Origin of the sequence: Pseudomonas sp. NPDC090208 (genome assembly GCF_044746785.1) — a bacterium.
Lineage (GTDB): Bacteria > Pseudomonadota > Gammaproteobacteria > Pseudomonadales > Pseudomonadaceae > Aquipseudomonas.
This window is the reverse complement of the sequence record NZ_JBIVCU010000021.1, coordinates 57,672-113,458: the sequence shown is the minus strand read 5'-3', so window position 1 is coordinate 113,458 and position 55,787 is coordinate 57,672. Positions and strand designations below refer to the sequence as shown.

The following is a 55,787-nucleotide window of genomic DNA, read 5'->3' as shown; positions in this document are numbered from 1 at the left end:
CATCACCTTTGCCGGTGAGCACACCGACGCGCTGTATCCGGGCACGCTGGAAGGTGCCCTGCGCACCGGTCAACGCGCGGCGAGCCAGGTGCAGGATCTGGCGGCCGGCAAGTCGTTCGAGCCGGTGAAAGTCGCACCGCCGAAAGCGCCTGAGCCAGCCGCGAAAGACAGCGGCGGCGGTATCGGCGGCTTCTTCTCCAACATGTTCGGCGGCTCCAAACCGGAAGCCAAACCGGTCGAGAAAGCGCCAGAGCCAGCTCCGGCACCTGCGCCAGCGCCTGCTCCGGTCACGCCACCGCCTGCACCAGCGGTCGAGCCGGCCAAGCCTGCGGTCACCGAGCCTGCGAAGAAGGCCCCAGCGAAGAAAGAGGCCGTCAAGAAAGAGCCAGCCAAGAAAGAACCGGCGAAAAAAGAGCCAGTGAAAAAGGCTCCGGCCACCACGCACAAGACGCCTGCCAAAACCGAGGCCAGCAAAAAAGCCCCGGCCAAGGCCAGCAGCGAAAAAGCGGCAGCCCCGGCGGCCGACAGCAAGAACTGAGCGGTAGAACGCTGAGGTGAAAAAGGCGCGGCTTAAATACCGCGCCTTTTTTTTCGTCTGGCGAATAACCGTTACGTCTAGAGTGTTATTTCTGTAGCAGTCCGGCTTGCCGGCGGCGGGGCCTGCGAGATCGCTACCGCCGGCAAGCCGGACGGCTACGGATGCATTGCCCACATTGCTTTTGATTCTGGCCGGAGGCCGTGGGAGGGAGCTCTGCTCGCGATAGCGTCAGGTCAGTTCATGATGGGTTGACTGGCGCACCGCAATCGCGAGCAGAGCTCCCTCCCACAAAAGCAAACGGCGTACGCAAATACACACGTAATGCTGGGTTAATCTCCTGTAAGGAAAACTATGACGGGAAATTTCCATCGTATTTCCTGATATTTCAGAGCGAAATTTTGCGCTTTCTTTAGATAGGTAAAGCGCTAGTCTTTCTCGCAGCTTCACAGGCTGCTTTTACAGGAATGGCACCATGCAGTTACGCAACTCTTCTTCTCGTTATGGCTGGGTCAGCATCGTTTTGCACTGGGGCGTGGCGTTGACGGTTTTCGGGTTGTTCGCGCTGGGGCTGTGGATGGTCGGGCTCGGTTACTACGACGCCTGGCGCAAGGCGGGGCCGGATCTGCACAAGAGCATCGGCATCACCCTGTTTCTGGTCATGCTGATTCGTGTGGTCTGGCGTTTCGTCAGCCCACCGCCGCCGGCACCGGCCAATCACAGCCGCTTCGTGCGCATCGCCGCCAAGTTGGGCCACGCGTTCCTGTACCTGGACCTGTTCCTGGTGATGTTTGCCGGTTACCTGATTTCCACCGCAGAAGGTGTCGGGATTCCGGTGTTCGGTCTGTTTGAAGTGCCTGCGCTGATCAGCGGACTGCCCGACCAGGCAGACGTGGCCGGCGAAGTGCACCTGTATCTCGCCTGGACCCTGGTGATCTTTGCGGTTCTCCATGGGCTGGCGGCTTTGAAGCATCACTTCATCGATCGTGATGCGACCCTTGTTCGTATGCTGGGCCGCAAGGCCTGACGCGCAATTCAACTTAGAAAGGAAGACAACCGATGTTGAAAAAGACTCTTGCTGCACTGGCTCTGGGCACCGCTCTGTTCTCGGCCGGCCAGGCCATGGCCGCCGACTACACCATCGACAAGGAAGGCCAGCACGCCTTCGTCGACTTCAAGATCAGCCACCTGGGCTACAGCTTCATCCACGGTACGTTCAAGGACTGGAGCGGTACTTTCAGCTTCGACGCTGCCAAACCTGAAGACAGCAAGATCAGCATCGACATCAAGACCGCCAGCGTCGACACCAACCACGCCGAGCGTAACAAGCACATCAGCAGCAAGGACTTCCTGGACGTCGCGACCTATCCTGACGCCAAGTTCGTGTCCACCAAGGTCACCAACATCGGCAAGAACGCCGACGGCAAGACCACTGCTGACGTGATCGGCGACCTGACCCTGCACGGCGTGACCAAGCCGGTCACCGTCAAAGCCACCTTCCTGGGTGAAGGCAAGGACCCATGGGGCGGCTACCGTGCTGGCTTCGAAGGCACCACTTCGATCAAGCGTTCCGATTTCGGCAAGATGATGGACCTGGGTCCACAGTCTGACGAAGTCACCTTCGACATCTCGTTCGAAGGCGTCAAAGCCAAGTAAGACGGGCTGCAGCAATAAAAAACGCCGACCTCAGGGTCGGCGTTTTTGTGTGTGAGCTGCAATCTGTGGGAGCCGGCTTGCTGGCGAATGCGTCAGATCAGACACCCCGGGGAAAATCCTGTAGGAGTGAGCTTGCTCGCGATGCGCCAGATCAGACAACACATCGCTGGCTGACAGATCGCAATCGCGAGCAAGCTCACTCCTACAGATTCGGCGTCAGCCTCCAGAACCAGACAAAAAAGCCCCGAACCGGTCGGGGCTTTTTCGTGTGCGGCAATGCTTAGCGATTACGCGTCAGCAGTGCCGGCTTCTCACCGCGTGGGCGGCTTGGCAGTTGGTCCAGTTGCTCCGGCGTCGGGAAACGGTCGGCCTTGGATTCCTTGTGCATGATCTTTGGCTGGGTCTGACCCTCACGCGGGTTCTTCACCGCTGGCTCCTGACGACCCTGATCGTCACGGGCCGGACGGCGGTTGCGTGGCTGGTCTTCACGACGACCCTGGCTCTGGCCGTTGCGTGGGCCATTGCGCTTGGCGCCGGAACCGTTGCTGGCGCCACCACCGGCAGTGCTGCCAGTGCCGGTGCTGCTGCCGTTGCGCGGGTTGTTGCGACCCTGGCCTTGCGGGCGTGGTGCCTGGGCAGAACCTGCGCCCGGTGCACCCGGACGACGGTTGCGACCCTGCTGGTTCTTGTTTTGGTACGGGCTGACGTAGTCGGCGCGGTTGCCGAAATTGTCGACCTCGTCATCCAGGAACTCGTCCGGTGCGCGATTGGCGGCTGGCGCGGCAGGTTGAGTCGAACGGGCTTCGCTCGACGGTTTGCCTTGACGCGGCTTCTGCTGACGACGTGGCTGACGGGCAGGGCGTTCACCTTCTTCGCTGGCTGCGGCCGCCGGCTTGTCCTGCTTCTCCGGCTTTTCCTTGCCCTTGTCTTTGCCCTTGTCCTTGCGACCGCCGCCACCACCGCCGCCACTGTTGTCGCCGCGCTGACCACGGGCGTTGCGCGGGTTGCGCACGTCCGGACGCTCGCGGACTTCCGGCTTCTCGGCCTCGACGGCGTTAATGTCGAAGCCCATCAGATCACCGTCGGCGATCTTCTGGCGGGTCATGCGCTCGATGCTCTTGAGCAGTTTCTCTTCGTCCGGCGCCACCAGCGAAATCGCCTCACCGCTGCGACCGGCACGGCCTGTACGACCGATGCGGTGTACGTAGTCTTCGTCGACGTTGGGCAGTTCGAAGTTGACCACGTGAGGCAACTGGTCGATGTCCAGGCCGCGAGCGGCGATGTCGGTGGCAACCAGGATACGCACGGAGCCGGCCTTGAAGTCGGCCAGGGCTTTGGTCCGCGCGTTCTGGCTCTTGTTGCCGTGGATCGCGGCGGCACTCAGGCCGTGCTTGTCCAGGTACTCGGCCAGACGGTTGGCGCCGTGCTTGGTGCGGGTGAACACCAGCACCTGTTCCCACGCGCCCTGAGTGATCAGGTGCGCCAGCAGCGAACGCTTGTGGTTGGCCGGCAGACGGAACACGCGCTGTTCGATGCGCTCGACCGTGGTGTTCGGCGGCGTGACTTCGATGCGTTCCGGGTCATGCAGCAGCTTGCTCGCCAGCGCGGTGATGTCAGCCGAGAAGGTCGCCGAGAACAGCAGGTTCTGACGCTTGGCCGGCAGGCGCGCGAGGACTTTCTTCACGTCGTGAACGAAGCCCATGTCCAGCATGCGGTCGGCTTCGTCGAGCACGAGGATTTCAACGTGGGACAGATCGACGCTGCCCTGGCCGGCCAGGTCGAGCAGGCGGCCCGGGCAGGCCACCAGTACGTCGACGCCACGGGCCATGGCCTGAACCTGCGGGTTCAGGCCGACGCCGCCGAAGATGCAGGCGCTGACGAACTTGAGGTTCTTGGCGTAGATCTTGAAGCTGTCGTGAACCTGGGCAGCCAGTTCACGGGTCGGGGTCAGGACCAGAACGCGCGGCTGGCGCGGGCCGTGACGCTGGGATTTGTCCGGGTGACCGGCGGGGAACAGGCGCTCCAGGATCGGGAGGGCGAAGCCACCGGTTTTACCCGTACCTGTCTGAGCGGCAACCATCAGGTCGCGGCCTTGCAACACGGCGGGAATGGCCCGCTGTTGCACCGGAGTAGGCTGGGTATAGCCAGCAGCCTCGATGGCGCTGACTAGAGCCTCGGAGAGACCGAGGGAAGCAAAGGACATGAGGAATCCTGTCTTAAGTTGGGGCCGAGGGGCCCGAATAGGGATGATGTGCTCGGCGCAAAAAAATGTTCGAAGGGCGCAGTCCCGGGGTCTGTAAGTTCAACTCGTGGCAGGGGCGCGTGAACGGAAATGCGCTGCTGGCGGGGTCGAGAAGTCTTCTGTGAGACCGAGCATCCGGGCGTAAGCCTGGCGGGAAGGCCGGAGTATAACAGAGCAATCACAATGCGCTGCGTTCGTGCTGCTCAACGGCTTTCAAGCCATCGTCCGATGCCTGCGGGGCCTGAGCAGGGGCGGGTGGCTCGCCGGTGTAGCGTGTCACCAGTTGAGCGTAGGCCGGCTCGTGCTTGAAACGCCGCAGTTCGGCGCTGAAACGCTGCATCAGCAAATCCATGCCGACGTTGCGGCGCAGGGCCAGGAACATGTCGCGGCGGTTGATCACGGTCGGCAGTTGGCTGATCTGATCGCGCAGTTTCAGGGTGTCGAGCATCTGCTGGCCCAACAGGCGATCGGTCACCAGCAGGTCGATACGCCCGCGCGCCAGCTTGCCGAAGTTGGCCTCGTGGCTGGGTGCAGGCTCGCGGGTGAACAGGGTCGACGCGTCGAATTCCGGGCTGTACAGGTACCCCGGCGACACGCCCACGGTCAGCCCGGCAAGGTCCTGCAGGCTGTTGAACGGATGAGGCCTGGCGTTGGCCTGGAACAGTACCCAGCTGACTTCGGACAGCGGCTCGGCGGGGTACAGCAGCAAATCGTCCCGCTCACTGACCTTGAAGATATCCAGCACACCGTCTGCCTCGCCCTGTTCCAACATCAGCAGGCAGCGTTTCCATGGCAGGAACTGCCACTGCACGTCGATGCCCAGGCGCTTGAACACGATGTTGGTCATTTCGTAATCGAGCCCGGAAACCTGATCGCCGTCGACAGTCACGTAAGGCGACCACGGCTCGGTGACGATGCGCAGCCTTTCGCCCAGAGCAGCAAAGCTCAGGCCGGCGAGCAGGGCGGTCAGCAGAAGGCGGGAGATCAGGGACATGGCGCGAGAGTACGACGCCAGACCGGCAATGAGAAGCGGTGTTTCCCCGATACGCGGTGCAGTGCGCATCGGGGGCGGGCTGGTCAGCGAGGTGTCTGGATCTGTACCAGATGCTGATAGATCGCCGTGCTGCGCCGCCCCAGCAGGCGTTGCACCATCCAGTGGTCGAGCCACTGACGCAACTGGTCGGGGGCTATCGGCTTCTTGATCCGCTGTTCGGCGTTATAAAAGGCTTTTTCCCACCAGACGTGCGAACAGGCGCGGTCGAACTCGTTGGGGTATTCGCAGCAGCCATAAAGCAGTTCACGGACAAACTGTCGCTGCTGACCGGGTACCGCGAGGGTCGCTGCCTTGTACAGCAAACGTTGCCAGGACGCCGGGCGCGGCAAGTGTGGTGAGACCTTGGCGGTGTCTGCCAGGGCGTGAGCGCTGAGCGGCGCGCTGTCGTGCTTGCGCAGCCAGGCGCGGACCTTGGCCCGGAACACCTGCTTGCGGCTCCAGTAATGGTGAATCAGGTCCGGGCATTGCTCGACGGTCAGGCTGCGATAGGCCGCCACTCCCAGACAGAACTCCTCAAGGGTGATCGCGCCGGGGGTGAGCGGAAAGAATTCGTCCATCAGCGCGAGGGAGGAGTCGAGCACGGCGATGTTGTTGCGGGTCAGACCGATCACTCCGGAGTTGATCAGGCTCATCTGGTCGTCTGCCAGATTGCGTCGGACCAGCGTTTCGGCCAGGGCGGTATAGAGGATTGTGTCCTTGCAGTCGGCGTAGCGCAGGCGCAGGGCGTTGCATAGCAGGCTGTCGGGGCGAACCCGTTCGAACAGCGCCATGGGGCTGGCGAGAAAGAACGTGTCGGTGTCGATCAGAATGACTTTTTCTGCTTCGGCGAGCACGCAGCGCGCGACTTCGTGCTTGCAGCGAAAGCCGTAATGGTGGGGGCCGCTCCAGGCCTGGCGGGTCTGGCTGTCGAACGGGCGCACGCGCACCGGCAAGTCACGGTAAGGCTCGGGGTTGTCGCTGAATACTTGAATGTCGAATGGCCGTTCGGCGGGCTCGCCGGATTGGGCCAGTGCACTGGCAATGCTGAATACGGCTTCCTGATGGTAGGTGTCGGCACCGAACACCAGGTACACCAATTGCGGGCGGGGTGTGATCTGATTGCTTGTAATCAACTGCGTGGGTATCCGTCTCGATAAGGCTCCAGCAAGCCTCGTAGTGACGAAGCCTGCCGGTGAAACGTTGCCTTATTGTGACCGGAGCGACCAGCACAAATTCTTGCCGTTTAGCGGGGCAGCTTGAGGTTGTTCCAGATCGCCAGGCTCGGTTCTGCCTGATTCAGGGTGTAGAAGTGCAGACCGGGGGCTCCGCCTTGCAACAAGCTCTCACACATTTCTGTGATGACCTGTTCACCGAACGCCTGAATGCTCGCCGAATCGTCGCCGTAGGCTTCCAGTTGCTTGCGGATCCAGCGCGGGATTTCCGCACCGCAGGCATCGGAAAAGCGCGCCAGCTTGCTGTAGTTGGTGATCGGCATGATGCCCGGCACCACCGGGATGCTCACGCCCATCTTCTGCACGCGCTCGACGAAGTAGAAGTAGCTGTCGGCGTTGAAGAAATACTGGGTGATCGCACTGTCGGCACCGGCGTTGGCCTTGCGCACGAAATTCTGCAGATCGTCTTCGAAGTTGCGCGCCTGCGGGTGCATTTCCGGGTAAGCGGCGACTTCGATGTGGAAATGATCGCCGGTTTCTTCACGGATGAAGTTGACCAGATCATTGGCGTGACGCAGCTCGCCGCTGGCCATGCCCATGCCGGACGGCAGGTCGCCGCGCAGGGCCACGATGCGCTTGATGCCGGCAGTCTTGTACTGGGTCAGCAGACCGCGCAGGTCGGCCTTGCTGTCACCGACACACGACAGGTGCGGTGCAGACGGAACGTTCACTTCGTTTTCCAGCTGCAGCACGGTGTTGATCGTGCGGTCACGGGTCGAACCGCCAGCGCCGTAGGTGCAGGAGAAGAAATCGGGGTTGTAGCCAGCCAGCGTACGGGCGGTGGCCATCAGTTTTTCATGACCAGCGTCGGTCTTCGTGGGGAAGAACTCGAAGCTGTAGCGACGGTCTTGGGACATGGTGGAATCCTGGAATTCAGAAGCCTGACACGAGACCTGTAGGAGTGAGCTTGCTCGCGATTGCGATTATTCAGCCAATGTAGCGTTGGCTGACACACTGCAAATCGCGAGCAAGCTCACTCCTGCAAGGCTGCGGCTGTTCATGTGGGAGCCGGCTTGCTGGCGAATGCGTCGGAACAGTGACATCGAAGTCGCCTGACACAACGGTTCGCCAGCAAGCCGGCTCCTACAAAGCGGCACCCGCTCCCACGGGGAGAGCGGGCCGCCGCGCCGATCAGTAGCGGTAAGCGTGCGGCTTGAACGGACCTTCGACGGTCACGCCGATGTAATCGGCCTGGGTCTTGGTCAGCTTGGTCACGACGCCGCCGAAGCCGCGGACCATTTCCAGGGCCACTTCTTCGTCCAGCTTCTTCGGCAGCACTTCAACGGTCAGGCGCTCGGCTTTCTGAGCCGGGCTCAGGTCAGCGTACTTCTGGCCGAACAGGAAGATCTGTGCCAGGACCTGGTTGGCGAACGAACCGTCCATGATGCGGCTTGGGTGACCGGTGGCGTTGCCCAGGTTCACCAGACGGCCTTCGGCCAGCAGGATCAGGTAGTCGTCGTTCTGTGGGTCGAAATCACCAGCGCCGGTGCGGTGGATCTTGTGCACTTGTGGCTTAACTTCTTCCCATGCCCAGTTCTTGCGCATGAAAGCGGTGTCGATTTCGTTGTCGAAGTGACCGATGTTGCAGACCACGGCACGCTTTTTCAGCGCCTTGAGCATGTTCGCGTCGCAGACGTTGACGTTGCCGGTGGTGGTCACGATCAGGTCGATCTTGCCCAGCAGGGCCTTGTCGATGCTGGCTTCGGTGCCGTCGTTTTCACCGTTGATGAACGGCGAAACCACTTCGAAACCGTCCATGCAGGCCTGCATGGCGCAGATCGGGTCGACTTCGGTGACTTTGACGATCATGCCTTCCTGACGCAGGGACTGAGCCGAACCCTTGCCCACGTCGCCGTAACCGATGACCAGCGCCTGCTTGCCCGACAGCAGGTGGTCGGTGCCGCGCTTGATGGCATCGTTCAGGCTGTGACGGCAGCCGTACTTGTTGTCGTTCTTGCTCTTGGTGACCGAGTCGTTGACGTTGATCGCAGGGATCTTCAGTTCGCCCTTGGCCAGCATGTCCAGCAGGCGGTGAACGCCAGTGGTGGTTTCTTCGGTGACGCCGTGGATGCGTTCCAGCATCTGCGGGTATTTCTTGTGCAGGATCTCGGTCAGGTCGCCGCCGTCGTCGAGGATCATGTTGGCGTCCCAAGGCTGACCGTCCTTCAGGATGGTCTGCTCGATGCACCACTCGTACTCTTCTTCGGTTTCACCTTTCCAGGCGAAAACCGGGATGCCGGCAGCGGCGATGGCAGCAGCGGCCTGGTCCTGAGTCGAGAAAATGTTGCAGGACGACCAGCGCACTTCGGCACCCAGGGCAACCAGGGTTTCGATCAGCACGGCGGTCTGGATGGTCATGTGGATGCAGCCGAGAATCTTCGCGCCCTTGAGCGGTTGCTCACCGGCGTACTTGCGACGCAGACCCATCAGGGCCGGCATTTCCGATTCAGCGATGATGGTTTCGCGACGGCCCCAGGCAGCCAGGGAAATGTCGGCGACCTTGTAGTCGTTGAAATCGTTGGGCGTCAGTACAGCGCTCATAAAGAGTCTCCATTCGTAGTGTGCGAATGGGCGCCGTTGTGCGTTTAAGGCCTGCCGGCTGCAATGAGCCTGAACAGACAACGCCCCATCCGAGCCTGACAGGTCTGACCTGCTGCAGCGCCCCTCGGACAGGTGGCGGGAGAACGGTATCAAGGGGTGATGACCGTTTTTTGAAGCGGGGGCGATTATAGCGGCGTCGTTGCATAAGCCCAAGGCTTAAATGACGGATGACTAATCGCGACCATAGTCGATGCTCAATGGAGGTAAACGCCGGGGGCTGGCACTATGCTCGTCATCAACAGGCAGACAGACAGGAGCGAACATGAACTTCCACACTCGCAAATGGGTTAAACCCGAAGACCTCAACCCCAACGGCACTCTGTTCGGCGGCAGCCTGCTGCGCTGGATCGATGAAGAGGCGGCGATCTACGCCATCGTGCAACTGGGCAACCAGCGTGTGGTGACCAAGTACATTTCGGAGATCAACTTCGTCAGCGCCTCGCGCCAGGGCGACATCATCGAACTGGGCATCACCGCCACCGAGTTCGGCCGCACCTCGATCACCCTGACCTGCCAGGTGCGCAACAAGATCACCCGCAAGAGCATCCTGACTGTCGAGAAGATGGTGTTCGTCAACCTCGGCGAAGACGGCCTGCCGGCGCCTCATGGCAAGACCGAGATCACCTACGTGAAGGATCAGTTCAAGGATGAAGTGGTCAGCGAGTAAGCACTGCTGATCGCTTCTGGCCGAAGGCCGTGGGAGCCGGCTTGCTGGCGAATGCCGAGGAAATTCCTGTAGGAGTGAGCTTGCTCGCGATGCGTCAGATCAGACACCTTGATGTCGGTTGATCCGCCGCGTTCGCCAGCAAGCCGGCTCCTACAGGGTCAGGTGGGGTTGCGGGCTTTCCAGTCGCGCAGCCACTGCAGGCCTTCGCTGGTATCGCCACGCGGGCGGTACTCGCAGCCGACCCAGCCGGTGTAGCCGAGGCGGTCGATTTCTTCGAACAGCCACGGGTAGTTCACTTCACCGATATCCGGCTCATGACGGTCCGGCACGCCAGCGATCTGGATGTGGCCGATGCCGGCGAAATCGCGGCGCAGCTTGACGGTGACGTCACCTTCGACGATCTGGCAGTGGTAGCAGTCGAACTGCACCAGCAGGTTGTCGGCGCCGACTTCCTTGCGCACGGCCTGGCCCTGATCCTGACGGTTGAGGAAAAAGCCCGGAATGTCGCGGGTGTTGATCGGTTCGATCAGCACGGTAAGCCCGGCCTTCTTCGCTTCCTGAGCCGCGTAGGCCAGGTTTTCCAGATAGACCGCATGATGCTTCTGACGCAGGTCTTCGCTCGGCAGCAGGCCGGCCATCACGTGAATGCGCTCGTTGCCCAGCACCGCGGCGTATTCCAGCGCCTTGGCAAAACCGCTGCGGAATTCGCTTTCACGACCCGGCAGCGAAGCGATGCCGCGCTCGCCCTTGGCGAAATCACCCGGTGGCGCGTTGAACAACGCCTGGGTCAGGCCGTAGTCGTCCAGGCGTTTCTTGATCTCTTCAGCCTTGAAATCGTACGGAAACAGGTACTCCACGCCATCGAAACCATCGGCAGCCGCTGCGCCAAAACGGTCCAGAAAATCGTGTTGCGGATACATCATGCTGAGGTTGGCAGCGAAACGCGGCATGTTTATCTCCTGTGTTAAAAATCAGGCTTTTGAAAACGTAGCGAGCGAAGGCAAGACAAGGCAAAAACAGGCGGGAAAGCGGAGTTTAGGGCCCTAAATGAGCATTTCCCGCCTGTTTTTAACGCAGTATTGCCGAGCGCAGTAGTTTTCAATCAGACGAAAGGCCAGAGCAGCAGAGTGATCAGAAAGCCCAGCGTACCCAACACGGTCACCAGGAACGTCCAGGTGCGCAGGCCGTCACCGACGTTCAGGCCGGCCAGTTTGGTGAACATCCAGTAACCGGCGTCGTTGATGTGCGACATCGCCAGGCCGCCACCGCCCATGGCCAGGCACAGCAGGGCCATGTGGTTGGCGGAGAGGTTCAGGCTGGCGATCAGCGGGCTGAGAATACCGGCGGTGGTCACCAGCGCCACTGTGGTCGAGCCTTGCACCGCACGCAACAGCAATGTCAGCAGGAAGCCCAGCGCCAGCACCGGCAAGCCGGTGTTACGCAGCGCTTCGGAGACCACGGCACCGATGCCGGTGTCGACCAGCACCTTGCCGAACACGCCGCCAGCACCGGCGATCAGGATCACCATTGCCACGCCCGGCAGTGCCGAACCGATCACGTCGGAGACCTGGCTACGGCTCCAGCCGCGGCGCGAACCGAGCAGCCAGGCGCACAGCAGGGTGTCGATCAGCAGCGCCACCAGCGGCGCGCCGAGCACGGTCAGGACTGCACGCAGGCCCGAATCGGCCGGCAGCATGGTGGTCGCCAGCGTACCCAGCAGGATCAGGATGATCGGCAGCAGAATCAGGGCAATGATGATGCCCGCGCCCGGTGCCGGTGCCTTCGGCAGACGCGCCGCCAGGCTGCTGGCGCTTTCTTCCAGGCTCAGTTCCTTGGTGTGGGTCGCTTCGACGGTTTTCGAATAATCGTTGTTGGCCCAGGCCAACAGGTCGTCGTTGCTGATGTGCGGACCGTAGACTTCGCTGCGGATGTCATCGGTCATCGGGTAGGTCTTGCGGGTCATGCGCCCGGCAATCACGTAACCGATCAGGCACAGCACGCCGACGATCGGCAGGCCGAACATCAGCACGCGGCCCAGGTCCGCGCCCAGTTGGCCGGCTGCCGCGACGGCACCCGGATGCGGCGGCAGGAAGGCGTGTACCGACAGCAGCGCGGCGCACATCGGCAGGGCGAAGATCAGCAGCGGCTTGCGCGCGGCACGGGCAACGCCGTAGGCCAGCGGCATGAGGATGATCACGCCGACTTCGAAAAACACCGGAATGCCGACCATGAAACCGGCCACGGTCAACGCCAGCGGGGTGCGCCGGTTGCCGAAGCGGTTGATCAGGGTCTTCGCCAGCGCCTCGGCGCCGCCGGAGAGTTCGATGATGCGCCCGATCATGGCACCCAGCGCGATGATGATCGCGATGTGGCCGAGGGTCTTGCCCATGCCGCCTTCGATGGTGGCAACCAGATCGGTCGGCTTAACGCCAGCCACCAGCGCGACAATGATGCTGACCAGCATCAGCGCCACGAACGGCTGGAACTTGAACTTGAGCACCAGAAGCAGCAGCAGCGCGATGCCGGCTCCGGCGATGGTCATGAGAAGAAGTGGAGTCATGTCGTGTTTGCGTCCGTTGTTATTGTTGTCCGGCAAAGCCGGGCTGCCGGAAGCCGTTTTCACGGCCTCCGGTGAAACTCAGTGGGAACGGGTTACCAGGTCACGCCGAAGGCCTGACGCAGATCTTCCAGTGCCGCTGCGTCCAGCGGTTCGGGCTTCGGATTGCTCATCAGCCACAGGCGTGCGGTCTCTTCCAGCTCTTCCAGGGCATAGGCGGCCTTGGCGACAGAGCTTTCCCAGACCACCGGGCCCAGACGTTCGAGCATCACGCCGCGCACGCTGTTGGCCAGCTTCGCCACCTGCTCGGCGACTTTCGGCGAACCGGGACGCTCGTAGCTGATCAGCGGGATGTGACCGACCTTCATCACCTGATACGGGGTGATCGGCGGCAGGATGTCGTCCGGTTGCCAGACGCCGGCCAGGGTCAGCGCCACCAGATGCGTGGAGTGGGTGTGAACCACGCCGCCGACGCCCGGATTGCGGTCGTAGACTTCGCGGTGCAGCATCAGGGTTTTCGACGGCTTGTCGCCCGACACCCATTCGCCGGCCAGATTGACCTTGGCGATGGCCGCCGGGTCGAGGCGGCCCAGGCAGGCGTCGGTCGGGGTGATCAGCCAGCCGTCGTCCAGGCGGGCGCTGATGTTGCCCGCGCTGCCAACGGTGTAGCCACGGCCGAACAGCAGGCGGCCGATGTCGCAGATTTCTTCGCGCAGTTTGCTTTCGGCACTCATTGGGCGGCTCCTTTGGCGGAGCCGGCCAGTTGCTTGAGGGCTTTGTCAAAGAAGTCGCGGCCACCGAAGTTGCCGGATTTCAGCGCCAGGGCCAGCGGCTGAGCGCCACTGCTGATGGTCGCCGGTACACCCGGATCGATCTGCGCGCCGATTTTCAGCAGGCTCACGCCCAGCGCCTGAACCACGGCACCGGAAGTTTCACCGCCGGCCACCACGAAACGTTTCACGCCGGATTCCAGCAGGCCTTTGGCGATCTTGCCGAGGGCATCTTCGACCATGGCGCCAGCGCGCTCGACGCCGAGCTTCTGTTGTACGGCCTTGACTTCGTCCGGGCTGCTGGTGGCGTAGATCAGTACGGTCTGACCAGCATTGCGGGCAAACGCCAGAGCGTCTTCGACCACCGGCTTGCCGTCAGCCAGGGCCAGTGGGTCGATGCGCAGGGCAGGGCGACCGGCTTCCAGCCAGGCAGCCACCTGACCGTTGGTGGCGACCGAGGCGCTGCCGGCCAGTACCACTTCACCGCCGTCGACCTGCTCCAGCTGAGCCGCGTCGATATCACGCAGTTTGCCAGCCTTGCGGAAGTTGCCCGGCAGGCCCAGCGCCAGACCCGAGCCGCCTGTCAGCAGCGGCAGGTCGGCGCAGGCTTCGCCGAGGGTGTACAGGTCGGCGTCGGACAGTGCGTCGGCAATCGCCATGACCACACCTTCGGCGCGCAATTCGGCGATGCGTGCGCGGATCTTGTCGGCACCCTGAGCCACGCTGTCGTAACGCAACAGGCCGACCTTTTTGGCGGTCTGCGATTGCAGCACGCGCACCAGGTTGGCGTCGGTCATGGGCGTCAGCGGATGGTTCTGCATGCCGCATTCGTTGAGCAGTTGATCCTGCACGAACAGGTGGCCGCGGAAGATGGTCCGGCCGTTTTCCGGGAATGCCGGGCAGGCCAGAGTGAAATCGCTGTCCAGTGCTTCCAGCAAAGCTTCGCTGACCTGGCCGATGTTGCCTTTGGCGGTCGAGTCGAAGGTCGAGCAGTACTTAAAGAAAATCTGCTCGCAGCCGCGATCACGCAGCCATTGCAGCGCTTCCAGCGATTCGGCAACCGCTTCGGCGGCCGGCGTGGTGCGCGATTTCAAGGCAATGACGATGGCGTCGGCGTCCAGTTCGGCGAGGCTGTCGCCGCTGGGAATGCCGATGCTTTGCACGGTGCGCATGCCGCCGCGTACCAGCATGTTGGCGAGGTCGGTGGCGCCGGTGAAGTCATCGGCGATGCAGCCCAGCAGAGGGCGCGGAGTCGTGGTGCTCATCGGCAGCTCCTCAGTCGTTCGCGGCTTTGGCGCCAGGCAGGGTGATGCCCGGGAAAATCTTGATCACGGCAGAGTCGTCTTCGCGGCCGAAACCGGCGGTCGAGGCCTGCATGAACATCTGGTGCGCGGTGGACGACAGCGGCAGCGGGAATTTGCTGGCGCGGGCGGTATCCAGTACCAGGCCCAGGTCCTTGACGAAGATATCCACAGCCGACAGTGGCGCGTAATCGGCCTTGAGGATGTGCGGCACGCGGTTTTCAAACATCCACGAGTTGCCGGCGCTGTTGGTGATCACTTCGTACAGGGCGTCGGCATCGACACCCTCACGCAGACCCAGGGCCATGGCTTCGGCACTGGCAGCGATGTGTACGCCGGCCAGCAACTGGTTGATGATTTTGACTTTCGAGCCCAGGCCGTGGACGTCGCCCAGGCGATAGACCTTGCCGGCCATGCCGTTGAGCACGGCGTCAGCCTTGGCGTAGGAGTCGGCAGGACCGGAGGTCATCATGGTCATCTGGCCGGCTGCGGCCTTGGCGGCACCGCCGGAGATCGGCGCATCGAGGTACAGCAGACCTTTTTCGGTCAGGCGCTGGCCCAGCTCGATGGCGAAGGTCGGTGCGACGGTGGCGCAACCGATGACCAGGCTGCCGGCTTTCAGCGCGGCAACGGCGCCGTTCTCGCCAAACAGTACGGTTTCGGTCTGCTCGGCATTGACCACTACGGTGATGATCACGTCGCAGGCAGCGGCCATGGCGGCCGGAGAGGCGCAGGCCACACCGCCTTCGCTGGCGAACTGCGCGGTCACTTCGGCACGCACGTCACAGGCATGCACATTGAAGCCACTGCGCAGCAGCGAACGGGCAATGCCCAGTCCCATGGCGCCCAAACCAATGACGCCGACGTTCTTGTTATTCATGAGCCTCTCCTCGGGTTGAGCGCGAGAATGAGTCAGCGCCCAACGGGTGTGTGTTCTGATCTGTTAAAGATAGTGAACCTGTGAGCGGATAATGTGAAGTAATTTTTCAGGTTAACAAAAGTTAACATTGATCGTTTTTTGCACAAATGAAAAAGCCCCGGCTTTAGGCCGGGGCTTTGCAGGAGGGATACAGACTTCTGTAGGAGCGTGGCTTGTCCCGCGACCGGCTGCGAAGCAGTCGTAAAACCTGACAATCAGGTATTCCTGACACACCGCATGCACAGGATTTACGACGGGTTCCCCGCCGGTCGCAGGACAAGCCAGCTCCTACAGGGAATTGCATTCAGTTCGAGATCGACGCCAACATCAACTCCACCCCCTGCGCCCGAATGCTGTCAGCGGCACCCTGAGCCAACCCGTCGTCACTGACGATGGTGTCGAACTGCTCAAGCCCCGCGACCTTGTACATGCCGAAGGTGCCGTACTTGGAGCTGGTCGTCAGCAGCACACAGCGTGACGCCGACTGCATCGCTGCCTGCTTGACCTCGACCTTGAGCGCCGACGGTGTCGTCGTGCCGCGCTGCAAATCCCACGAACTGGTGGACATGAACGCCAAGTCAGTCGCCAGATGGCGCAAAGTCGCTGCCGCCAGTCCGCCGACACACGACCGGTTCGGGTGATCGAGCAACCCACCGGTGTGAATCACATCGACATGTGTTGCGTCGGCCAGCGCATTGACCACGCCAAAATCGTTGGTCACCACGGTCATGCCCGACAGCGCGGCAATATAGGGGACCAGCTCCAACGTACTGGTGCCAGCGTCCAGATAAACCGTCATTTCCGGGTGCAGCAAGGTCGCCGCCAGCTTCGCCATCGCCTGCTTGTGCGGCAACTCGACCACCGCCTTGGACTGATGGCTCGGCTCGCTGTGCACCTGGCTGGCAATCCGCACCCCACCGGTCACCGAATAGGCCCGACCGCTCTGCTCAAGCAGCGCGATATCGCGGCGAACGGTCATGTGCGAACAGTCGAACATCTCCATCAATTGATGCACGCTGAGCACCTGATGCTTGCGCAACTGACGCAGCATCAACTCCCGACGCTGATCGGGAATCATGGGCGCTGCACCACTCGGGGTGGTGTCTTCTTCGCTGGACATTCAGGCTCCTGGTCAATCGGGGACGGTCCTTGATGACCGTGATGGCTGGCATCTTAGCCAATCGCGGCAGATTTGAAAGGTGTGCAGGTTATGGACCTTTCGCTCGCCTTGCGCGGCTGTGGTCACGTGGTTTTGAGCCACTGGCTCTGCAGTATTAATTTTTTGAAAGTCTGCTTGATCCTTTAATTTTGTAAGGTTTTTCTCCTTGATAAGTGAGAAATAAATATTTTTGCGGAAAGTCGAGATTTGCTCACGTGTTTGTCTTGCGGTTTATGTTGTGGATTGGAAATATTCGCGAGCTTTGAGTTCTTCGTTCTGCTTGCTGATTCGTTTGGAGGAGAAATTGCATGAACACACAGATGGTATTGGATGGAAGAAACCATACCCTTACGACTGAAGATAGTAGATTGACTATTACCCTACACGAAGGATTCATGCATTTTGGGGAGGATTACCAAGTCTTTCCTCCTAACGCATGGGTTGTGACTCGGGATAATGGGGTGCCGTTGTTCGCTGTCAGGCCAAAGAAAGGAGAGAGGAGTTGCGCAATTATCAAAGCCACGGCTCTCTACAGAGAGAAGATACAGTGGTTTGAACCGCTGGCAGATAATTACAGAGAGCTCGTTTGGGTCAATCCCGATTGCAATGTCAGTGGCAGCGAGGCGGCAAGAGCGTTCAAGCATGTCAGTTGGTCTGACATTGCGAATTTTTCCATGGTGGACAGGATGTCCATCAGCTTCAGTTCAGGTATGGCAGGCGACTGGAAAGCTAGTGCCCAAGGAGGCGACGGCTACCTAATGGCTTTTGTCGAGGGGCTACCGTTCTGGTCTGATGCGCTGGGACAAATTCCTTTTGCGGTGGATACGTTTCGTATGTACCTGGAGCGCCTGGGTGATCTGGAGGCTGCTATTGTCGAGACGGTAAAAACAGGTATTGAGTATGGGGATGGCAACCCTCTGCTTCCGGGAGCAGACCCGACCAACGAATACGACAATTACATGGTCTTGCGAGGGGCATTGTGGGCATCCGAAAATTTCAAGCTGTCGGAGCATACACAAAGAGTGGAGGGCAATATCATGTCGAGGTCCGTTACCACTAAATCTACGGTTTTCATTGACTCATCAACTCTACGGCTAAGGAGCTCTGTCGATAAAGCGGCATTTGCTCGCTTTGGAGCATGGCGCAAATGAGATCGATGTTGTGGGTTCATGCTCTATTGCGCATTAGCCTTTGTTTTCTCTATCCGTTAGCAATATCCTGCTCTTTCTCGCTGTATAAATCGCTGGGTGGTGTCATTCTGTCGAGAGGTGTGAGTGCAGGAATGGCTACCCAGCTTGTTGTGATTGTTTTTGCTGTTATAAATTTTTCGTTAATGGCGGTGTTTAGTTTGAAAGCTCGACTGGCGACAATGATGGTTTTCTCAGTCGCTGTCTTGGTGTGGCTGTATTCTTATCATCCGCTACGAGCGTTGATGTTTGTAGGACTGGCTGTGGTGTTGATGTTGTCAGCCGAGTGGATCCTGTCTTTGTTTTCCAGGGTGCTCGTAGAAAAGCGGTCATAAGGCATTTGTAATGCTATTGCCGAGATTGCTTCTGTACACTCCGACTTCTCAATAACAAAGCGTAGTGAGCATTTTGTGCTGGCAACAACGTTGGTCCTGATCGCAGCCGTGCTGCACGCTACCTGGAATACCCTCGTCAAATTCAGCGGTGAGCGTCTGTTGGTGATTGCCAGCATGGACGTCGTCGCGTTCGTGCTGGCGGTGGTTGCGTTGGGTTTTGTCACGCCGCCGCCGTTGGCGATCTGGCCGTGGCTGGTGGCGTCGGCGCTGTTCGAGCTGCTGTATCGCGGGCTGTTGATCCGGGCGTACAAGGTCGGTGATCTGGGGCTGGTGTATCCGTTGATGCGCGGGCTGTCGCCGTTGGTGGTGCTCGCGCTGACCCTGAGCTTTGCCGGTGAGGCGCTGACCACGCAGCAGATTCTCGGCATTCTGCTGATTCCCGCCGGCATGGTCTGTCTGTTGTGGCAGGGCGGTGGTGGTGACCGTTTGCCGTGGGGGATGTTGCCGGTGGTGGGGCTGATCGGCCTGTGCATCGGCTGTTACACCTGGATCGACGGACAGGCCCTCAAGCTAGGTGTGGCACCGCTGGATTATCTGGTCTGGCTGACCTTTATCAGCGCCTGGCCGTTTCCGCTGCTGGCGCTGGTCAGCAAGCGCCCGGCCTTCACCCTGTTCTGGCGTGAGCAATGGCGGCTGGGGCTGGCGGTCGGTGTTTGCGTGCTGCTCAGCTATGCGCTGGTGTTGTGGGCGATGCAGCTAGGTTCTGTGGCGGAAGCGGCGGCCCTGCGTGAAGTCAGCGTGGTGCTGGTGGTGCTGTTCGGCATGCGCTACCTGAAAGAACCTTTCGGCGGCCCGCGGCTCTTAGCCTGTGGGCTGGTATTGGCCGGGATGCTCTTAATGAAACTGAAATTTTGAAAAGGATGCTGCCGCTATGACCGTTGCTTTCTGGTGCGTATTGATCGTGATCGTGTTGCCGGTGGTCTGCGCCGCGATTGCCAAGTTCGGCAGTGGCCGCTTCGCGCTGCGCGACAACCATAACCCGCGTGATTTTCTCGACCGCCTCGAAGGCCTGCCGCGGCGTGCCCATGCTGCGCAGCAGAACAGCTTCGAAGCGATTCCCGGCTTTGCCGCCGGGGTGATCATTGCCCACGTCGCCAACGTCGCCGAACTGGTGACCATCGATGTGCTGGCCGTGCTGTTCGTCACCAGCCGCCTGCTGTACATCATCTTCTACCTGACCGACCTCGCCGCGCTGCGTTCGCTGGTGTGGTTCATCGGCTTCGGTCTGGTGATCGCGCTGTTCGGTATTTCGATCTGATGGTGCTGCGACGTTTCAGCGTGCTGTTGCTGGCCGTGCTGTGCCTGAGCGCCTGCGGAGGGATCGACCCCAACTCGCCGCTGGGCCAGCGCAAGGCGATCTTCAAACAGATGCTCAAGACCAGCGAAGACATCGGCGGCATGCTGCGCGGGCGGCTGCCCTTCGACGGTCCAAAGTTCGCTGAGGGGGCGGTGAAGCTCGACACGCTGTCCCACCAGCCGTGGCAGCATTTTCCCGAGGTGAAAGAGTCAGAGCACAGCAGTGCGAAGGATGAGGTCTGGCAGAAGCAGGCACGTTTTCAGGACTTGGCCAAAGTCCTGGAGACCCGCACCGCAGAGCTGGTCATTGCCACGCAGCAACCGCAGCTGACGCCGGCCGGCCTGATTCCGTCGATGAACAATGTGGAAGACGCCTGTGACGCCTGTCACAAGGAGTTTCGCGATCATTGATCGAACACAGGGTCTGTGGGAGCCGGCTTGCTGGCGAAGGCGTCGGGTCTGTGACATCAATGGTGACTGGCCCACCGAGTTCGCCAGCAAGCCGGCTCCTACAAAAACGGTGAGGGCTTATTCATCATCCTCATCCGGCTGCACCTTCTCCAGCTCTTCCTGGGCGTCCTGCAGTTCCTTGCGCGACTCGGCCAGCTTGTCCTTGCGCTTGTTGATCTTGTCCGGATCACCCTTGCTCATGGCCTTGTTCAGGTCGGCCTGGCGGCGGCTGACTTCGCGCTTGGCGTCCAGCACCTTCTGTTCCTGCTGCTTGATCAGGCCTGCATCGGTGCAGTTGGCGGTGACCTCGCTCAGGGCTGTTTCCAGTCCGGCCTGCCGGTCACTGTTGCCGGCGGCCTTGGCCTGTTCGATCTGAGCGCTGATGTCCTGGCGCTTGGCCGCACATCCGCTCAGTTCCGGCGCCTGCTCGGCGGCGAACAGCGGGACCGACAGCAGCCCGCAGGTGGCGAACATCATCAGCCGTGAGATGAATTTCATGAACACTCCTTGAATAACAAAAACCGCGCAGCGGACGTCCGCCTGCACGGGTAACAAAACCTAAAAACCGCTGATCCCTTGCTCCCGCAACTGCGCGCTCAGCGCCTGCACCTGCGGGTGCTGAAAAAAGGCCTGCAATTGTTTCGCCCGGCCCGGGCCAATACCCGGTTCAGCCTGCCATTGCTCGACGCTGCGCGAGGCCAGCGCCGACCATGAATCGCCCAGCGATGCGCCTGCAACAGGCGGCAAGCCGATGGCTTTGAGCCAGATTTCGAACGATTGTTCGCGCGCCCCCTGAAAACTCTTCAGCAGTTTAGCGCTGCTCTGTTCGCCAAGGCCGGGAATGTTAGCAAGCCGTGCACCGTCGAGGTGCATCCAGTCGAGCAGGCCATTGATCTCCCCGGCGTCGATCAGCCTGTCCCAGGTGCCCGGTCCTACCCCTTTCATCGCCAGCCCCTGCTTGCCACTCAGCCACTTCAGACGCTCACGAAACTGGCTGGCGCAACCGTCAACCGGCTGCCAGCAACTGAGCGGGTGAAAGTCCTCTGCCTGCGGACTCACCAGCGCAGCGCGCTCGACGCTGCGCGACACCACTTCGTCCAGCCGCGGAATGGTCAGCCCGGCCAGGCTGATCGCCACCTGATCACCGGGGCGAATGTCCATCGCCTGCCAGCGTTTCATCGAGCCGACGCTGATGCGGCTGATCATGCGGTCATCCAGGCGAACCGGTTCCAGCTCCAGCACTGGCGTGATCTTGCCGCTGCGCCCGACGTTGAACTGCACCTGGCGTACCTCGGCCAGTGCCTGGGCAAACGGATACTTCCAGGCGGCGATCCAGTACGGCGCCTTGGCTTGCCAGCGCTCGGCGGCCGGGCGCTGGCCCTGGCGGATCACCACGCCATCACTGGCAAACGGCAGCGGCTGGCGATACCAGTGCTCGCGCCATTGCTGCGCCTGTTCGAAGGTTTCCAGCGGCTCGCTGAACTGTGCGCTGTCCTCGAAACCCAGCGCCCGTAAACCGTCCAGTCGCGCCTGCATATCCGCCGGGCCTTGGGGCCAGTCCCAGACGAACAAGCCCACCTGTCGCGCGTCCTCATCGCTGAATGTGCTCCGCGCCAACAGCCCGGCCACCTTGCTGCGCGCATTCAGGCTGCCTGCGTTCACTTGCACATGCTGATCCAGCCGCCAGTACAACTCGCCCTGCAATACCACATCCGGGTTGCCCGCCAGCCTCTGCGGGATCGCCGGAATTCGCACGGCGTGCGCGCTCCAGTCCTGCCCGCTGATCCCGTCACCACGGCTGATCGCCCGCGCCAGTTGGCCTTTCTCGTACATCAGCGTCACCGCCACGCCATCGACCTTGGGCTGAATCCACAGGTCCTCACGGCCCTTCATCCACGCCCGCACCGCTGCTTCATCGGCCAGCTTGTTCAACCCCGTGTGAGGCACCGGATGCATAAGTGGCCCGGCGGCGGTTTTCAGCGGGTTGTCATCCGCCGTCGTCACTGCCGGAAAACACCCACGCAGATGCTGCAAACGCTGTCGCGACTGGTCGTAGAGCTCGTCGGCGACCAGCGACACGCCCTGACGGTGATAGCTGTCGTCCCAGTGGGCGAGCTGTTGTTGCAGGGTGGTGATTTCTTGCCCGGCGCGGGTGGAGCGCCAGTCGGGGCAGGGGTTGCCGTGGGCACTATTGAAAACAGAGGCCGACAGTACAGCGACAAGTAAACGTGGAACGGACAGCATCGGAGCATCCTTGCCTGGAGGGGGAGTGAGGAAGGTTAGGTCTCACAGCCGCTGCTTCACGGTTCGGCTGGTTACCGGATTTTTCTTCGGCCGATACAGTCAGGGCGTGTTTCGCTGCACAGCTGTCCCTTGAGTGCAGAGAACCTGAGTGCAAAATGGCCTGTACACCTCGCTCAAGAAGGAATGCTCCATGAACCTCTCCACCCTGCTGGTGTTCATCCCCGCCTGCTTCGCCCTGAACATGGCCCCCGGCCCGAACAACCTGCTGTCGATCAGCAATGCCTCACGCTATGGCTTTGTGCGCGCGTGCAGTGGTGGGCTGGGGCGGCTGGTGGCGTTTGCGATCATGATCGCGCTGGCGGCGGTGGGGCTGACGGCGGTGTTGCATACCTCGGAGTTGTTGTTTCACGGGATCAAGTTGCTGGGCGCCGCTTACCTGTTTTATCTGGCGTTGCAGCTGTGGCGGGCGAAGCCTGACGTTGAGGGCGAGCTGAAAGCGGCGGACAAAGGGACGGGCGCGCTGGCACGGCAGGAGTTTCTGGTAGCGATTGGCAATCCCAAGGCGATCCTGCTGTTTACTGCTTTTCTGCCGCAGTTCGTCGATCGCTCCGGAGTGATCACCACCCAGTTCGCGCAATTGGGCGGGATGTTTCTGCTGCTGGAGTGCATCGCGATCGGGCTGTACTGCTACATGGGTATCTACGCGCGGCGGTTGTTTGCCAGACCGAGTGGCAAGCGGTTGTTCAACCGGATCTGTGCGGGGTTGCTGGCGAGCGCAGCGTCGTTTCTGTTGGTGGCACGGCGCGGGTGATGTGCACTTGATTGTAGGAGCTGGCTTGTCCTGCGACCGGCGGGGAACCCGTCGTAAATCCAGACGCATTGGCCGTGTCAGGTGGACCGCGTGCACCGGATTTACGACTGCTACGCAGCCGCTCGCAGGACAAGCCAGCTCCTACAGGGTGCGCCCATGAAAAAGCCCCTGACGGCTCGCACCGTCAGGGGCTTCTTGTAATCGGCGCTAAACGCGGTGATTACAGGCCGGCAGCGGCGCGCAGGGCGGCGGCGCGGTCGGTTTTTTCCCAGGTGAACGTGGTGAAGGTGTCGTCACCCACGGTCTTGGTCTGCGGGGTACGGCCGAAGTGACCGTAAGCAGCGGTTTCCTGGTACATCGGGTGCAGCAGGTCGAGCATTTTGGTGATCGCGTATGGACGCAGGTCGAAGTGCTCGCGGACCAGTTTGATGATCTTGTCATCGCTGATCTTGCCGGTGCCGAAGGTGTTCAGCGAGATCGAAGTCGGCTGGGCAACGCCGATGGCGTAGGAGACCTGGATCTCGCAGCGCTCGGCCAGGCCAGCAGCGACGATGTTCTTGGCCACGTAACGACCGGCGTAGGCGGCCGAACGGTCAACCTTCGATGGATCCTTGCCGGAGAAGGCGCCGCCGCCGTGACGAGCCATGCCGCCGTAGCTGTCGACGATGATCTTGCGACCGGTCAGACCGCAGTCGCCCACCGGGCCGCCGATGATGAACTGGCCGGTCGGGTTGATGTGGAACTGGGTGTCCTTGTGCAGCAGTTCGGCAGGCAGTACGTGCTTGACGATCAGCTCCATCACGCCATCGCGCAGGTCGGCGTAGGAAACATCCGGGTTGTGCTGGGTGGACAGAACGACCGCGTCGATGCCGACCACGATGCCGTTTTCATAGCGGCAGGTGACCTGGGATTTGGCGTCCGGACGCAGCCATGGCAGCAGGCCCGATTTGCGGGCTTCGGCCTGGCGCTGCACCAACTGGTGCGAGAAGGCGATCGGCGCCGGCATCAGCGCGGCGGTTTCGTTGCTGGCGTAGCCGAACATCAGGCCCTGGTCGCCGGCGCCCTGATCTTCTGGCTTGGCACGGTCGACACCCTGGTTGATGTCAGGGGACTGCTTGCCGATGATGTTCATCACGCCGCAGGTCGCGCCGTCGAAACCGACGTCGGAGCTGGTGTAGCCGATGTCGCTGATCACGTCGCGAACGATCTGCTCCAGGTCGACCCAGGCACTGGTGGTGACTTCACCGGCGACGATGGCCACGCCGGTCTTGACCAGAGTTTCCACGGCAACGCGCGCGTGTTTGTCCTGGGCAATGATGGCGTCCAGCACTGCATCGGAGATCTGGTCGGCGATTTTGTCCGGATGCCCTTCGGACACGGACTCGGAGGTGAAAAGGGAGTATTCGCTCATCTCGACGATTTTCCTGAATGTTACCGATGGTGAGTGTCGCCAGCCGGCCGCTGAAAATGGCGGACCTGGATCTGGAAACCGTTTCGTAAACCTACATACAGACTTTCTCCGGGGACCAGCCCCGCAGCGATGGCCCAGCGGGCCAGATCTTCCTGTTCAAACCCCAACCACAGATCGCCACAGGCCTCCCTGGCCCAGCTCTGGTCGTGGCTGCACAACTCTGTCACCAGCAGGCTGCCGCCCGGTTGCAACAGGTTGGCCAGTTGTTTCAGTGCCTCTGCCGGTGCCGCAAAGTGATGCAGCACCATGTTCAAGACGACGCAGTCTGCCTGCACATTAGCCGTGGACAATGCATCGGCCAGTTTCAGCTCGACGTTAGTCAGGGATTTCTGCGAGCAGATCTTGCGCGCCAGGTCGAGCATCTCCGGGCTGTTGTCGAGCCCTGTGACCTCGCGAAAACGCTGCGCCAGATCGGGCAGAAAACCGCCGTCTCCGGGGCCGACTTCGATCGCCGTGGCCTGGGTGTCGAAGCTCAGTTTGTCCAGCAGCGACAGCAGGCTGTCGCGGTATTGCGGCAGTCCTGCGATCAGGTCCTGCTGGGCACGAAATTTTTCGGCGGTGCGGGCGAAGAAGTCCTGGCTGGCACTGGCGCGTTGCCGATGCACCTGGCCGATGCGCGCCTGCACGTCGTCCGGCAGGGCCAGCGTGTCGACTTCATCGAGCAGTGCCGCGTGCAGCCGGCCACCGGTCTGTTCGACATGGGGCAGGGCGCGGCGATAGAAGATCGCGTTGCCTTCGCGGCGGGTCGCCACCAGCTCGGCTTGGGCCAGCACTTTCAGGTGATGGCTCATGCCCGACTGGCCCATGGCGAAAATCTGCGCCAGCTCCAGCACGCCGAACGAATCGTTGGACAGCACGCGCAACACGTTCAGCCGCAGGGGCTCGCCGGCGGCCTTGCACAAGGCTGCCAGTACGTCCGATTGCTCATGGCTGATGGCGGGTACGCGTAGATTCATAGGGCTGGCAGTCTAGTTACGGACCGGGAGCATCGCAAGACCAATATCAAAAAGTTTTGATATTGGTCGATGGGTGGCGACAATCGGGCGCCGTGATTCCGCCGTTTGACGGCGCAACTCCCTTGCCTGCCCCGCCCGTCACCAGAAAAAACGCCGCCAACGCAGGAAATTCGCGGATCGGGCTGTATCTGTCATTGCCCCGAAGCAGTGCCTGAGGGAAAATGGCCGCCTTTTTCCGATCCCACCTCTATCTGCCTCAGGAGATCAGCGATGCCCAGCCGTCGTGAGCGTGCCAATGCCATTCGTGCCCTCAGCATGGATGCCGTGCAAAAGGCCAACAGCGGCCACCCAGGAGCCCCTATGGGCATGGCGGATATCGCTGAAGTCCTGTGGCGCGACTATCTGAAACACAACCCGGCCAACCCGCTGTTCGCCGACCGTGACCGGTTCATCCTGTCCAACGGCCACGGCTCGATGCTGATCTACTCGCTGCTGCACCTGACCGGTTATGACCTGTCCATCGACGACCTGAAGAACTTCCGTCAGCTGCACAGCCGCACCCCGGGTCACCCGGAATACGGCTACACGCCGGGCGTTGAAACCACCACTGGTCCGCTGGGTCAGGGTTTCGCCAACGCCGTCGGTTTCGCCGTTGCCGAGAAGACGCTGGCTGCCCAGTTCAACCGTCCAGGCCACAACATCGTCGACCACCACACCTACGTGTTCATGGGTGATGGCTGCATGATGGAAGGCATTTCCCACGAAGTCGCTTCGCTGGCCGGCACCCTGCGCCTGAACAAGCTGATCGCCTTCTACGACGACAACGGCATCTCCATCGACGGTGAAGTCGAAGGCTGGTTCACCGACGACACGCCGAAGCGTTTCGAGTCCTACGGCTGGCTGGTGATCCGCAACGTCGACGGCCATGACGCCGACGAGATCAAGACCGCCATCGACACCGCTCGCAAGAGCGACAAGCCGACCCTGATCTGCTGCAAGACCACCATCGGTTTCGGTTCGCCGAACAAGCAGGGCAAGGAAGAGTGCCACGGCGCACCGCTGGGCAACGACGAAATCGCCCTGACCCGTGCCGCGCTGAAATGGACCCACGGTCCGTTCGAAATCCCGGCCGACATCTACGCCGAGTGGAGCGCCAAGGAAAAAGGCCTGGCCGCCGAAGCCGAGTGGGACCAGCGTTTCGCTGCGTACTCCGCTGCTTTCCCTGAGCAGGCCAACGAGCTGATCCGTCGCATGAGCGGCGAACTGCCAGCTGACTTCGCCGAGAAGTCCGCCGCCTACGTCGCTGAAGTCAACGCCAAGGGCGAGACCATCGCCAGCCGTAAAGCCAGCCAGAACGCCCTGAGCGCCTTCGGCCCGCTGCTGCCTGAGTTCCTCGGCGGTTCGGCTGACCTGGCCGGCTCCAACCTGACCATCTGGAAAGGTTGCAAGAGCATCACCGGTGAAGACGCCAGCGGCAACTACCTGCACTACGGTGTGCGTGAGTTCGGCATGGGCGCGATCATGAACGGTATCGCCCTGCACGGCGGTTTCGTGCCGTACGGCGCGACCTTCCTGATCTTCATGGAATACGCCCGCAACGCGGTCCGCATGTCTTCGCTGATGAAGCAGCGTGCGATCTACGTGTTCACCCACGACTCCATCGGTCTGGGCGAAGACGGTCCGACCCACCAGCCGATCGAGCAGCTGACCAGCCTGCGCACCACGCCGAACCTGGACACCTGGCGTCCAGCCGACGCCGTGGAATCGGCCGTGGCCTGGAAACACGCCATCGAGCGCAACGACGGTCCGTCGGCGCTGATCTTCTCCCGTCAGAACCTGCCGCATCAGGCTCGCGACGCTCAGCAACTGGAGAACATCAACCGTGGTGGCTACGTGCTGCGTGACTGCAACGGCGAGCCTGATCTGATCCTGATCGCCACTGGTTCCGAAGTCGGTCTGGCCGTTCAGGCCTTCGACAAGCTGACTGCTGCCGGCAAGAACGTGCGTGTGGTTTCCATGCCATGCACCAGCGTCTTCGAAGCTCAGGACGCCCTGTACAAGCAGTCGGTTCTGCCACTGCAGGTCAGCGCCCGCATCGCCATCGAAGCCGCCCACGCCGACTACTGGTACAAGTACGTCGGTCTGGAAGGCCGCGTGATCGGCATGACCACCTTCGGTGAGTCGGCGCCTGCGCCTGCGCTGTTCGAAGAGTTCGGCTTCACCCTGGACAACGTCATCGGCACGGCTGAAGAGCTGCTGGAAGACTAAAGTCGCTTCAACTGTAGGAGTGAGCTTGCTCGCGATGGGGCGTGTCAGACACTGTGATCGTGACTGACACTCCGCAATCGCGAGCAAGCTCACTCCTACAGGTTCTTTGTGTCATTCAAAACCGAGAACCCTCATGCCTCAGCCACGTCCTTATAAAGTCGCCCTCAATGGTTACGGCCGCATCGGCCGCTGCGTGCTGCGCGCGCTGTGCGAGCGAGGGGCGAAGGCCGGCTTCGAGGTGGTGGCGATCAACGATCTGGCCGACATGGCCAGTCTCGAATACCTCACGCGCTTCGACTCCACCCATGGCCGTTTCCCCGGCGATGTGCGGGTCGAAGGCGATTTTCTGCACATCAACGATCACGTCATCAAAGTGTTCCGCAGCGCGACGCCGGAAGGCATCGACTGGGATGCGCTGGACGTCGATCTGGTGATCGAGTGCTCGGGTGTCTATCACACCCGCGCCGACGGCGAGCGTTTTCTCGCCGCCCGTGCGCCCCGCGTGCTGTTCTCCCACCCGATGGCCAGCGAAGCCGATGTCGACGCGACCATCGTGTACGGCATCAATCAGCAGAAACTGACCGGGGAAGAGCTGCTGATCTCGGCGGCGTCCTGCACCACCAACTGCAGCGTGCCGTTGCTCGACCTGCTGAACCGCGAGCTGGGGCTGGAGTACGTGACCATCACCACGATCCACTCGGCGATGAACGACCAGCCGGTGATCGACGCCTATCACCACGAAGACCTGCGCCGCACGCGCTCGGCCTTCCAGTCGATCATTCCGGTGTCCACCGGTCTGGCCAGAGGTATCGAGCGGCTGCTTCCGGAACTTGCCGGCCGAATTCAGGCCAAAGCAGTTCGGGTACCGACGGTGAACGTCTCCTGCCTGGACATCACCATGGCGGTGGCGCGTGATACCGATGCGACCGAGATCAACCGGATTCTGCGCGAGGCCGCCAGCAGCGGCCCGCTCAAAGGCTTGCTGGCTTACACCGAATTGCCGCACGCCAGTTGTGATTTCAACCACGACCCTCATTCGGCCATCATCGATGCCAGCCAGACCCGGGTTTCCGGGCCGCGACTGGTCAACGTGCTGGCGTGGTTCGACAACGAATGGGGTTTTGCCAACCGAATGCTGGATGTCGCGGACCACTATCTGCGCAGCATCCATAAACAACAGTAAGAAACAGGGAACGCCTCATGACCGTGTTGAAGATGACCGACCTCGATCTGCAAGGTAAGCGCGTATTGATCCGCGAAGACCTTAACGTCCCGGTCAAGGACGGTGTCGTCACCAGCGACGCCCGTATTCTCGCTTCGCTGCCGACCATCAAGCTGGCCCTGGAAAAAGGCGCGGCTGTCATGGTCTGCTCGCACCTGGGTCGTCCGACCGAAGGTGAATTCTCTGCCGAGAACAGCCTCAAGCCTGTGGCTGACTACCTGTCCAAGGCTTTGGGCCGCGAAGTGCCGCTGGTCGCCGAATACCTCGACGGCGTCGACGTGAAGGCCGGCGACATCGTGCTGTTCGAGAACGTGCGCTTCAACAAGGGCGAAAAGAAAAACGCTGACGAACTGGCGCAGAAATACGCTGCCCTGTGCGACGTGTTCGTGATGGACGCTTTCGGCACCGCTCACCGCGCCGAAGGCTCGACCCACGGCGTCGCCAAGTTCGCCAAGGTAGCTGCGGCAGGCCCGCTGCTGGCCGCCGAACTGGACGCACTGGGCAAGGCCCTGGGCAACCCGGCCAAGCCAATGGCCGCCATCGTTGCCGGCTCCAAGGTGTCGACCAAGCTGGACGTGCTCAACAGCCTGAGCACCATTTGTGATCAGCTGATCGTCGGTGGCGGCATCGCCAACACCTTCCTCGCGGCCGCAGGCCACAAGGTCGGCAAGTCGCTGTACGAGCCTGATCTGCTGGACACTGCCAAGGCCATCGCCGCCAAGGTCAGCGTGCCACTGCCGGTCGACGTGGTCGTTGCCAAGCAGTTCGCCGCTGACGCCGAAGCCACCGTCAAGGCCATCGCTGACGTTGCCGACGACGACATGATCCTCGACATCGGCCCGAAAACCGCTGCGCATTTCGCCGATCTGTTGAAATCTTCCAAGACTGTCCTGTGGAACGGCCCGGTCGGCGTGTTCGAGTTCGACCAGTTCGGCGAAGGCACCAAGACCCTGGCCAAGGCGATTGCCGAAAGCCCGGCGTTCTCCATCGCCGGTGGTGGTGACACCCTGGCCGCTATCGACAAATACGGCGTAGGCGAGCAGATTTCCTATATCTCCACCGGCGGCGGTGCGTTCCTCGAATTCGTCGAGGGCAAGGTACTGCCGGCCGTGGAAGTTCTGGAACAACGCGCCAAGGCCTGAATACCGGGCCGGGGTGAAGGGGAGTGACATGCTCAAGCCATTACCGCTGTTGATCATGGCGGGTCTGCTGGTCGGTTGTGCCAGTGAACCGCAGGCACAGACAGCGTCGGACACCGCGCCGGAGCTGCTGCAAGTCAGCTGCTATCAGGCCGGCTGGCAGGCTGAAACCGTGCCGATCGTCTATAAACGTGGCGGGCCCGAGGTGTGGGAGAAGTATGAATTCATGCCTCAGGTCGGGCCGGTAGCCTGTCGCTGAATCTGAACCGACGGCCTGCGCGAACATCAGAAACGGAACTGCCCCTGGCAATCGAAGCGCTGACGCAGGTCGCGCTTCGCAGGGGATCCAGGAGTGGTAATGAAAGGCTTGATTGCCCTTGCGACACTGATGCTGCTGGGCGGTTGTGCCAGCATGAAGGCTTCGGAGCCGGCCGACCCGTGGACCCATTGGGTCTGCGACAGCAAGGCTGAGGTTTACTGGCGTTATGCCGACGCTGCTAAAAAAGAAGTCGAAGTGCGCCTGAACCAGAGCGAGCAGGTGTTCCGCCTGCAGGCTGCGCCGGGTGCGTCCGGCGCGCTGTACAGCAACGGTGTGCTGGCCTTCGACAACCAGGGTAGCGAAGGCCTGGTCTACTGGGACGCCACCAACGATTTGATCGGTCGCGGCTGCAAGGCGCCTTGAGGCGCTGAACGGCGCGAGCGATGCAACACCGGGCGAGTCACAACGTATTACGCCCCTATAATTTGAAAAAGCCGCCGCCATGGCGGGCACACGCGATTAACGACCCTACCGGGAGAGAGACAGACAATGGCACTTATCAGCATGCGCCAGATGTTGGACCACGCCGCCGAATTCGGCTACGGCGTTCCTGCATTCAACGTGAACAACCTGGAACAGATGCGCGCCATTATGGAAGCGGCCGACAAGACCGATTCCCCGGTGATCGTTCAGGCTTCGGCCGGTGCGCGCAAATACGCCGGTGCGCCGTTCCTGCGCCACCTGATCCTGGCCGCGATCGAAGAATTCCCGCACATCCCGGTGGTCATGCACCAGGACCACGGCACCAGCCCTGACATCTGCCAGCGCTCCATGCAACTGGGCTTCAGCTCGGTGATGATGGACGGCTCGCTGGGCACCGACGGCAAGACCCCGACCACCTACGAATACAACGTCGACGTGACCCAGCGCGTAGTCGCCATGGCGCACGCGTGCGGTGTTTCGGTCGAAGGTGAGCTGGGTGTTCTGGGCTCGCTGGAAACCGGCATGGCCGGCGAAGAAGACGGCGTGGGCGCCGAAGGCGTTCTGGACCACAGCCAGATGCTGACCGACCCTGAAGAAGCCGCCGACTTCGTCAAGAAAACCAACGTGGACGCCCTGGCCATCGCCATCGGCACCAGTCACGGTGCGTACAAGTTCACCAAGCCGCCAACCGGCGACATCCTGGCGATCGAACGCATCAAGGAAATCCACAAGCGCATCCCTAACACCCACCTGGTGATGCACGGTTCTTCGTCGGTTCCTCAGGAATGGCTGAAGATCATCAACGAATACGGCGGCGACATCAAAGAAACCTACGGTGTGCCGGTCGAAGAAATCGTTGAAGGCATCAAGCACGGCGTGCGCAAGGTCAACATCGACACCGACCTGCGTCTGGCGTCCACCGGTGCCATCCGTGAGTTCATGGCCAAGAACCGCGCCGAGTTCGACCCGCGCAAATACCTGGCGAAAACCGTTACCGCCATGCGCGACGTGTGCATCGCCCGTTACGAAGCCTTCGGCACCGCCGGCAACGCCTCGAAGATCAAACCGATCTCCCTGGAGCGCATGTTCGAGCGTTATGCCCGTGGCGAGCTGGACGCCAAGGTCAACTGATCGTGAATTGATCGGTCAGCCGACCTGAAAAAAGCCCGCAGCGATGCGGGCTTTTTTGTGCCTGCAGATTATCCGGCGCACATGGGCAGCTGTAGGAGCAATCGGAGGTTACGACGGTCGCGATTTGGGGGGGCAGGAGGAATGTCCATTAGCACAACGCCTGTGGGAGGGAGCCCTGCTCGCGATAGCGTCCTGCCAGTTCATGCGGCAGTGCCTGACCTGACCCTATCGCGAGCAGAGCTCCCTCCCACAAGGAATCGCGTGAATCTGCAATCCGCAGCCGGTCTCGAAAACCACACTCCGTGAATCGCCCTCCCACGCTTTGCGCGTTGTTGCTGCCGGGCACAGGACTAGGATGAGGCTCACTACAACAACAAAACCGGACCGGAGAACACCTGATGAAGCCTCTGATTGGACTAATGCTCGGTGATGTCACAGGCATCGGCCCCGAACTGGTGGTCAAGCTGCTGTCGACGCCCGAAGCGCGGGAGCGGGCTGACGTCGTGATCATCGGTGACGAACGGGTCCTGAAGCTGGGCATGCGCGATGCCGGCATCGACCTTCCGTACACGAAGATTACGCACATCAGTGAGGCTGACCACCGCAGCGTGGCGGTGCCGCTGCTGGATCTGCACAACATCGACCCGGCACTGTACGAACGCGGCCAGGTGAGCGCCGAGTCTGGCCGGCTCACCGGTGAAACCCTGAAAGTCATGACCGACATGGCCCTGGCTGGCAAGCTGGACGGCATCTGCTTCGCGCCGCTGAACAAGGCCGGGCTGCACCGTGGCGGTTGGAACTACCACGACGAACACCAGATGTTCGCCGCCTGGACCGATCATGTCGGCTACTTCGGCGAAGTGAACATCATCCCGCAGTTTTCCACCTTCCGCGTCACTTCCCACGTGGCGCTGCGCAAGGCGGTGGACATGGTCCAGCCGGATCGTATCGAAGGTGCCCTGCGTCTGGCCCACGACACCCTTGGCGCCATGGGCAACAGCAAACCGCGTATTGGCGTGGCGGCGCTCAATCCGCACAACGGCGAGAACGGCCTGTTCGGCGATGAAGAAATCACCATCATCCGCCCGACCCTGGAAAAGCTCCGCGCCAAAGGGCTCGCCAGCGAAGGCCCGTTCCCTTCCGACACCGTGTTCATCAAGGCCCGCAACGGTGATTTCGACGCGGTGGTGATCATGTATCACGACCAGGGACAGATCGCGACCAAGCTGCTCGGCTTCTCCCAGGGCGTGACCCTCACCGGCGGCCTGAAAACCGTGTACGCGACTCCAGCCCACGGCGTGGCCTACGACATCGTCGGCACCGGCAAGGCGGATGTCGGCGCCATGGCCGCTGCCTTCCGGGTCGCCACCGACAACGCCGCCGCCCGCAAGCACAAACGGGAGGCGCTCAGCGCATAGCGACAGGGAATTCATCCGGTTCACAGGACGTTCGTACTCAAGAATAAAACCGATAAAAAAGAGGCTGGCGATATGTTCGAGAATTTCCGCAAGACCACCGTCAAGACCAGCGGCGCCGAGATCGTCACCGTCGTCGGCGGTGAAGGCCCACCCCTGCTGCTGATGCACGGCAACCCGTTCAACCATCTGTCGTGGCACAAGATCGCACCGCGTCTGGCCCGCGACTTCACCGTGGTCTGCACTGACCTGCGCGGCTATGGCGACAGCTCCAAACCGGAAGGTGGCGGCGATCACTCCGATTACTCGTTTCGCGCCATGGCCCAGGATCAGGTCGAAGTCATGCAGTCGCTGGGCTTCGAGCGCTTCAACGCCGCCGGTCACGACCGTGGCGCCCGCGTGCTGCACCGCATGTGCCTGGATCACCCGGAAAAGGTGCTCAAGGCCGGCTTCGTCGACATGCTGCCGCAGCACCACCTGCTCAATAACGTCACCCGGCAATGGGGCAAATTCTCCTGGCACTGGTTCTTCATGGCTCAGGATTACCCGACCCCGGAGCGGATGATGGATGCCGATCCCGAGTTCTTCATCCTGCGCAAACTGTCGAAGACCGCTCAGGGCACCGCGTTCTTCGGGCCCGAGGCGCTGGCGGATTACATCCGTTGCATCAAGAACCCGGCCACCACCCACGCCATGTGCGAGGACTATCGGGCGACCTTCGGCATCGATCTGGACATGGACACCGCTGACTTCGAGGCCGGACGCCGGGTCGATGTGCCGGCGCTGATTCTCTGGGGCGAAAAGGGCGGCGTGGGTCGCAATCACAACGCCGCCGAAGTCTGGGGCCGTTACGCGAGCAACATCGTGCAGACGGCCACGGTGCCCTCGGGCCATTACCTGCAGGAGGAATGCCCCGACGAAACCTATGAAGTCCTGCAGGGCTTTTTCAAGTAAGTCGCCGTTGTGTGAAGTAGCGACGCGGGCCGCTGGAAACAGCAGCCCGTTCCACGAGAACGATAAGAACAGGTGGATAAAATGTTACCGACTCATGCGCAAAAGCGCAGGGCGACACTGACTTTCGTGTTGCTCTGCGTCATGGCTTTCATCATGTACGTGGACCGCACCAATCTGGCGGTGGCCGCGCCCACCATCAGCAAGGAGCTGGGCTTCAGCAACACCAATCTGGGCATGATGTTCTCGGCCTTCGCCATCGCCTACAGCTGCTTCATGATCCCCGGCGGCTGGCTCAGCGACCGTATCGGTTCACGCAAGGCGATGCTGCTGTACGGCGTGATCTGGTCGGTGGCGACCATCGCCACCGGGCTGGTCAGCGGCCTGATCGTGCTGGTCATCGCCCGCTTCGTGGTCGGTGTCGGTGAGGCGCCGATCTATCCGACCGCCGCGAGAATGATCGCCCGGGCCATCCCGGTGACTCAGCGCGGTACGGCCCAGGGCGTCATGCACGCTTCCGGACGTCTGGCGAATGCGCTGGCGCCGCTGATCGTGACGTTCCTGATCCTGCAATTCTCCTGGCGCATGGCGTTCATCATTCTTGGCGTGCTGACGCTGATCTACATGTTCGTCATGTACTTCATCCTCGGCGAGTCGAAGAAACAGGTCGAAGCCGTGGTGATGGAGCCTGTGCGGGTAGCCCCGCCGGTACATTGGCCAACCATGCTGCGCAAGGTCTGGCCAGCAGCGGCCACCTGCTTCTGCCATGGTTGGGTGCTGTGGTTCTTCCTCAACTGGATTCCGTCGTTCTTCACCCAGCGCTATGGCATGGACCTGTCCAAGACCGCGCTGTTTTCCACCTTCGTGCTGTTGGGCGGTACGGTCGGCACGGCGGTCGGCGGGATGCTCTCGGACTGGCGTTTCAAGGTCACCGGCAACAAGCTGCGCTCACGGCGTGACCTGATCATCTTCGGCTTTCTTGCATCGATCATCGGCCTCATTCCGCTGATGTTCACGCAGAACATCTATATCTGTGCGGCGGGCCTGAGCTTCTCGTTCTTCTGTTCGGAACTGGCGGATTCGCCACTGTGGGTGATCGGCACCGAGGTGTCCCACGAACATTCCGCGACTTCCAGTGCCTGCACCTTCTTCGGCATGGCCGTGGCGGGGGCGGTATCGCCGGTGGTGATCGGCTGGCTGCTGGATGTCACCGGGACCAACTGGACGGCGGCGTTCACCGCCTCGATCTCGGTGGTGCTGCTGGGGCCGGTGCTGGCGATGTTCATCAAGCTGGATGATGAGCCGCAGGTCAGCGTCGAAGCCCGGCCCGCAGGAAAGCGAGTCACTGCCTAGAACCGTGGATGGACTCGATCTGCTGAACACGGAAGAACTGTGGGAGGGCTCCCTCCCATAAGGATTGCGACAGTCTCAGGCCTTGCCGGGCAGGCCGATCAAGCGACCGACATAAGCCGGCGCTGGCTGATCGGCTTGCGCTTCAGTGAGCACACGCAAGGCTTCCAGCGATTGCTCACTGAACGGCGCCGACTTCGGTCCTGCGGCCAGGTCCACATGCAGCAGCATCTGCTCGCTGGCGGCCAGTTCTTCGTCGCCACCCACCTTGTACAGGCTGTGATAGAGCTGCACGCGTTTGCGGTCATGGGCGACGATCTGTGTGCGCACTTCCACCTGCTCGTCGAGCTTTACCTCGTGCAGGTAGTTGATGTGAGCCTCCAGAGTGAACAGCGAGTTGCCGCTGGCGCTGCGATCGTCGCTGGCCAGGCCGATGCGGTCCATGAAAGCGTCGGTGGCGTAGCTGAAGATCAGCAGATAGAACGCATCGCGCAGATGGCCGTTGTAGTCGACCCAGTCGGCGAGGATCGGGGTGTTGTAGGTGGTCAGGGCGGGCATGGTCATTACCGGATTCGATCTGGAAAATCCTTGGCTGGCCGGGCTGGCCTCATCGCGAGCAAGCTCACTCCTACAAGTGCTGTGCCGTCTGTAGGAGTGAGCTTGCTCGCGATAGCGGCAGTCGAGCCACCAAGGGGTAGAAGGTTTTTTATTCGCTGAAGCTCATGCCGTGTTTTTCCTTGGTGGTCTTCACCGCCTCCAGCACTGCCAGCAGGGCGTCGTCGCGATAGCGCTCCAGCGCCGAAATGCTGTGGCTGCCGAGCTGGTCGCTGGTGCCATCGACCACATCGTCGATCAGCTTGTCGGTCAGTTCCGGCGCCGGCAGGTACGTCCACGGCAATTGCAGCGCCGGGCCGAACTGGGCCATGAAATGCCGCATGCCCGCGTCGCCACCGGCCAGGGTGTAGGTCAGGAACGTGCCCATGAACGACCAGCGCAGACCGGCGCCGAAGCGGATCGCGTCGTCGATTTCACCCGTGGTCGCCACGCCGTCGTTGACCAGATGCAGCGCTTCACGCCACAGCGCTTCGAGCAGGCGGTCAGCGATGAAGCCGGGGACTTCCTTGCGCACATGCAGCGGACGCATGCCGAGGGATTCATACACCTTGATCGCCGCCTGCACGGCTTCCGGCGCGGTGTTCTTGCCGCCGACTACTTCCACCAGCGGTAGCAGGTACACCGGGTTGAACGGGTGACCCACCACGCAGCGCTCAGGGTGCGTGGCGGTTTCGTAGAACTCCGACGGCAGCAGGCCCGAGGTGCTGGAGCCGATCAGGGCGTTGGGCTTGGCCGCCGCGCTGATCTTGTTGTGCAGGTCGAGTTTCAGGTCGAGGCGTTCCGGGGCGCTTTCCTGGATGAAGTCGGCGTCACGCACGCATTCCTCGATGGTGGCGACGAAACGCAGACGCTCCTGCGACGCGCCGGCCGCCAGGCCTTTCTTTTCCAGCGCCGGCCAGGCATTGGCGACGCGCTTGCGCAAGGCCGCTTCGGCCCCTGGCGCCGGGTCCCAGGCGATCACGTCCAGGCCATGGGCGAGGGCGCGGGCAACCCAGCCGCTGCCGATGACACCGCTGCCCAGCGCAGCGAAGGTTTTGATGTCGGTGATGAAGGTCATGGTGAGGTCTCGAAAGCAGGTTCACAGTGAACCTGTAGGAGCCGGCTTGCTGGCGAATGCGGTGTGTCAGGCACGACGATGTGGCTGATCGGGCGCTTTCGCCAGCAAGCCGGCTCCCACAGGGAGAATTCAGGCAATTCAGAAGCGCTTCTTCAGCCCCATCTTCACGCGGCCTTCGGCTGGGGTCATGACCCGTGCGCCCATGCGGCTGAGGATTTCGCTGGCGCGTTCGACCAGGGCGCCGTTGCTCGCCAGCACACCCTTGTCCAGCCAGATGTTGTCTTCCAGCCCGACCCGCACGTTGCCGCCCAGCAGCACCGCCTGTGCGGCCATCGGCATTTGCATGCGGCCGATGCCGAAACCGGCCCAGACCACGTCGGCCGGCAGGTTGTCGACCATGGCTTTCATGGTGGTGGTGTCAGCCGGCGCGCCCCACGGGATGCCCAGGCAGAGCTGGAACAGCGGGTTGTCCAGCAGGCCTTCTTTCATCATCTGCTTGGCGAACCACAGGTGGCCGGTGTCGAAGATTTCCAGCTCGGCCTTCACGCCAAGTTCCTGGATGCGCTTGGCGCCGGCACGCAGTTGCGCCGGGGTGGAGACGTAAATGGTGTCGCCGTCGCCGAAGTTCAGGGTGCCGCAGTCCAGCGTGCAGATTTCCGGCAGCAGTGCTTCAACGTGGGCCAGACGGGCCAGCGGGCCGACCAGATCGGTGGCAGGGCCGAAGTCGGTAGGGCGCTCGCCCGGGCCGATCTCCAGGTCGCCACCCATGCCGGCGGTCAGGTTGACGATGATGTCGATGTCCGCTTCGCGGATGCGGTCCATGGTTTCGCGATACAGCTCGACGTCGCGGCTGAATTTGCCGGTCTGCGGATCGCGCACATGGCAGTGAACCACGGTGGCGCCGGCCTTGGCCGCTTCAACGGCGGCAGCGGCGATCTGTTTCGGGGTGATCGGGACCAGATGGCTTTTCCCGGTCGTGTCGCCAGCACCGGTGAGTGCGCAGGTGATGATGACGTCGTGGTTCATGTGTGGGTTCCTTGCAGGCCGTTTGCGTGACGCGGGCTTTTGCCGCCCGCTTTTGAGATGCAAAGCTACGCAGCCGGGCCCGGCTCAAAACGCACAGCGGCGACAAGCTCTTGCACAGCAGCGACCTGTGCTATTGCCGAGGTCGGGTAAGGGGAGTATCTGATCTGTAGGAGTGAGCTTGCTCGCGATTGCGTTTTATCTCTGATGCAGTCGTGCCTGACACGCCGCTATCGCGAGCAAGCTCACTCCTACAGATAGATCTTCCATCGCCTGAATCCCAAGGAACGCGCCAACGATGTCCCAGGATTTCTACTTTCTGCTCATGCCCGGCTTTTCCATGATGGGCTTCGTGTCGGCGGTCGAGCCGTTGCGCGTGGCCAATCGCTTCGGGGGGGAGCTGTTTCGCTGGCATGTGCTGAGCATCGATGGTGGGCCGGTGATTGCCAGCAACGGCATGTCGGTCAACGCCGACGCCGCGCTGGAGCCGCTGAAGAAGGGCGCGACGCTGTGGGTCATGGCCAGTGTCGATCCACTGAAATGCTGCACGCCAGCGCTGGAACACTGGCTGCGGCGTCTGGATCTGGAAGGGGTGACACTGGGCGCCATCGACACCGGCAGTTTCATTCTGGCCGAGGCAGGCTTGCTGGACGGTTATCGCCTGACCCTGCACTGGGAAGCGCTGGACGCGTTCAAGGAAAGTCACCCCAAGCTGACGGCGACTCAGGAGCTGTTCGAGATCGACCGACGGCGTATCACCTCGGCGGGCGGGACGGCGTCCATCGACATGATGCTCGACCTGATCGATCAGGCCCACGGCGCCGACCTGGCAATCAAGGTCTCGGAACAGTTCGTGCTCGGCCGCATTCGCCAGCGCAAGGACCACCAGCGCATGCAGATCGCCACGCGCTATGGCATCAACAACAAGAAGCTGGTGCAGGTCATCGGCGTCATGGAGCAGCACACCGAGCCGCCGCTGAGCACGCTGGAGCTGGCGGATGGCATTCAGGTCACCCGGCGTCAGCTGGAGCGGCTGTTTCGTTTGCACCTGAACGACACGCCGAGCAACTTCTACCTCGGCCTGCGCCTGGAAAAGGCCCGTCAGTTATTGCGCCAGAGCGACATGAGCGTGCTGGAGGTCAGCATTGCCTGCGGCTTCGAATCGCCGTCGTATTTCACCCGCAGCTACAAGGCGCGCTATGTGGTGTGCCCGAGGGAGGATCGCGGGCGGGCGGCGCGAGAGAAGGAGGTTGCGCGCACTTAGGTGCAGACTGCGGGGGGGCAACCTGGGACAACTGTGGGAGGGAGCCCTGCTCGCGAAAGCGTCGAATCAGGCACTGCAAAGGTGACTGGCTGACCGGATTCGCGAGCAGGGCTCCCTCCCACAGAGCATCTATCTGACAGATATGTGTCGCCTATATCGGCCAATCGCGAATGAATTCGCTCCCACAGGGGGTGGTTTTACTTCACGCCTTTCATCAACAACGCGCACGCCGCCTTGTACGCCTCATGCTGGTACTTGTTCAGCGCGGCCGGTGGTTCGATGCTGTGTTTCTTGGCCTGGGCGGTGAGGGTCTGCGGCGACAGCAGGGTCACTTCGCAGTCTTCCAGCAGTTGAAAGACGGTTTCGATCTTGAAGGTGGTCGGGCCGCCGGCGAATTCGCCTTTCTTGCTGCGCTTCTTGATGGCGATGTGGGTGATGGCGTTTTCACGCACGAAAGCCGCGATCTGCCGGGCGAAGGCTTTGACGTTGGCGCTCTCGTCATCGTCTTCCAGGGCGATCTTCTTGACCGTCAACGGCAGCGATTCGAGCGTGCCGCCAGCGCGGGTGGCGGCAGCGAAGAGAGCCTCGCTGCCTTTGATTTCTACGCCGCAGATGTTCATGTGCATCCCTTGAGCTTTCAAAAGGCGTCAAGGGTAGCGCATTCGCGCGTCATTCCGACTGCGCGATGCTCTCCAGATACTCCGACCGCTCGTCGCTCATGCGCGCCAGGCAGTCGTTCTGGCTGATGGTGTAGTCCTTGGTGCCGGGCGCAGCCGGGAAGACTTCCACGGCGCAATCGGCGTCGCGCAGCTTTTTCCAGGCGTCCTGGGCGGTTTTCAGTTTGGCGGTGAACTCGTCGGATTGCGCCTTGTTGGCGCCGAACTGGACCTTCACCCGCTCCAGCAGGTTCTGGAAGTTCTCGTCCAGCAGTTTGACCGCGGTGTCACGGCTGTACACCGAGCATTCCAGGGTCTGTTTGTCTTCGTCGACGCCGTCGCATGGAGTGGCGTCAGGGTTCTGGGCTGCGTGTGCGCCTGTCGCAAATAGAGCCAAAGCCAGAAAAATCGTCTTCATTGGGGTGTCCCGCTTCAGTGATGCGAGGAATTCTCGCCCAAGCGCGAGGCAAAGAACAGTGAACAAACGCAGGCCGCAGACGCCTGCAGTCGTCCTTTGTCGTTTCTTGACGCTTTCGGCAATTCCCCTGTCGTTTTTGCATCCGGCTCATCCGACCCGCAAGCATATGCTGGCCCCAAAGCGCCGGCAGACGTTTCGGTGCGCGACCAACCTACAAGGGGACAGCCTGATGAGCCCAGCCGAATTGCACGCAGACAGCATCGTTATCGACGGTCTGATCATTGCCAAATGGAACCGTGAGCTGTTTGAAGACATGCGCAAAGGTGGCCTGACCATGGCCAACTGCACTGTTTCGGTGTGGGAAGGCTTCCAGCAGACCGTCAACAGCATCGCCGCCAGCCAGAAGCTGATTCGTGAAAACAGCGACCTGGTGATCCAGGTGCGCAACACCGCCGATATCCGCAAGGCCAAGGAGCTGGGCAAGACCGGCATCCTGTTCGGCTTCCAGAACGCCCACGCCTTCGAAGACCAGATCGGCTACGTCGAGATCTTCAAGCAGCTGGGCGTGGGCATCGTGCAGATGTGCTACAACACCCAGAACCTGGTCGGCACCGGTTGCTACGAGCGCGACGGCGGCCTGTCGGGCTTCGGTCGTGAAATCGTCGCGGAAATGAACCGCGTCGGCATCATGTGCGACCTGTCCCACGTCGGTTCCAAGACTTCCGAAGAAGTCATTCTGGAATCGAAAAAGCCGGTGACCTATTCCCACTGCCTGCCTTCGGGCCTGAAAGAACACCCACGCAACAAGTCCGACGCCGAACTGAAATTCATCGCCGACCACGGCGGTTTCGTCGGCGTGACCATGTTTGCGCCGTTCCTGGCCAAGGGCATCGATTCGACCATCGACGACTACGCCGAAGCCATCGAATACGTGATGAACATCGTCGGCGAAGACGCCATCGGCATCGGCACTGACTTCACTCAGGGCCACGGCCAGGAATTCTTCGAATACCTGACCCACGACAAAGGCTACGCCCGTCGCCTGACCAACTTCGGCAAGATCATCAACCCGCTGGGCATCCGTACCGTCGGCGAGTTCCCGAACCTGACCGAAACCCTGCTCAAGCGCGGCCATTCCGAGCGCGTCGTGCGCAAGATCATGGGCGAAAACTGGGTTCGCATCCTGGGCGACGTCTGGGGCGAATAACCCCTCGGCTCACTGATTTCTCCCTCTCCCGTTCGAGGAGAGGGCATCCAACAAAATTTTCTGGAGTTAAGTTTCCATGGCCAAGATCGCCCCGCAATTGCCAATCGAAGTCGACAGCGAGACCGGTGTCTGGACCTCCGACGCCCTGCCGATGCTGTATGTGCCGCGTCATTTCTTCGTCAACAACCACATGGGCATCGAGGAAGTGCTGGGCGCCGACGCCTATGCCGAGATTCTCTACAAGGCCGGCTACAAGTCCGCCTGGCACTGGTGCGAGAAGGAAGCCGAGTGTCACGGTCTGGAAGGCGTCGCGGTGTTCGAGCACTACATGAAGCGTCTGTCGCAGCGCGGCTGGGGCCTGTTCAAGATCCAGGACATCGACCTGGAGAAGGGCACTGCCAGCGTCAAGCTTGAGCACTCCGCCTTCGTTTACGTGTACGGCAAGGTCGGTCGCAAGGTCGATTACATGTTCACCGGCTGGTTCGCCGGCGCCATGGACCAGATTCTCGCTGCCAAAGGCAGTTCCATCCGCACCGTCGCCGAGCAGGTCTATGGCGGTTCGGAAGAAGGCCACGAAGATGGCCTGTTCGTCGTAAAACCGTTGTAAGCCGAGGACCGTGAGATGGCTTTTGAAGCGATGTTTCAGCCGATCCAGATCGGCAAACTGACTATCCGCAACCGCGTCCTCAGTACTGCGCACGCCGAGGTCTATGCCACCGACGGCGGCATGACCACCGACCGTTACGTGAAGTACTACGAGGAGAAAGCCAAGGGCGGTATCGGCCTGGCCATCTGTGGCGGTTCCTCCAGCGTAGCGATCGACAGCCCGCAAGGCTGGTGGAAATCGGTCAACCTGGCGACCGACAAGATCATCCCGCACTTCCAGAATCTGGCCGACGCCATGCACAAGCATGGCGCCAAGATCATGATCCAGATTACCCACATGGGCCGTCGTTCCCGCTGGGATGGCGAGCACTGGCCGACGCTGATGTCGCCGTCGGGTATCCGTGAGCCGGTACACCGCGCGACCTGCAAGACCATCGAGCCGGAAGAGATCTGGCGCGTGATCGGCAACTACGCCAGCGCTGCGGCCCGTGCCAAGGCCGGCGGCCTGGACGGCGTCGAACTGTCCGCCGTTCACCAGCACATGATCGACCAGTTCTGGAGCCCGCGCGTCAACAAGCGCACCGACGAGTGGGGCGGCAGCTTCGAAAACCGCATGCGCTTCGGTCTGGAAGTAATCAAGGCCGTGCGCAAGGAAGTCGGTCCCGATTTCTGCGTGGGCCTGCGGATCTGCGGTGACGAGTTCCACCCGGACGGTCTCAGCCATGAAGACATGAAAGAGATCGCCAAGTATTACGACCAGACCGGCATGATCGATTTCATCGGTGTGGTGGGCTCGGGTTGCGACACCCACAACACCCTGGCCAACGTCATCCCGAACATGAGTTATCCACCGGAGCCGTTTCTGCACCTGGCCGCCGGTATCAAGGAAGTGGTCAAGGTTCCGGTGCTGCACGCGCAGAACATCAAGGACCCGAACCAGGCCACGCGCATTCTGGAAGGCGGTTACGTCGACATGGTCGGCATGACCCGCGCGCACATCGCCGACCCGCACCTGATCGCCAAGATCAAGATGGGCCAGGTCGACCAGATCCGTCAGTGCGTCGGTGCCAACTACTGCATCGACCGCCAGTACCAGGGCCTGGACGTGCTGTGCATCCAGAACGCCGCGACCTCCCGTGAATACATGGGCGTGCCGCACATCATCGAGAAAACCACCGGCGTGAAGCGCAAAGTGGTGATCGTCGGTGCCGGCCCTGCCGGTATGGAAGCAGCCCGCGTGTCGGCCGAGCGGGGTCACGACGTGACGCTGTTCGAGAAGAAGGACGCCATCGGCGGGCAGATTTCGATTGCCGCCAAGGCGCCGCAACGCGATCAGATCGCCGGTATCACCCGCTGGTATCAGCTGGAGCTGGCGCGTCTGAAAGTGGATCTGCGTCTGGGCACGGCAGCCGACATTCCGACCATCCTGGACCTGCGTCCGGATGTGGTGGTGCTGGCGGTGGGCGGTCATCCGTTCATGGAGCAGAACGAACACTGGGGCGCCGCCGAAGGGCTGGTGGTCAGCAGTTGGGACGTGCTCGACGGCAAGGTCGCGCCGGGCAAGAACGTGCTGGTCTACGACACCATCTGTGAATTTACCGGCATGTCGGTCGCCGACTACATGGCCGACAAGGGCAGCCAGGTCGAGATCGTCACCGACGACATCAAGCCGGGTGTGGCCATCGGCGGTACGTCGTTCCCGACCTACTACCGCAGCATGTACCCGAAAGAAGTGATCATGACCGGCGACCTGATGCTGGAGAAGGTCTACCGCGAAGGCGACAAGCTGGTGGCGGTACTGGAGAACGAATACACCGGCGCCAAAGAGGAGCGGGTGGTCGATCAGGTGGTCATCGAGAACGGCGTGCGTCCGGACGAAGAGCTGTATTACGGCCTCAAGGACGGTTCGCGCAACAAGGGCCAGATCGACATCGACGCCCTGTTCGCCATCCAGCCGCAGCCGTCGTTGAGTCAGTCGGGTGACGGTTACCTGCTGTTCCGCATCGGTGACTGCGTGGCGCAGCGCAATACCCACGCTGCCATCTATGACGCACTCCGGCTCTGCAAGGATTTCTGATGGTGACCCTGTAGGAGCGCGCTTGCCCGCGATGGCTATCAGTCTGTGCCAGGTGTGTTGACTGGCCTGTCGCGAATCGCGGGCCAGCGCGCCCCTGCAGAAGATCGAGAACCGCTGTAGGAGTGAGCTTGCTCGCGATCCAGTGCGAAGCGCTGGCACCGGATTTCAGTTCAGATCCGGTGGAGGCTGGTCCGACCTGATCGCGAGCAAGCTCACTCCTACAGATGACCGCATGCGCTGTAGGAGCTCCACATGTTAAACACCCTTCTTCCAATCCTGCTGTTCGCAGCCCTGGGCCTGGCGGTCCTCGGCGCCTTGCGGCGGGTGGCCATGTGGCGCAACGGTCGTGCGTCCAAGGTCGATCTGATCGGCGGCCTGCTGGCCATGCCCAAGCGCTACATGGTCGATTTGCACCATGTGGTGGCGCGGGACAAATACATCGCCAACACCCACGTCGCCACCGCTGGCGGCGCAGTGGCGTCCATCGTGCTGGCGATTCTGGTTCATGGCTTCGGCCTGCATAACCGCATCCTCGGCTACGCCCTGCTGCTGATGACGGCGGTGATGTTCGTTGGCGCGATCTTCGTCTATCGCCGTCGCCTGAACCCGCCAAGCCGCCTGTCGAAAGGCCCGTGGATGCGCCTGCCGAAAAGCCTGCTGGCGTTCTCCGGTTCGTTCTTTCTGGTGACCCTGCCGGTGGCCGGCATCCTCCCGGAAAACTTCGGTGGCTGGCTGCTGGCGATCATTCTCGGCATCGGTGTGCTGTGGGGCGTGTCCGAGCTGTTCTTCGGCATGACCTGGGGCGGGCCGATGAAGCACGCCTTCGCCGGTGCGCTGCATCTGGCCTGGCACCGTCGCGCCGAGCGCTTTGGTGGTGGTCGCTCCACCGGCCTCAAGCCGCTGGACCTGACCGACCCGACCGCGCCGCTGGGCGTGGAAAAACCCAAGGATTTCACCTGGAACCAACTGCTCGGCTTCGATGCCTGCGTGCAGTGCGGTAAATGCGAGGCGGCGTGCCCTGCGTTCGCTGCAGGCCAGCCGCTGAACCCGAAAAAACTGATTCAGGACATGGTCGTCGGTCTGGCCGGCGGCACCGATGCCAAATTTGCTGGCAGCCCGTATCCAGGCAAGCCAGTAGGTGAGCACGGTGGCAATCCGCATCAACCGATCGTCAACGGTCTGGTCGATGCCGAAACCCTGTGGTCCTGCACCACCTGCCGTGCCTGCGTGGAAGAGTGCCCGATGATGATCGAGCACGTGGACGCCATCGTCGACATGCGCCGCCACTTGACCCTGGAAAAAGGCACGACCCCGAACAAGGGCGCCGAAGTCCTGGAAAACCTGATCGCCACCGACAACCCGGGCGGCTTTGCGCCAGGCGGTCGTCTGAACTGGGCGGCAGACCTCAACCTCAATGTGATGAGCGAGAAGAAGACAGCCGACGTGCTGTTCTGGGTCGGCGACGGTGCCTTCGACATGCGCAACCAGCGCACCCTGCGCGCATTCGTCAAAGTGCTGAAAGCCGCCAGGGTCGACTTCGCCGTGCTGGGTCTTGAAGAACGCGACAGCGGTGACGTGGCCCGTCGTCTCGGTGACGAAGCGACGTTCCAGATGCTCGCCAAGCGCAACATTCAGACCCTGAACCAATACAGCTTCAAGCGCATCGTCACCTGCGACCCGCACAGTTTCCACGTGCTGAAAAACGAATACGGCGCCTTTGGTGGCGAATATCTGGTCCAGCACCACAGCACCTATCTGTCCGAGCTGATCGGCGACGGTGCGCTGAACCTCGGCCAGCACAAGGGCTCCAGTGTCACTTACCACGACCCGTGCTACCTGGGCCGCTACAACGGCGAGTACGAAGCGCCGCGTGAAGTGCTGCGTGCGCTGGGTATCGAGGTCAAGGAAATGCAGCGTTCCGGCTTCCGCTCGCGTTGCTGCGGCGGTGGCGGCGGTGCGCCGATCACCGACATTCCAGGCAAACAGCGTATTCCCGACATGCGCATGGAAGACATCCGCGAAACCGGCGCCGAGCTGGTGGCCGTGGGTTGTCCACAGTGCACGGCGATGCTGGAAGGCGTGGTCGAGCCGCGTCCGATGATCAAGGACATCGCTGAACTGGTGGCCGACGCCTTGCTGGAAGACACCGCGCCCCCAAAGTCGGCGGCGGTCAAACGTGAACCTGCGGAGGTGCATTGATGAGCGACATTATCCGCCGCGACCCGCGGGCCGAATGGATCGCCCGCAACCGCCTGCACCCGCTGCACGCGGCCATGCAGCCAACCCAGGCGAGCTGGATGGGGCCTAACGGCATCATCCGCAAGAACGTCCACGGCATCGGTTTCATCGGCCCGAACGGCATCAAACGCATCGACCGCAGCGGCGCCCAGCAGGGCGGCTCGAACAAGCGCAGTGCGTCGGTTGAAGTGCAATTGCCACTGCATCAGGTCGCCAACCCGGCATTCTACATCGCCGTGGTGCCAGACATGTTCGGTGGCCGCCTGAGCAGCCACGACCGCGACTTGCTGGGGCTTGCCCACAGCCTGGCCGGCAAGGACGGTGCGGTCATGGCCGTGGTCTTCGGCGAGCACAAGGAAAGCGCGTTTGACACCGCCGGTGTGGACCGCCTGCTGGTGCTCGAAGGCAGCGAATTTGCCGGTTACTCACCGGAACAGCGTATTCAGGGATTGCGGGCTGTGGATAACCAGTTCGACCCGCGCCACTGGCTGCTGCCTGACAGCCGCACCGGTGGCGGTGAGCTGGGGCGGCGTTTTGCCGCCAGCTTGGGTGAGCGTCCGGCGACGCGGATCTGGCAGGTCAAGGACGGGCAGGCTACAGGCCGTGCCGGTGCTGGCCGCGAAGACCTCGCGCGCCCGGTTTCACGGCTGATCCTGGCCGCTGCCGAGTGCGCCGATCCGGTCAGCGACACCCGCCACGAAGCGCTGCCGGTGGAGTTGTCCACAAGCATCGCCCGCAGCCTGTCGCGTATCGAAGATCTCGGCGCGGTGGCGGTCGATCCGGCACTTATCCCCATGGCCGAAGCGGAGTTCATTTTCTCCGGCGGCAACGGCGTCAAGGATTGGGAGCTGTTCCATCGCACCGCGGCGGCACTGGGCGCCACCGAAGGCGCGTCCCGCGTGGCGGTGGACGATGGTTTCATGACCCGCGACCGTCAGGTCGGCGCATCGGGCACCTGGGTGACCGCACGGGTCTACGTGGCTGTGGGTATCTCCGGCGCGATCCAGCATTTGCAGGGTATCGGTGCCTGCGACAAAGTCGTGGCGATCAACCTCGATCCGACTTGCGACATGATCAAACGTGCTGATTTGTCAGTGATTGGCGAAAGTGCGGAAATCCTCGATGCGCTGATCGAAGCGGTCGAGGCGTACCGGAATGAGGCGAAACGCGATGCAGCCTGACAAAAAAACGTCTGTGGATAAAAACGCGCTGCACGTGATCAGCCTGGTATCCATCGGTGCGCACCCGACTTCCGGTCGTCCGCGCCGCGCCGAGCAAGATGCCCGTGCGGTGGAACTCGGCCTGCAACTGGCTGGGGATAACTTGCATGTGCTGCACGCCGGCAGTGCCGAAGAGCCCGCGCTGCGGGCCTATCTCGGCATGGGCTTGAAAGAACTGCACGTGCTCGACCAGCCACAAGGTGCCGACGCCTTGCCCGGGCTGGCGGATTACATCCGTGAGTCCGGTGTGCAACTGGTGCTGACCGGCACCCAGGCCGAAACCGGCGAAGGCTCCGGCATGCTGCCCTACCTGCTGGCGGAAAAACTCGGCTGGCCGCTGGTGGTGGGCCTGGCTGAAGTGGAATCCATGCGCGACGGCTCCGCCCAGGTGCTGCAAGCGCTGCCACGGGGCCAGCGTCGCCGGCTCAAGGTGCGTCTGCCATTCCTCGCCACGGTGGACAACGCCGCGCCCAAGCCGCGTCAGAGCGCCTACGGCCCGGCCCAGCGCGGTACCCTGGAAGTGGAACAGATCGACGTGGTCATCGACGAGTTATTCACAGGCGCCGAACTGACCCCGGCCAAACCCCGTCCGAAACGCCTGAAAGTGATCAAGGCCAAAAGCGGCGCCGACCGGATGAAAGCCGCAACCGCCAAAGCCAGCGGCGGCGGTGGCCAAGTCCTCAAGGGCGTCAGCGCCCAGGAAGGCGCAGCCGCGATTCTGAAGCTGTTGGTGGAAGAAGGGGTGGTGCGCTAGGCCAACCCCCTCCAAAACGCAAAAGGCGCCGTTATGGCGCCTTTTTTATTGCACTGCCGGGCTCCATGGTGGCCTCACACCCCTGTAGGAGCTGGCTTGTCCTGCGACCGACTGCGCAGCAGTTGTAAACCCTGACGACTATGCAGCCCTGACACACCTCGTCAGCCGATTTTACGACCGGTCCCGGCCGGTCGCAGGACAAGCCAGCTTCTACAGGTATTTATAGTTACGCACATTGGCTGTTGGCGGTCTTGTGGATAACCTGTTCGGCCATCGCTCCATGCCACGCAAACCGTGGCTTGTAGCCAATAGATCAAAAAATGACCAGGCTATCTTGCGGATTTCAAAGGGATTTTCTCCACAACGAAACACCTGGCGACCGGCTTTTTGCCCACATTCTCTGTTGGCGTCTATGTGGATAAGTTGTTCGCTGTCGTTTTATAGCCTTTAAAATCAACAGGTTGAATCCATTGGTTGTTTTTTGATCAATGCGACGTTTCTATGACGATCAAGAGTGCGCTGCGACCAGATTTCGACACTCAACCGACTTTTCCACATCCTGCAGCGAGCTCAAGCGAATTGCGCACATTCTCTGTTGGTGTCTCTGTGGATAAGGTGTTCGCTATCCCTTGAGGCCCTCTAACGACGTGGCTTGCAGAGCTTTGATCAAATTATGATCAGCTTTGGATGGATCATGACAGCCTGAATAAGTCACGGTTTTTTCAAGGAATTTGTGCAGGCGAAAAGCGACTTCCCCACAATTACTGTGGGTGGCGTTGTGGATAAGTTGTTTGTGGATAGCGGCGAGGGCCGTGGGGACAGGTGTGGCGCAGGGTTGAGCGTTTTTTGATCAAGTCGATATGCGAAAGCCAATTGTGGGAGCCGGCTTGCTGGCGAATGCGTGGGATCAGTGACATCAATGTCGAATGACACACCGCATTCGCCAGCAAGCCGGCTCCTACAGGGGAGGGGCTCCCCGGATTACTCGTGGTTAACCGCCACGCCTTTCAGGTATGGCGCAGGCTCGGCGCCCATGTTTTCCAGGAGCTTGGCGCTGTACCAGTCGATGAAGTTGACCACGCCGAACTCGTAGGTTTTCGAGTACGGGCCTGGCTGGTAGGCGACGGAGTTGATGCCGCGCTGGTTTTCTTCGGCCAGACGACGGTCCTGGTCGTTGGTCGCGTCCCAGACTTCGCGCAGGCGCGCCACGTCGTAGTCCACGCCTTCGACGGCGTCTTTGTGCACCAGCCATTTGGTGGTGACCATGGTTTCCTGGGCGCTGATCGGCCACACGGTGAACACGATGACGTGGTCGCCCATGCAGTGGTTCCAGGAGTGCGGCAGGTGCAGGATGCGCATCGAGCCCAGGTCCGGGTTCTGAATGCGGCCCATGAGCTTCTTGCTGCCCTGTTTGCCGTCCATGGTCATGGAGACGGTGCCTTTGAGCAGCGGCATGCGCACGATGCGGTTACGCAGGCCAAAGCTCTTGTGCAGGTAAGGAATCTTCTCGGCTTCCCACGCAGCGGCGGATTCGGCGACGTGGTCCTTGAATTTCTGGTCGGCGCGCGGATCGTTGGTGTCGTCCCACTCCAGCAGGGTGTTCAGCAGCTCAGGGTGCGAACCGCTGCAGTGGTAGCACTCGCGGTTGTTTTCCAGCACCAGCTTCCAGTTGGCTTTTTCCATCAAGGTGGTCTGCACCGCCACCTTGGTGTTTTCCATGTCGTACGGTTCCATGTAGTGCTGCAGGGTCTGCAGGAACTCGTCGATGGCCGGCGGGTTTTCCGCCAGGCTGATGAAGATGTAGCCGCCGGCGGTCTTGCAGTTCACCGGCTTGAGGCTGAAGTTCTTCATGTCGAAGTCGTCGCCCATTTCGGTGCCGGCGTACAGCAGGCGACCGTCCAGCTCGTAGGTCCACTGGTGGTACGGGCAGACCAGTTTGGCGACCTTGCCTTTTTCCTTGGTGCACAGGCGCGAACCGCGGTGGCGGCAGACGTTGTGGAAGGCGGCGACGGTGCCGTCAGGCTTGCGCACGACAAGGATCGGGTTCTTGCCGATTTCCAGGGTGAGGAAGTTGCCTTTGGCCGGAATCTCGCTGGTCATGCCGGCGATCAGCCATTCTTTTTGAAAGATTTCCTGCATGTCGATTTCAAACAGCCGCTCATCGCTGTAGAAAGGCTGCGGCAGCGAGTAAGTGCGCTCACGAGTCTGCAGCATCTCGGCGGTGGCCTTGCGTGCAGGTTCCAGCGGGTCGCCCAGGCTCAGCTTGGTGGTGACGTCCATCTTTCAGGTCCTCATGACCGCAATTTCAGCGGTCTGCGAATGTGGCTAATACGGTTGTGTTGTGTGTCTGGCACGCGAGGCGACAAGGTGGCTGTCGCTCATGTTTATGGGTGTAAAGAAGTCATGTCGATTTAGCGGCGAGTGTGGAGCCGCGAGCGACGCGAACCTTATCCATGGGCGACATGGCCGAATCCGTTGACGACTACGCAGCCCCTATAGACCGGGCCTGGTCGCCATAAGTATGTGAATGTCGCTGATAGGTAAATAGGCGGTTCTTCCGTTACGCAGAATCGCCACCATAAGAGGCCGACAGTCGGCCGTGGAGAGCAAGCATGTCCCAGAATTTCCTCAGCCCGGTCAACACTCAGACTTGGGCCAATGGCCGCCACCTGGTGCGGGTTGTCAAAGTGATCCAGGAAACCTGGGATGTCCGCACCTTCTGCTTCATGGCGGACCAGCCGATCCTGTTCTTTTTCAAGCCGGGTCAGTTCGTCACCCTGGAGCTGGAAATCGAGGGTGTGCCGATCATGCGCTCGTACACCATTTCCAGTTCACCATCGGTGCCTTACAGCTTCTCGATCACCATCAAGCGCGTGCCGGGCGGCAAAGTGTCGAACTGGTTGCACGACACCCTGCACGAAGGCCAGGAGCTGGCGGTTCACGGCCCGGTCGGGTTGTTCAACGCCATCGACTTCCCGAACCCGAAGATTCTCTACCTCAGCGGCGGCGTCGGTATCACGCCGGTGATGTCCATGGCGCGCTGGTACTACGACACCAACGCCAACGTCGACATGGTGTTCGTGCACAGTTCGCGTTCGCCGAAAGACATCATCTACCACCGCGAGCTGGAACAGATGGCGTCGCGTATCAACAACTTCTCGCTGCATATCGTCTGCGAGAAACACGGGCTGGGCGAGCCGTGGGCTGGTTATCGCGGTTACCTGAACCAGAAGATGCTGGAACTGATGGCGCCGGACTTCATGGAGCGTGAAGTGTTCTGCTGCGGCCCGACGCCGTACATGAACGCGGTCAAGCGTCTGCTGGAAGCCAACGGCTTCAACATGGCCCAGTACCACGAAGAATCCTTCGGTGCGACGCCACCGGAAGCCCGCGCCGACGCCGTGGAGCACGCCGAACAGGCGGCCGAGGCGCCGGAAGTCGATATCTCCGAATTGCATCAGGTGGAATTCACCGACACCGGCAAGAGCATTCGCGTGGCACCGGGCGAAACCGTCCACGCGGCGGCTGCCAAGCTTGGCCTGATGATCCCGAAAGCCTGTGGCATGGGCATCTGCGGCACCTGCAAGGTGATGAAACTGAGCGGGGAAGTGGAGATGGAGCACAACGGCGGCATCACTGATGACGACGTGGAAGAGGGTTACATCCTGTCGTGCTGCAGCGTGCCGAAGGGCGACGTTCGTATCGAATATTGATTGATAAACGGTTGTAGGAGTGAGCTTGCTCGCGATGGCGTCGGGTCAGTCGCCAAGAGGTTGCCTGATCTGACGAATCGCGAGCAAGCTCACTCCTACAAAGGTCATGTTCTCCCAGACAAAAAAGGGGAATGCACGCGAGTACATTCCCCTTTTGCATTGATACGGGTAATTACAACCGGAACCGCGCCACCATGCCGTTCAGGTCCACTGCCAGGCGCGACAGTTCGCTGCTGGCCGCACTGGTCTGATTGGCACCGGTAGCGGTCTGGGTCGACAGGTCACGGATGTTGACCAGGTTGCGGTCCACTTCCCGTGCCACCTGGGCCTGTTCTTCGGCAGCGCTGGCGATGACCAGGTTGCGTTCGTTGATTTCCACCACCGCACTGTTGATGGTGTCCAGCGCCACGCCGGCACCCTTGGCGATGTTCAGGGTCGATTCGGCGCGTTCGGTGCTGCTGCGCATCGAGTTGACCGCCTGTTCCGTACCGCCCTGAATACTGCCGATCATGCGTTCGATCTCGCTGGTCGACTGCTGGGTGCGGTGGGCCAGGGCGCGGACTTCGTCGGCGACCACGGCAAAACCACGACCGGCTTCACCGGCGCGAGCGGCTTCGATGGCGGCGTTGAGGGCCAGCAGGTTGGTCTGGTCAGCCAGGCCGCGGATCACGTCGAGTACCTTGCCGATGTCGCGGGATTCGTCAGCCAGATTTCCGATCAGGGTGGCCGTGCTCTGTACGTCGCCGCTCATGCGTTCGATGGCGCTGACGGTTTCCTGAACCAGATCGCGGCCATCGCTGGCGGAGGTGGTGGCGCTCTTCGAGGCTTCCGAGGTGCTGACCGCGTTGCGTGCGACTTCTTCCACGGCGCTGGTCATCTGATTGACGGCGGTCGCCGCCTGCTCGATTTCGTTGTTCTGCTGCGACAGGCCGCGTGCGCTTTCGTCGGTGACCGCGTTCAGCTCTTCAGCCGCCGAGGCCAGCTGAGTGGCGGAGCCGGAGATGCGTTGCAGGGTGTCGCGCAGTTTCGACTGCATCTTCAGCATGGCCGCCAGCAGGCGACCGGCTTCATCGGTGCCGTCGACCTTGATGGTGTGGGTCAGGTCGCCTTCGGCGATTTCCTCGGCGGCGTTCAGCGCGGACGCAATCGGATGGGTAATGCTGTTGGTCAGCAGCCAGGCGAACAGCAGGGTCAGCGCCGTCGCGATGATCAACAGCGCCACCACCAGCTTGAAGGCAGTCGAATACTGGTCCGACGCGTTCTGGTTGGCGTCGTTCATCTGGGCGGTGTTGATTTCCACCAGGCGGGCCAGCGTCGCGTTCATCTGGTCCGAGTTGGTCTGCAGGTCGGCGTTCAGCAGCACGGACAGATCGTCGAGTTTGTTGGCCCGGCTCAGGGATTTCATGCGGTCTTCGAGCTGGCGGTAGTCGTTGAGCGTTTTCAGGTACTGCTCGTAGGCGGCCTGTTCGTCCGGTGCGGCAATCAGCTTGGAGTAGATCGCGCGGGCGTCGTCGATCTGTTTGTTGCGCATCGACAGCAGGTCGATGGTTTTCTGTTGCGTGTCGGCGTCGCGGTTGAGCATCAGGCGGTACGACAGCACGCGCAGGCGGATGCTCGCCTCGGTCAGTTTGTCGAGGTTCTTGATAGCCGGCACGATATTGGTGGCGATCTGTTCGGACGCGCCATTGATCTTGCTCATCTGCGTCAGGGCGAAAATGCCCAGCGCCAGCATCAGCACACCAATGATGGAAAAACCAAGGAACGCGCGGGGCGCGATGTTCATATTGCGTAGGGACATGACGGTTCCTGACAGGGCCGCGATCCATGCGAGACAAGGTGGGTAAAAGGCAGTAATGCATGCCTTATCGGTCAGCCTCGCCGAGACTTGAACGCGCAGATGCGTGATGCGCGTTCATGTCGCAGGGGGGCGATCTGACGAACAGCAGGAACAAGAGAGGCAAAACGCAGTCAATCAGGACCTCGATGCGTTTGCGGAATCGAAGCGGAACAAGTGCTTTTCTGGTCGGTGTTGTGGCGTGATTGCCCTGATTTCACTGGTAGCTGAAGTGACTTTTCTTTATCGTACGCGCCCTTTGAAATTTGCCTGAGATATCAAAATGTTGGAAGCATCCCTAAGCCAGTTGGAAAAGCTCGTCAGTGACCTGGTACAGCAGAATCAGGAGCTGCAGAACGCAAACGCACAGCTCAACGAAGAGCTGCAGAAAGCCAGGGATGACAACGACAGCCTGCAGCTGAGCCTGCTGGAGCAGGAAGAGAAGCAAGGCGCCACCGCTGCACGCATCCAGGCGCTGGTGGATCGCGCGACCAGCGTCAGTGCAGTCGGCGCATGATCATCGAACGCGACACCACCAAAGTCATTTCCATCCTGGGCAATGACTACACCATCAAGGCGCCGCCCGGTCAGGAGCAGACCCTGATGGACGCGGTGGTCATGCTCAAGGCGGCGTTGTCGGAAACCAAGCGCAGCTACCCGGCGTTGATCGGTGATCGTCTGTTGGTGCTGGCGGCGCTGAACCTGTGCTCGAAGCAGATCGAACTCAAGCAGCAGCATGCCGCCGAGCTGAGCCGCTATGAAGAACAGGTCAGTGCGACAGTGGAAGTGATCGAAAAGACGATTGCCCAAGGTTGACACGGCAATAGGCGTGGACCGGTTTCCTGTGGGAGCGAATTCATTCGCGAGAGGTTCGTTCGGGCGACAAGAGTGCGTCGTTTGAAATGGCGTCTCGCGAATAAATTCGCTCCCACAGTTTCCGCATTTTCTGCAACGCCGCCGATGGTACGCCAAGCACGGCACGTTGTAGGAGTGAGCTTGCTCGCGATTGCGATAGATCAGCCACTGTTGCAGTGGCTGATTCAATGTAATCGCGAGCAAGCTCACTCCTACAGGAGCGGCCTTTGAATCACGCCCCCATCACCAACCGGATATCCGCTGCCAGCTCACGCACGCGGGCTTCTTCGGTGTCCCACGAGCACATGAACCGTGCGCCGCCGCTGCCGATGAAGGTGTAGAACCGCCAGCCCTTGGCGGTCAGCGCGGCGATGGCGGCTTCCGACAATTGCAGGAACACGCCGTTGGCCTGCACCGGGAACATCAGTTCCACGCCGGGAATGTCCTTGACCAGATCCGCCAGCAACTGCGCGCAGCGGTTGGCGTGACGGGCGTGTTTCAGCCAGGCGTCGTTTTCCAGCAGGCCGACCCACGGCGCCGACAGGAAACG

The 55,787-nt window shown here is 61.4% G+C and carries 52 protein-coding genes and 1 riboswitch (2 of these 53 cut by a window edge); of the genes, 29 read left to right on the top strand and 23 right to left on the bottom strand.

Features of this window, described 5'->3' with window-relative positions; genetic code table 11:
• The 3 genes from ACIPL0_RS27035 to ACIPL0_RS27025 form a co-directional block, all read left to right on the top strand.
• Positions 1-538: the final stretch of a flavin monoamine oxidase family protein gene (locus tag ACIPL0_RS27035; RefSeq protein ID WP_400601422.1), read on the top strand. 1,265 nt of this gene lie to the left of the window's left edge; the window shows 538 of its 1,803 coding nt (coding positions 1,266-1,803); its start codon lies beyond the left edge, outside the window; its stop codon occupies positions 536-538.
• A gap of 472 nt (positions 539-1,010) precedes the next feature.
• Positions 1,011-1,562: a cytochrome b gene (locus ACIPL0_RS27030; protein ID WP_400601423.1), complete on the top strand. Its 552-nt coding sequence runs from the start codon at positions 1,011-1,013 to the stop codon at positions 1,560-1,562.
• A 32-nt stretch (positions 1,563-1,594) separates the two neighbouring features.
• The gene (locus tag ACIPL0_RS27025) at positions 1,595-2,191 is read left to right on the top strand and encodes a YceI family protein (protein WP_400601424.1); all 597 of its coding nucleotides are present in this window, start codon (positions 1,595-1,597) and stop codon (positions 2,189-2,191) included.
• Positions 2,192-2,471: 280 nt separating this feature from the next.
• Here ACIPL0_RS27025 and ACIPL0_RS27020 read toward each other — a convergent pair whose 3' ends face one another.
• The 5 genes from ACIPL0_RS27020 to ahcY all read right to left on the bottom strand — a co-directional run bounded on the left by ACIPL0_RS27020 (position 2,472) and on the right by ahcY (position 9,239).
• Positions 2,472-4,394: a DEAD/DEAH box helicase gene (locus ACIPL0_RS27020; RefSeq protein ID WP_400601426.1), complete on the bottom strand. Its 1,923-nt coding sequence runs from the start codon at positions 4,392-4,394 to the stop codon at positions 2,472-2,474.
• A 217-nt stretch (positions 4,395-4,611) separates the two neighbouring features.
• Positions 4,612-5,427: a substrate-binding periplasmic protein gene (locus ACIPL0_RS27015; protein ID WP_400601428.1), complete on the bottom strand. Its 816-nt coding sequence runs from the start codon at positions 5,425-5,427 to the stop codon at positions 4,612-4,614.
• A gap of 83 nt (positions 5,428-5,510) precedes the next feature.
• Positions 5,511-6,596, bottom strand: a complete 1,086-nt coding sequence (locus ACIPL0_RS27010; protein WP_400601598.1) for a hypothetical protein — start codon at positions 6,594-6,596, stop codon at positions 5,511-5,513.
• A 113-nt stretch (positions 6,597-6,709) separates the two neighbouring features.
• Positions 6,710-7,555 carry a methylenetetrahydrofolate reductase [NAD(P)H] gene (metF, locus tag ACIPL0_RS27005; RefSeq protein ID WP_400731627.1) on the bottom strand — a complete coding sequence of 282 codons (846 nt, stop codon included), beginning with the start codon at positions 7,553-7,555 and terminating at the stop codon, positions 6,710-6,712.
• Positions 7,556-7,829: 274 nt separating this feature from the next.
• Positions 7,830-9,239 carry an adenosylhomocysteinase gene (ahcY, locus tag ACIPL0_RS27000; protein WP_400601431.1) on the bottom strand — a complete coding sequence of 470 codons (1,410 nt, stop codon included), beginning with the start codon at positions 9,237-9,239 and terminating at the stop codon, positions 7,830-7,832.
• 21 nt (positions 9,240-9,260) lie between these two features.
• Positions 9,261-9,371: riboswitch (S-adenosyl-L-homocysteine riboswitch) on the bottom strand.
• 190 nt (positions 9,372-9,561) lie between these two features.
• Here ahcY and ACIPL0_RS26995 point away from each other — a divergent pair.
• Positions 9,562-9,966 (top strand): acyl-CoA thioesterase, encoded by a 405-nt coding sequence (locus ACIPL0_RS26995; RefSeq protein ID WP_400601433.1) that lies wholly within the window; start codon positions 9,562-9,564, stop codon positions 9,964-9,966.
• Positions 9,967-10,124: 158 nt separating this feature from the next.
• Here ACIPL0_RS26995 and otnI read toward each other — a convergent pair whose 3' ends face one another.
• The 6 genes from otnI to ACIPL0_RS26965 all read right to left on the bottom strand — a co-directional run bounded on the left by otnI (position 10,125) and on the right by ACIPL0_RS26965 (position 16,633).
• Positions 10,125-10,916 carry a 2-oxo-tetronate isomerase gene (otnI, locus tag ACIPL0_RS26990; RefSeq protein ID WP_400601435.1) on the bottom strand — a complete coding sequence of 264 codons (792 nt, stop codon included), beginning with the start codon at positions 10,914-10,916 and terminating at the stop codon, positions 10,125-10,127.
• A 152-nt stretch (positions 10,917-11,068) separates the two neighbouring features.
• Positions 11,069-12,526: an SLC13 family permease gene (locus tag ACIPL0_RS26985; protein ID WP_400601437.1), complete on the bottom strand. Its 1,458-nt coding sequence runs from the start codon at positions 12,524-12,526 to the stop codon at positions 11,069-11,071.
• Positions 12,527-12,618: 92 nt separating this feature from the next.
• Positions 12,619-13,257, bottom strand: a complete 639-nt coding sequence (locus tag ACIPL0_RS26980) for an aldolase (protein WP_400601439.1) — start codon at positions 13,255-13,257, stop codon at positions 12,619-12,621.
• A complete protein-coding gene (gene otnK / locus ACIPL0_RS26975; RefSeq protein ID WP_400601441.1) occupies positions 13,254-14,558 on the bottom strand; it encodes a 3-oxo-tetronate kinase in 1,305 nt (434 codons plus the stop codon). The genes ACIPL0_RS26980 and otnK overlap by 4 nt, the downstream gene beginning before the upstream one ends.
• Before the next feature lie 10 nt (positions 14,559-14,568).
• Positions 14,569-15,510 (bottom strand): L-threonate dehydrogenase, encoded by a 942-nt coding sequence (ltnD, locus tag ACIPL0_RS26970; protein ID WP_400601599.1) that lies wholly within the window; start codon positions 15,508-15,510, stop codon positions 14,569-14,571.
• Between the two features lie 307 nt (positions 15,511-15,817).
• Entirely contained in the window at positions 15,818-16,633 is an 816-nt protein-coding gene (locus ACIPL0_RS26965) for a DeoR/GlpR family DNA-binding transcription regulator (protein WP_400601442.1), read from the bottom strand.
• A 347-nt stretch (positions 16,634-16,980) separates the two neighbouring features.
• On the opposite strand from ACIPL0_RS26965, the gene ACIPL0_RS26960 reads away from it, so the two are divergent.
• From ACIPL0_RS26960 to ACIPL0_RS26940, 5 genes are all read left to right on the top strand, one after another.
• Positions 16,981-17,823, top strand: a complete 843-nt coding sequence (locus ACIPL0_RS26960) for a hypothetical protein (RefSeq protein WP_400601444.1) — start codon at positions 16,981-16,983, stop codon at positions 17,821-17,823.
• A gap of 5 nt (positions 17,824-17,828) precedes the next feature.
• Positions 17,829-18,194 carry a hypothetical protein gene (locus tag ACIPL0_RS26955; protein ID WP_400601446.1) on the top strand — a complete coding sequence of 122 codons (366 nt, stop codon included), beginning with the start codon at positions 17,829-17,831 and terminating at the stop codon, positions 18,192-18,194.
• Between the two features lie 75 nt (positions 18,195-18,269).
• Positions 18,270-19,109 carry an EamA family transporter gene (locus ACIPL0_RS26950; protein WP_400601448.1) on the top strand — a complete coding sequence of 280 codons (840 nt, stop codon included), beginning with the start codon at positions 18,270-18,272 and terminating at the stop codon, positions 19,107-19,109.
• A 16-nt stretch (positions 19,110-19,125) separates the two neighbouring features.
• Complete coding sequence (locus ACIPL0_RS26945) at positions 19,126-19,512, top strand: MAPEG family protein (RefSeq protein WP_400601450.1); 387 nt, start codon at positions 19,126-19,128, stop codon at positions 19,510-19,512.
• Positions 19,512-19,961, top strand: coding sequence for a c-type cytochrome (locus ACIPL0_RS26940; protein WP_400601452.1), 450 nt, complete (start codon positions 19,512-19,514; stop codon positions 19,959-19,961). The genes ACIPL0_RS26945 and ACIPL0_RS26940 overlap by 1 nt, the downstream gene beginning before the upstream one ends.
• Positions 19,962-20,078: 117 nt before the next feature.
• Here the strand turns inward: ACIPL0_RS26940 and ACIPL0_RS26935 are convergent, their stop codons facing one another.
• Both ACIPL0_RS26935 and ligB read right to left on the bottom strand, forming a co-directional pair.
• Complete coding sequence (locus tag ACIPL0_RS26935; RefSeq protein WP_400601453.1) at positions 20,079-20,498, bottom strand: DUF1090 domain-containing protein; 420 nt, start codon at positions 20,496-20,498, stop codon at positions 20,079-20,081.
• A gap of 60 nt (positions 20,499-20,558) precedes the next feature.
• A complete protein-coding gene (ligB, locus tag ACIPL0_RS26930; RefSeq protein WP_400601455.1) occupies positions 20,559-22,244 on the bottom strand; it encodes an NAD-dependent DNA ligase LigB in 1,686 nt (561 codons plus the stop codon).
• Between the two features lie 190 nt (positions 22,245-22,434).
• Between ligB and ACIPL0_RS26925 the strand changes: the two genes are divergently transcribed.
• Positions 22,435-23,055: a LysE family translocator gene (locus ACIPL0_RS26925; protein WP_400601457.1), complete on the top strand. Its 621-nt coding sequence runs from the start codon at positions 22,435-22,437 to the stop codon at positions 23,053-23,055.
• Positions 23,056-23,275: 220 nt separating this feature from the next.
• On the opposite strand, the gene metK is transcribed toward ACIPL0_RS26925, so the two are convergent.
• Both metK and ACIPL0_RS26915 read right to left on the bottom strand, forming a co-directional pair.
• Complete coding sequence (gene metK, locus ACIPL0_RS26920) at positions 23,276-24,466, bottom strand: methionine adenosyltransferase (protein ID WP_400601459.1); 1,191 nt, start codon at positions 24,464-24,466, stop codon at positions 23,276-23,278.
• 20 nt (positions 24,467-24,486) lie between these two features.
• Positions 24,487-25,482 (bottom strand): ArsR/SmtB family transcription factor, encoded by a 996-nt coding sequence (locus ACIPL0_RS26915; RefSeq protein WP_400601461.1) that lies wholly within the window; start codon positions 25,480-25,482, stop codon positions 24,487-24,489.
• Positions 25,483-25,752: 270 nt separating this feature from the next.
• Here ACIPL0_RS26915 and tkt point away from each other — a divergent pair, with 270 nt between their 5' ends.
• The 9 genes from tkt (at position 25,753) to ACIPL0_RS26870 (ending at position 35,703) form a co-directional block, all read left to right on the top strand.
• Positions 25,753-27,750 (top strand): transketolase, encoded by a 1,998-nt coding sequence (tkt, locus tag ACIPL0_RS26910; protein WP_400601463.1) that lies wholly within the window; start codon positions 25,753-25,755, stop codon positions 27,748-27,750.
• 133 nt (positions 27,751-27,883) lie between these two features.
• Positions 27,884-28,933, top strand: coding sequence for an erythrose-4-phosphate dehydrogenase (gene epd / locus ACIPL0_RS26905; RefSeq protein ID WP_400601465.1), 1,050 nt, complete (start codon positions 27,884-27,886; stop codon positions 28,931-28,933).
• A 17-nt stretch (positions 28,934-28,950) separates the two neighbouring features.
• Complete coding sequence (locus ACIPL0_RS26900) at positions 28,951-30,114, top strand: phosphoglycerate kinase (RefSeq protein ID WP_400601467.1); 1,164 nt, start codon at positions 28,951-28,953, stop codon at positions 30,112-30,114.
• A gap of 28 nt (positions 30,115-30,142) precedes the next feature.
• Positions 30,143-30,370, top strand: coding sequence for a hypothetical protein (locus tag ACIPL0_RS26895; protein ID WP_400601469.1), 228 nt, complete (start codon positions 30,143-30,145; stop codon positions 30,368-30,370).
• Between the two features lie 99 nt (positions 30,371-30,469).
• The gene (locus ACIPL0_RS26890) at positions 30,470-30,793 is read left to right on the top strand and encodes an MliC family protein (RefSeq protein WP_400601471.1); all 324 of its coding nucleotides are present in this window, start codon (positions 30,470-30,472) and stop codon (positions 30,791-30,793) included.
• Positions 30,794-30,919: 126 nt separating this feature from the next.
• Positions 30,920-31,984, top strand: a complete 1,065-nt coding sequence (gene fba, locus ACIPL0_RS26885) for a class II fructose-bisphosphate aldolase (protein WP_400601473.1) — start codon at positions 30,920-30,922, stop codon at positions 31,982-31,984.
• Between the two features lie 398 nt (positions 31,985-32,382).
• Positions 32,383-33,402, top strand: coding sequence for a PdxA family protein (locus ACIPL0_RS26880; protein ID WP_400601475.1), 1,020 nt, complete (start codon positions 32,383-32,385; stop codon positions 33,400-33,402).
• A 72-nt stretch (positions 33,403-33,474) separates the two neighbouring features.
• The gene (locus ACIPL0_RS26875; protein ID WP_400601477.1) at positions 33,475-34,353 is read left to right on the top strand and encodes an alpha/beta fold hydrolase; all 879 of its coding nucleotides are present in this window, start codon (positions 33,475-33,477) and stop codon (positions 34,351-34,353) included.
• 81 nt (positions 34,354-34,434) lie between these two features.
• Positions 34,435-35,703 carry an MFS transporter gene (locus ACIPL0_RS26870; RefSeq protein ID WP_400601479.1) on the top strand — a complete coding sequence of 423 codons (1,269 nt, stop codon included), beginning with the start codon at positions 34,435-34,437 and terminating at the stop codon, positions 35,701-35,703.
• Between the two features lie 75 nt (positions 35,704-35,778).
• Here the strand turns inward: ACIPL0_RS26870 and ACIPL0_RS26865 are convergent, their stop codons facing one another.
• The 3 genes from ACIPL0_RS26865 to ACIPL0_RS26855 all read right to left on the bottom strand — a co-directional run bounded on the left by ACIPL0_RS26865 (position 35,779) and on the right by ACIPL0_RS26855 (position 38,398).
• A complete protein-coding gene (locus tag ACIPL0_RS26865) occupies positions 35,779-36,258 on the bottom strand; it encodes a thioesterase family protein (protein WP_400601601.1) in 480 nt (159 codons plus the stop codon).
• Between the two features lie 148 nt (positions 36,259-36,406).
• Positions 36,407-37,372 carry an L-carnitine dehydrogenase gene (locus tag ACIPL0_RS26860; protein WP_400601481.1) on the bottom strand — a complete coding sequence of 322 codons (966 nt, stop codon included), beginning with the start codon at positions 37,370-37,372 and terminating at the stop codon, positions 36,407-36,409.
• A 138-nt stretch (positions 37,373-37,510) separates the two neighbouring features.
• Positions 37,511-38,398: a 3-keto-5-aminohexanoate cleavage protein gene (locus ACIPL0_RS26855; RefSeq protein ID WP_400601483.1), complete on the bottom strand. Its 888-nt coding sequence runs from the start codon at positions 38,396-38,398 to the stop codon at positions 37,511-37,513.
• A 295-nt stretch (positions 38,399-38,693) separates the two neighbouring features.
• Here ACIPL0_RS26855 and ACIPL0_RS26850 point away from each other — a divergent pair, with 295 nt between their 5' ends.
• Complete coding sequence (locus ACIPL0_RS26850; RefSeq protein WP_400601485.1) at positions 38,694-39,659, top strand: GlxA family transcriptional regulator; 966 nt, start codon at positions 38,694-38,696, stop codon at positions 39,657-39,659.
• A gap of 197 nt (positions 39,660-39,856) precedes the next feature.
• Here the strand turns inward: ACIPL0_RS26850 and ACIPL0_RS26845 are convergent, their stop codons facing one another.
• Positions 39,857-40,279 carry a DUF3010 family protein gene (locus ACIPL0_RS26845; RefSeq protein WP_400601487.1) on the bottom strand — a complete coding sequence of 141 codons (423 nt, stop codon included), beginning with the start codon at positions 40,277-40,279 and terminating at the stop codon, positions 39,857-39,859.
• A 49-nt stretch (positions 40,280-40,328) separates the two neighbouring features.
• Entirely contained in the window at positions 40,329-40,733 is a 405-nt protein-coding gene (locus ACIPL0_RS26840; protein ID WP_400601489.1) for a lysozyme inhibitor LprI family protein, read from the bottom strand.
• Between the two features lie 229 nt (positions 40,734-40,962).
• On the opposite strand from ACIPL0_RS26840, the gene ACIPL0_RS26835 reads away from it, so the two are divergent.
• The 6 genes from ACIPL0_RS26835 to ACIPL0_RS26810 all read left to right on the top strand — a co-directional run bounded on the left by ACIPL0_RS26835 (position 40,963) and on the right by ACIPL0_RS26810 (position 48,835).
• The gene (locus tag ACIPL0_RS26835; RefSeq protein ID WP_400601491.1) at positions 40,963-41,940 is read left to right on the top strand and encodes a dipeptidase; all 978 of its coding nucleotides are present in this window, start codon (positions 40,963-40,965) and stop codon (positions 41,938-41,940) included.
• Positions 41,941-42,016: 76 nt separating this feature from the next.
• Positions 42,017-42,547, top strand: coding sequence for a DUF5943 domain-containing protein (locus tag ACIPL0_RS26830; RefSeq protein ID WP_400601493.1), 531 nt, complete (start codon positions 42,017-42,019; stop codon positions 42,545-42,547).
• 15 nt (positions 42,548-42,562) lie between these two features.
• On the top strand, positions 42,563-44,623 hold the full coding sequence (dgcA, locus tag ACIPL0_RS26825; protein ID WP_400601495.1) for a dimethylglycine demethylation protein DgcA: 2,061 nt from the start codon (positions 42,563-42,565) through the stop codon (positions 44,621-44,623).
• 252 nt (positions 44,624-44,875) lie between these two features.
• The gene (gene dgcB / locus ACIPL0_RS26820; RefSeq protein ID WP_400601497.1) at positions 44,876-46,822 is read left to right on the top strand and encodes a dimethylglycine demethylation protein DgcB; all 1,947 of its coding nucleotides are present in this window, start codon (positions 44,876-44,878) and stop codon (positions 46,820-46,822) included.
• The gene (locus ACIPL0_RS26815) at positions 46,822-48,042 is read left to right on the top strand and encodes an electron transfer flavoprotein subunit alpha/FixB family protein (RefSeq protein WP_400731626.1); all 1,221 of its coding nucleotides are present in this window, start codon (positions 46,822-46,824) and stop codon (positions 48,040-48,042) included. Before dgcB ends, ACIPL0_RS26815 begins: the two co-directional genes overlap by 1 nt.
• Entirely contained in the window at positions 48,032-48,835 is an 804-nt protein-coding gene (locus ACIPL0_RS26810; RefSeq protein ID WP_400601501.1) for an electron transfer flavoprotein subunit beta, read from the top strand. Before ACIPL0_RS26815 ends, ACIPL0_RS26810 begins: the two co-directional genes overlap by 11 nt.
• Positions 48,836-49,816: 981 nt before the next feature.
• Here the strand turns inward: ACIPL0_RS26810 and gbcA are convergent.
• Entirely contained in the window at positions 49,817-51,115 is a 1,299-nt protein-coding gene (gbcA, locus tag ACIPL0_RS26805; RefSeq protein ID WP_400601503.1) for a glycine-betaine demethylase subunit GbcA, read from the bottom strand.
• 332 nt (positions 51,116-51,447) lie between these two features.
• Here gbcA and gbcB point away from each other — a divergent pair, with 332 nt between their 5' ends.
• Positions 51,448-52,548 (top strand): glycine-betaine demethylase subunit GbcB, encoded by a 1,101-nt coding sequence (gene gbcB / locus ACIPL0_RS26800; RefSeq protein WP_400601505.1) that lies wholly within the window; start codon positions 51,448-51,450, stop codon positions 52,546-52,548.
• A 172-nt stretch (positions 52,549-52,720) separates the two neighbouring features.
• Here gbcB and ACIPL0_RS26795 read toward each other — a convergent pair whose 3' ends face one another.
• Positions 52,721-54,346 (bottom strand): methyl-accepting chemotaxis protein, encoded by a 1,626-nt coding sequence (locus ACIPL0_RS26795; RefSeq protein WP_400601507.1) that lies wholly within the window; start codon positions 54,344-54,346, stop codon positions 52,721-52,723.
• A 319-nt stretch (positions 54,347-54,665) separates the two neighbouring features.
• Here ACIPL0_RS26795 and ACIPL0_RS26790 point away from each other — a divergent pair, with 319 nt between their 5' ends.
• Positions 54,666-54,899, top strand: coding sequence for a hypothetical protein (locus tag ACIPL0_RS26790; protein ID WP_400601509.1), 234 nt, complete (start codon positions 54,666-54,668; stop codon positions 54,897-54,899).
• Complete coding sequence (locus ACIPL0_RS26785) at positions 54,896-55,198, top strand: cell division protein ZapA (protein ID WP_400601510.1); 303 nt, start codon at positions 54,896-54,898, stop codon at positions 55,196-55,198. Before ACIPL0_RS26790 ends, ACIPL0_RS26785 begins: the two co-directional genes overlap by 4 nt.
• A gap of 271 nt (positions 55,199-55,469) precedes the next feature.
• Here the strand turns inward: ACIPL0_RS26785 and ACIPL0_RS26780 are convergent, their stop codons facing one another.
• Positions 55,470-55,787: the 3' portion of a low specificity L-threonine aldolase gene (locus tag ACIPL0_RS26780; protein WP_400601512.1), read on the bottom strand. Its footprint extends 723 nt past the window's final position; only the last 318 of its 1,041 coding nucleotides appear in the window; its start codon lies off the right edge, out of view — the gene reads right to left on this strand; it ends in the stop codon at positions 55,470-55,472.

What these genes read in the sequence shown, in the direction of transcription:
- ACIPL0_RS27030 (WP_400601423.1), top strand. Translation starts at nt 1,011, where the DNA reads ATGCAGTTACGCAACTCTTCTTCTCGTTATGGCTGGGTCAGCATCGTT.
- ACIPL0_RS27025 (WP_400601424.1), top strand. Translation starts at nt 1,595, where the DNA reads ATGTTGAAAAAGACTCTTGCTGCACTGGCTCTGGGCACCGCTCTGTTC.
- ACIPL0_RS27020 (WP_400601426.1), bottom strand. Translation starts at nt 4,394, where the DNA reads ATGTCCTTTGCTTCCCTCGGTCTCTCCGAGGCTCTAGTCAGCGCCATC.
- ACIPL0_RS27015 (WP_400601428.1), bottom strand. Translation starts at nt 5,427, where the DNA reads ATGTCCCTGATCTCCCGCCTTCTGCTGACCGCCCTGCTCGCCGGCCTG.
- metF (WP_400731627.1), bottom strand. Translation starts at nt 7,555, where the DNA reads ATGTCCCAAGACCGTCGCTACAGCTTCGAGTTCTTCCCCACGAAGACC.
- ahcY (WP_400601431.1), bottom strand. Translation starts at nt 9,239, where the DNA reads ATGAGCGCTGTACTGACGCCCAACGATTTCAACGACTACAAGGTCGCC.
- ACIPL0_RS26995 (WP_400601433.1), top strand. Translation starts at nt 9,562, where the DNA reads ATGAACTTCCACACTCGCAAATGGGTTAAACCCGAAGACCTCAACCCC.
- otnI (WP_400601435.1), bottom strand. Translation starts at nt 10,916, where the DNA reads ATGCCGCGTTTCGCTGCCAACCTCAGCATGATGTATCCGCAACACGAT.
- ACIPL0_RS26985 (WP_400601437.1), bottom strand. Translation starts at nt 12,526, where the DNA reads ATGACTCCACTTCTTCTCATGACCATCGCCGGAGCCGGCATCGCGCTG.
- ACIPL0_RS26980 (WP_400601439.1), bottom strand. Translation starts at nt 13,257, where the DNA reads ATGAGTGCCGAAAGCAAACTGCGCGAAGAAATCTGCGACATCGGCCGC.
- otnK (WP_400601441.1), bottom strand. Translation starts at nt 14,558, where the DNA reads ATGAGCACCACGACTCCGCGCCCTCTGCTGGGCTGCATCGCCGATGAC.
- ACIPL0_RS26965 (WP_400601442.1), bottom strand. Translation starts at nt 16,633, where the DNA reads ATGTCCAGCGAAGAAGACACCACCCCGAGTGGTGCAGCGCCCATGATT.
- ACIPL0_RS26960 (WP_400601444.1), top strand. Translation starts at nt 16,981, where the DNA reads ATGAACACACAGATGGTATTGGATGGAAGAAACCATACCCTTACGACT.
- ACIPL0_RS26955 (WP_400601446.1), top strand. Translation starts at nt 17,829, where the DNA reads ATGTTGTGGGTTCATGCTCTATTGCGCATTAGCCTTTGTTTTCTCTAT.
- ACIPL0_RS26945 (WP_400601450.1), top strand. Translation starts at nt 19,126, where the DNA reads ATGACCGTTGCTTTCTGGTGCGTATTGATCGTGATCGTGTTGCCGGTG.
- ACIPL0_RS26940 (WP_400601452.1), top strand. Translation starts at nt 19,512, where the DNA reads ATGGTGCTGCGACGTTTCAGCGTGCTGTTGCTGGCCGTGCTGTGCCTG.
- ACIPL0_RS26935 (WP_400601453.1), bottom strand. Translation starts at nt 20,498, where the DNA reads ATGAAATTCATCTCACGGCTGATGATGTTCGCCACCTGCGGGCTGCTG.
- ligB (WP_400601455.1), bottom strand. Translation starts at nt 22,244, where the DNA reads ATGCTGTCCGTTCCACGTTTACTTGTCGCTGTACTGTCGGCCTCTGTT.
- ACIPL0_RS26925 (WP_400601457.1), top strand. Translation starts at nt 22,435, where the DNA reads ATGAACCTCTCCACCCTGCTGGTGTTCATCCCCGCCTGCTTCGCCCTG.
- metK (WP_400601459.1), bottom strand. Translation starts at nt 24,466, where the DNA reads ATGAGCGAATACTCCCTTTTCACCTCCGAGTCCGTGTCCGAAGGGCAT.
- ACIPL0_RS26915 (WP_400601461.1), bottom strand. Translation starts at nt 25,482, where the DNA reads ATGAATCTACGCGTACCCGCCATCAGCCATGAGCAATCGGACGTACTG.
- tkt (WP_400601463.1), top strand. Translation starts at nt 25,753, where the DNA reads ATGCCCAGCCGTCGTGAGCGTGCCAATGCCATTCGTGCCCTCAGCATG.
- epd (WP_400601465.1), top strand. Translation starts at nt 27,884, where the DNA reads ATGCCTCAGCCACGTCCTTATAAAGTCGCCCTCAATGGTTACGGCCGC.
- ACIPL0_RS26900 (WP_400601467.1), top strand. Translation starts at nt 28,951, where the DNA reads ATGACCGTGTTGAAGATGACCGACCTCGATCTGCAAGGTAAGCGCGTA.
- ACIPL0_RS26895 (WP_400601469.1), top strand. Translation starts at nt 30,143, where the DNA reads ATGCTCAAGCCATTACCGCTGTTGATCATGGCGGGTCTGCTGGTCGGT.
- ACIPL0_RS26890 (WP_400601471.1), top strand. Translation starts at nt 30,470, where the DNA reads ATGAAAGGCTTGATTGCCCTTGCGACACTGATGCTGCTGGGCGGTTGT.
- fba (WP_400601473.1), top strand. Translation starts at nt 30,920, where the DNA reads ATGGCACTTATCAGCATGCGCCAGATGTTGGACCACGCCGCCGAATTC.
- ACIPL0_RS26880 (WP_400601475.1), top strand. Translation starts at nt 32,383, where the DNA reads ATGAAGCCTCTGATTGGACTAATGCTCGGTGATGTCACAGGCATCGGC.
- ACIPL0_RS26875 (WP_400601477.1), top strand. Translation starts at nt 33,475, where the DNA reads ATGTTCGAGAATTTCCGCAAGACCACCGTCAAGACCAGCGGCGCCGAG.
- ACIPL0_RS26870 (WP_400601479.1), top strand. Translation starts at nt 34,435, where the DNA reads ATGTTACCGACTCATGCGCAAAAGCGCAGGGCGACACTGACTTTCGTG.
- ACIPL0_RS26865 (WP_400601601.1), bottom strand. Translation starts at nt 36,258, where the DNA reads ATGCCCGCCCTGACCACCTACAACACCCCGATCCTCGCCGACTGGGTC.
- ACIPL0_RS26860 (WP_400601481.1), bottom strand. Translation starts at nt 37,372, where the DNA reads ATGACCTTCATCACCGACATCAAAACCTTCGCTGCGCTGGGCAGCGGT.
- ACIPL0_RS26855 (WP_400601483.1), bottom strand. Translation starts at nt 38,398, where the DNA reads ATGAACCACGACGTCATCATCACCTGCGCACTCACCGGTGCTGGCGAC.
- ACIPL0_RS26850 (WP_400601485.1), top strand. Translation starts at nt 38,694, where the DNA reads ATGTCCCAGGATTTCTACTTTCTGCTCATGCCCGGCTTTTCCATGATG.
- ACIPL0_RS26845 (WP_400601487.1), bottom strand. Translation starts at nt 40,279, where the DNA reads ATGAACATCTGCGGCGTAGAAATCAAAGGCAGCGAGGCTCTCTTCGCT.
- ACIPL0_RS26840 (WP_400601489.1), bottom strand. Translation starts at nt 40,733, where the DNA reads ATGAAGACGATTTTTCTGGCTTTGGCTCTATTTGCGACAGGCGCACAC.
- ACIPL0_RS26835 (WP_400601491.1), top strand. Translation starts at nt 40,963, where the DNA reads ATGAGCCCAGCCGAATTGCACGCAGACAGCATCGTTATCGACGGTCTG.
- ACIPL0_RS26830 (WP_400601493.1), top strand. Translation starts at nt 42,017, where the DNA reads ATGGCCAAGATCGCCCCGCAATTGCCAATCGAAGTCGACAGCGAGACC.
- dgcA (WP_400601495.1), top strand. Translation starts at nt 42,563, where the DNA reads ATGGCTTTTGAAGCGATGTTTCAGCCGATCCAGATCGGCAAACTGACT.
- dgcB (WP_400601497.1), top strand. Translation starts at nt 44,876, where the DNA reads ATGTTAAACACCCTTCTTCCAATCCTGCTGTTCGCAGCCCTGGGCCTG.
- ACIPL0_RS26815 (WP_400731626.1), top strand. Translation starts at nt 46,822, where the DNA reads ATGAGCGACATTATCCGCCGCGACCCGCGGGCCGAATGGATCGCCCGC.
- ACIPL0_RS26810 (WP_400601501.1), top strand. Translation starts at nt 48,032, where the DNA reads ATGCAGCCTGACAAAAAAACGTCTGTGGATAAAAACGCGCTGCACGTG.
- gbcA (WP_400601503.1), bottom strand. Translation starts at nt 51,115, where the DNA reads ATGGACGTCACCACCAAGCTGAGCCTGGGCGACCCGCTGGAACCTGCA.
- gbcB (WP_400601505.1), top strand. Translation starts at nt 51,448, where the DNA reads ATGTCCCAGAATTTCCTCAGCCCGGTCAACACTCAGACTTGGGCCAAT.
- ACIPL0_RS26795 (WP_400601507.1), bottom strand. Translation starts at nt 54,346, where the DNA reads ATGTCCCTACGCAATATGAACATCGCGCCCCGCGCGTTCCTTGGTTTT.
- ACIPL0_RS26790 (WP_400601509.1), top strand. Translation starts at nt 54,666, where the DNA reads ATGTTGGAAGCATCCCTAAGCCAGTTGGAAAAGCTCGTCAGTGACCTG.
- ACIPL0_RS26785 (WP_400601510.1), top strand. Translation starts at nt 54,896, where the DNA reads ATGATCATCGAACGCGACACCACCAAAGTCATTTCCATCCTGGGCAAT.